Origin of the sequence: Arthrobacter sp. LFS091, from assembly GCF_047977885.1 — a bacterium.
Lineage (GTDB): Bacteria > Actinomycetota > Actinomycetes > Actinomycetales > Micrococcaceae > Arthrobacter.
In genome coordinates, this window is record NZ_JBFPFP010000003.1 from 1 (window position 1) to 55610 (window position 55610).

General features: G+C 64.8%; 54 protein-coding genes. 20 read left to right on the forward strand and 34 right to left on the reverse strand.

The window, feature by feature from the left end; translation table 11 throughout:
- Nucleotides 1-691: 691 nt before the first annotated feature.
- The 11 genes from ACNQOP_RS05595 to ftsH all read right to left on the reverse strand — a co-directional run bounded on the left by ACNQOP_RS05595 (nucleotide 692) and on the right by ftsH (nucleotide 11211).
- Entirely contained in the window at nucleotides 692-2194 is a 1503-nt protein-coding gene (locus tag ACNQOP_RS05595) for a DHA2 family efflux MFS transporter permease subunit (protein WP_416403613.1), read from the reverse strand.
- Nucleotides 2195-2300: 106 nt separating this feature from the next.
- Nucleotides 2301-3203, reverse strand: a complete 903-nt coding sequence (gene panC / locus ACNQOP_RS05600; protein ID WP_416403614.1) for a pantoate--beta-alanine ligase — start codon at nucleotides 3201-3203, stop codon at nucleotides 2301-2303.
- A gap of 5 nt (nucleotides 3204-3208) precedes the next feature.
- Nucleotides 3209-4117 (reverse strand): Rossmann-like and DUF2520 domain-containing protein, encoded by a 909-nt coding sequence (locus ACNQOP_RS05605; protein WP_416403615.1) that lies wholly within the window; start codon nucleotides 4115-4117, stop codon nucleotides 3209-3211.
- Nucleotides 4110-5648, reverse strand: a complete 1539-nt coding sequence (locus tag ACNQOP_RS05610) for a PH domain-containing protein (RefSeq protein ID WP_416403616.1) — start codon at nucleotides 5646-5648, stop codon at nucleotides 4110-4112. Before ACNQOP_RS05610 ends, ACNQOP_RS05605 begins: the two co-directional genes overlap by 8 nt.
- A 14-nt stretch (nucleotides 5649-5662) precedes the next feature.
- Entirely contained in the window at nucleotides 5663-6175 is a 513-nt protein-coding gene (locus ACNQOP_RS05615; protein WP_257370065.1) for a PH domain-containing protein, read from the reverse strand.
- Nucleotides 6156-6674 (reverse strand): DUF3180 domain-containing protein, encoded by a 519-nt coding sequence (locus tag ACNQOP_RS05620; protein ID WP_284987214.1) that lies wholly within the window; start codon nucleotides 6672-6674, stop codon nucleotides 6156-6158. The genes ACNQOP_RS05615 and ACNQOP_RS05620 overlap by 20 nt, the downstream gene beginning before the upstream one ends.
- 2 nt (nucleotides 6675-6676) lie before the next feature.
- The gene (gene folK / locus ACNQOP_RS05625; protein ID WP_416403617.1) at nucleotides 6677-7216 is read right to left on the reverse strand and encodes a 2-amino-4-hydroxy-6-hydroxymethyldihydropteridine diphosphokinase; all 540 of its coding nucleotides are present in this window, start codon (nucleotides 7214-7216) and stop codon (nucleotides 6677-6679) included.
- Entirely contained in the window at nucleotides 7213-7572 is a 360-nt protein-coding gene (folB, locus tag ACNQOP_RS05630) for a dihydroneopterin aldolase (protein WP_257370064.1), read from the reverse strand. Before folB ends, folK begins: the two co-directional genes overlap by 4 nt.
- A 12-nt stretch (nucleotides 7573-7584) precedes the next feature.
- A complete protein-coding gene (gene folP / locus ACNQOP_RS05635; RefSeq protein ID WP_257370063.1) occupies nucleotides 7585-8490 on the reverse strand; it encodes a dihydropteroate synthase in 906 nt (301 codons plus the stop codon).
- 5 nt (nucleotides 8491-8495) lie between these two features.
- A complete protein-coding gene (folE, locus tag ACNQOP_RS05640) occupies nucleotides 8496-9131 on the reverse strand; it encodes a GTP cyclohydrolase I FolE (RefSeq protein ID WP_235517967.1) in 636 nt (211 codons plus the stop codon).
- Nucleotides 9132-9141: 10 nt separating this feature from the next.
- Nucleotides 9142-11211 (reverse strand): ATP-dependent zinc metalloprotease FtsH, encoded by a 2070-nt coding sequence (gene ftsH, locus ACNQOP_RS05645; protein ID WP_235517968.1) that lies wholly within the window; start codon nucleotides 11209-11211, stop codon nucleotides 9142-9144.
- A gap of 392 nt (nucleotides 11212-11603) precedes the next feature.
- On the opposite strand from ftsH, the gene ACNQOP_RS05650 reads away from it, so the two are divergent.
- On the forward strand, nucleotides 11604-12581 hold the full coding sequence (locus tag ACNQOP_RS05650) for a type IV toxin-antitoxin system AbiEi family antitoxin domain-containing protein (protein ID WP_416403618.1): 978 nt from the start codon (nucleotides 11604-11606) through the stop codon (nucleotides 12579-12581).
- A gap of 8 nt (nucleotides 12582-12589) precedes the next feature.
- On the opposite strand, the gene ACNQOP_RS05655 is transcribed toward ACNQOP_RS05650, so the two are convergent.
- The 5 genes from ACNQOP_RS05655 to dacB form a co-directional block, all read right to left on the reverse strand.
- Nucleotides 12590-13456: a hypothetical protein gene (locus ACNQOP_RS05655; protein WP_416403619.1), complete on the reverse strand. Its 867-nt coding sequence runs from the start codon at nucleotides 13454-13456 to the stop codon at nucleotides 12590-12592.
- Between the two features lie 199 nt (nucleotides 13457-13655).
- On the reverse strand, nucleotides 13656-14207 hold the full coding sequence (hpt, locus tag ACNQOP_RS05660; protein WP_026540856.1) for a hypoxanthine phosphoribosyltransferase: 552 nt from the start codon (nucleotides 14205-14207) through the stop codon (nucleotides 13656-13658).
- A gap of 31 nt (nucleotides 14208-14238) precedes the next feature.
- Nucleotides 14239-15330: a tRNA lysidine(34) synthetase TilS gene (tilS, locus tag ACNQOP_RS05665; RefSeq protein WP_416404068.1), complete on the reverse strand. Its 1092-nt coding sequence runs from the start codon at nucleotides 15328-15330 to the stop codon at nucleotides 14239-14241.
- A 128-nt stretch (nucleotides 15331-15458) separates the two neighbouring features.
- Complete coding sequence (locus tag ACNQOP_RS05670; protein ID WP_257370059.1) at nucleotides 15459-16580, reverse strand: zinc-dependent metalloprotease; 1122 nt, start codon at nucleotides 16578-16580, stop codon at nucleotides 15459-15461.
- A 60-nt stretch (nucleotides 16581-16640) separates the two neighbouring features.
- Nucleotides 16641-18086, reverse strand: a complete 1446-nt coding sequence (gene dacB, locus ACNQOP_RS05675) for a D-alanyl-D-alanine carboxypeptidase/D-alanyl-D-alanine-endopeptidase (RefSeq protein WP_416404070.1) — start codon at nucleotides 18084-18086, stop codon at nucleotides 16641-16643.
- A gap of 212 nt (nucleotides 18087-18298) precedes the next feature.
- Here dacB and ACNQOP_RS05680 point away from each other — a divergent pair, with 212 nt between their 5' ends.
- The 6 genes from ACNQOP_RS05680 to ACNQOP_RS05705 all read left to right on the forward strand — a co-directional run bounded on the left by ACNQOP_RS05680 (nucleotide 18299) and on the right by ACNQOP_RS05705 (nucleotide 22696).
- Nucleotides 18299-18790: an inorganic diphosphatase gene (locus tag ACNQOP_RS05680; protein ID WP_039239147.1), complete on the forward strand. Its 492-nt coding sequence runs from the start codon at nucleotides 18299-18301 to the stop codon at nucleotides 18788-18790.
- Nucleotides 18791-18957: 167 nt separating this feature from the next.
- A complete protein-coding gene (locus tag ACNQOP_RS05685; protein ID WP_257370058.1) occupies nucleotides 18958-19938 on the forward strand; it encodes a hypothetical protein in 981 nt (326 codons plus the stop codon).
- Nucleotides 19935-20711 carry a hypothetical protein gene (locus ACNQOP_RS05690; protein ID WP_416403620.1) on the forward strand — a complete coding sequence of 259 codons (777 nt, stop codon included), beginning with the start codon at nucleotides 19935-19937 and terminating at the stop codon, nucleotides 20709-20711. The genes ACNQOP_RS05685 and ACNQOP_RS05690 overlap by 4 nt, the downstream gene beginning before the upstream one ends.
- Before the next feature lie 46 nt (nucleotides 20712-20757).
- Complete coding sequence (locus tag ACNQOP_RS05695; protein WP_416403621.1) at nucleotides 20758-21393, forward strand: hypothetical protein; 636 nt, start codon at nucleotides 20758-20760, stop codon at nucleotides 21391-21393.
- On the forward strand, nucleotides 21380-22015 hold the full coding sequence (locus ACNQOP_RS05700; RefSeq protein ID WP_416403622.1) for a hypothetical protein: 636 nt from the start codon (nucleotides 21380-21382) through the stop codon (nucleotides 22013-22015). The genes ACNQOP_RS05695 and ACNQOP_RS05700 overlap by 14 nt, the downstream gene beginning before the upstream one ends.
- Nucleotides 22016-22096: 81 nt before the next feature.
- Nucleotides 22097-22696 carry a hypothetical protein gene (locus tag ACNQOP_RS05705; RefSeq protein ID WP_416403623.1) on the forward strand — a complete coding sequence of 200 codons (600 nt, stop codon included), beginning with the start codon at nucleotides 22097-22099 and terminating at the stop codon, nucleotides 22694-22696.
- A gap of 92 nt (nucleotides 22697-22788) precedes the next feature.
- Here the strand turns inward: ACNQOP_RS05705 and ACNQOP_RS05710 are convergent, their stop codons facing one another.
- From ACNQOP_RS05710 to ACNQOP_RS05720, 3 genes are read right to left on the reverse strand one after another with little or no spacing between them, the layout of a single operon-like run.
- On the reverse strand, nucleotides 22789-23385 hold the full coding sequence (locus ACNQOP_RS05710) for a DUF3618 domain-containing protein (RefSeq protein WP_284987207.1): 597 nt from the start codon (nucleotides 23383-23385) through the stop codon (nucleotides 22789-22791).
- Complete coding sequence (locus ACNQOP_RS05715; RefSeq protein WP_257370053.1) at nucleotides 23382-23816, reverse strand: phage holin family protein; 435 nt, start codon at nucleotides 23814-23816, stop codon at nucleotides 23382-23384. Before ACNQOP_RS05715 ends, ACNQOP_RS05710 begins: the two co-directional genes overlap by 4 nt.
- Nucleotides 23813-24781, reverse strand: coding sequence for a hypothetical protein (locus tag ACNQOP_RS05720; protein WP_416403624.1), 969 nt, complete (start codon nucleotides 24779-24781; stop codon nucleotides 23813-23815). Before ACNQOP_RS05720 ends, ACNQOP_RS05715 begins: the two co-directional genes overlap by 4 nt.
- Before the next feature lie 182 nt (nucleotides 24782-24963).
- Between ACNQOP_RS05720 and ACNQOP_RS05725 the strand changes: the two genes are divergently transcribed.
- Nucleotides 24964-26046: an FUSC family protein gene (locus ACNQOP_RS05725; RefSeq protein WP_257370051.1), complete on the forward strand. Its 1083-nt coding sequence runs from the start codon at nucleotides 24964-24966 to the stop codon at nucleotides 26044-26046.
- Between the two features lies 1 nt (nucleotide 26047).
- On the opposite strand, the gene ACNQOP_RS05730 is transcribed toward ACNQOP_RS05725, so the two are convergent.
- Both ACNQOP_RS05730 and rfaE2 read right to left on the reverse strand, forming a co-directional pair.
- Nucleotides 26048-27082: an NAD-dependent epimerase/dehydratase family protein gene (locus ACNQOP_RS05730; RefSeq protein ID WP_416403625.1), complete on the reverse strand. Its 1035-nt coding sequence runs from the start codon at nucleotides 27080-27082 to the stop codon at nucleotides 26048-26050.
- Nucleotides 27083-27092: 10 nt separating this feature from the next.
- Entirely contained in the window at nucleotides 27093-28613 is a 1521-nt protein-coding gene (rfaE2, locus tag ACNQOP_RS05735) for a D-glycero-beta-D-manno-heptose 1-phosphate adenylyltransferase (protein WP_416403626.1), read from the reverse strand.
- Nucleotides 28614-28724: 111 nt separating this feature from the next.
- Between rfaE2 and ACNQOP_RS05740 the strand changes: the two genes are divergently transcribed.
- Nucleotides 28725-29888, forward strand: a complete 1164-nt coding sequence (locus ACNQOP_RS05740; RefSeq protein WP_416403627.1) for a glycosyltransferase family 9 protein — start codon at nucleotides 28725-28727, stop codon at nucleotides 29886-29888.
- Here the strand turns inward: ACNQOP_RS05740 and ACNQOP_RS05745 are convergent.
- Genes ACNQOP_RS05745 through ACNQOP_RS05775 form a run of 7 tightly spaced genes read right to left on the reverse strand, consistent with a single transcriptional unit; the run spans nucleotide 29857 to nucleotide 36615 of the window.
- Nucleotides 29857-30552 (reverse strand): SDR family oxidoreductase, encoded by a 696-nt coding sequence (locus tag ACNQOP_RS05745; RefSeq protein WP_235517991.1) that lies wholly within the window; start codon nucleotides 30550-30552, stop codon nucleotides 29857-29859. The genes ACNQOP_RS05740 and ACNQOP_RS05745 overlap by 32 nt on opposite strands.
- Nucleotides 30553-30584: 32 nt before the next feature.
- Complete coding sequence (locus tag ACNQOP_RS05750; RefSeq protein ID WP_416403628.1) at nucleotides 30585-31985, reverse strand: PfkB family carbohydrate kinase; 1401 nt, start codon at nucleotides 31983-31985, stop codon at nucleotides 30585-30587.
- Nucleotides 31982-32656, reverse strand: a complete 675-nt coding sequence (locus ACNQOP_RS05755; protein WP_416403629.1) for a D-sedoheptulose-7-phosphate isomerase — start codon at nucleotides 32654-32656, stop codon at nucleotides 31982-31984. Before ACNQOP_RS05755 ends, ACNQOP_RS05750 begins: the two co-directional genes overlap by 4 nt.
- A complete protein-coding gene (locus ACNQOP_RS05760; RefSeq protein ID WP_416403630.1) occupies nucleotides 32653-33921 on the reverse strand; it encodes a glycosyltransferase in 1269 nt (422 codons plus the stop codon). Before ACNQOP_RS05760 ends, ACNQOP_RS05755 begins: the two co-directional genes overlap by 4 nt.
- The gene (locus tag ACNQOP_RS05765; protein WP_416403631.1) at nucleotides 33918-34979 is read right to left on the reverse strand and encodes a glycosyltransferase; all 1062 of its coding nucleotides are present in this window, start codon (nucleotides 34977-34979) and stop codon (nucleotides 33918-33920) included. The genes ACNQOP_RS05760 and ACNQOP_RS05765 overlap by 4 nt, the downstream gene beginning before the upstream one ends.
- A complete protein-coding gene (locus tag ACNQOP_RS05770; RefSeq protein ID WP_416403632.1) occupies nucleotides 34976-36064 on the reverse strand; it encodes a glycosyltransferase family 9 protein in 1089 nt (362 codons plus the stop codon). The genes ACNQOP_RS05765 and ACNQOP_RS05770 overlap by 4 nt, the downstream gene beginning before the upstream one ends.
- Nucleotides 36061-36615, reverse strand: a complete 555-nt coding sequence (locus tag ACNQOP_RS05775) for a D-glycero-alpha-D-manno-heptose-1,7-bisphosphate 7-phosphatase (RefSeq protein WP_416403633.1) — start codon at nucleotides 36613-36615, stop codon at nucleotides 36061-36063. The genes ACNQOP_RS05770 and ACNQOP_RS05775 overlap by 4 nt, the downstream gene beginning before the upstream one ends.
- A gap of 86 nt (nucleotides 36616-36701) precedes the next feature.
- Between ACNQOP_RS05775 and ACNQOP_RS05780 the strand changes: the two genes are divergently transcribed.
- A complete protein-coding gene (locus tag ACNQOP_RS05780; protein WP_416403634.1) occupies nucleotides 36702-37652 on the forward strand; it encodes a glycosyltransferase family 9 protein in 951 nt (316 codons plus the stop codon).
- Between the two features lie 18 nt (nucleotides 37653-37670).
- On the opposite strand, the gene ACNQOP_RS05785 is transcribed toward ACNQOP_RS05780, so the two are convergent.
- Nucleotides 37671-38444, reverse strand: coding sequence for a sigma-70 family RNA polymerase sigma factor (locus ACNQOP_RS05785; RefSeq protein WP_257370041.1), 774 nt, complete (start codon nucleotides 38442-38444; stop codon nucleotides 37671-37673).
- A 139-nt stretch (nucleotides 38445-38583) separates the two neighbouring features.
- Here ACNQOP_RS05785 and ACNQOP_RS05790 point away from each other — a divergent pair, with 139 nt between their 5' ends.
- The 4 genes from ACNQOP_RS05790 to ACNQOP_RS05805 all read left to right on the forward strand — a co-directional run bounded on the left by ACNQOP_RS05790 (nucleotide 38584) and on the right by ACNQOP_RS05805 (nucleotide 43932).
- Nucleotides 38584-39324, forward strand: a complete 741-nt coding sequence (locus tag ACNQOP_RS05790) for a GAF and ANTAR domain-containing protein (protein WP_257370040.1) — start codon at nucleotides 38584-38586, stop codon at nucleotides 39322-39324.
- Between the two features lie 645 nt (nucleotides 39325-39969).
- On the forward strand, nucleotides 39970-40554 hold the full coding sequence (locus tag ACNQOP_RS05795) for a hypothetical protein (protein ID WP_416403635.1): 585 nt from the start codon (nucleotides 39970-39972) through the stop codon (nucleotides 40552-40554).
- 228 nt (nucleotides 40555-40782) lie between these two features.
- Complete coding sequence (gene helR, locus ACNQOP_RS05800; protein ID WP_416403636.1) at nucleotides 40783-42993, forward strand: RNA polymerase recycling motor ATPase HelR; 2211 nt, start codon at nucleotides 40783-40785, stop codon at nucleotides 42991-42993.
- Between the two features lie 93 nt (nucleotides 42994-43086).
- Entirely contained in the window at nucleotides 43087-43932 is an 846-nt protein-coding gene (locus ACNQOP_RS05805) for an HAD family hydrolase (RefSeq protein WP_257370037.1), read from the forward strand.
- A 16-nt stretch (nucleotides 43933-43948) separates the two neighbouring features.
- Here the strand turns inward: ACNQOP_RS05805 and serS are convergent, their stop codons facing one another.
- Nucleotides 43949-45229 carry a serine--tRNA ligase gene (gene serS, locus ACNQOP_RS05810; RefSeq protein ID WP_211710411.1) on the reverse strand — a complete coding sequence of 427 codons (1281 nt, stop codon included), beginning with the start codon at nucleotides 45227-45229 and terminating at the stop codon, nucleotides 43949-43951.
- Nucleotides 45230-45340: 111 nt separating this feature from the next.
- Between serS and ACNQOP_RS05815 the strand changes: the two genes are divergently transcribed.
- Nucleotides 45341-46402 (forward strand): diacylglycerol/lipid kinase family protein, encoded by a 1062-nt coding sequence (locus ACNQOP_RS05815; RefSeq protein ID WP_416403637.1) that lies wholly within the window; start codon nucleotides 45341-45343, stop codon nucleotides 46400-46402.
- Here ACNQOP_RS05815 and ACNQOP_RS05820 read toward each other — a convergent pair.
- The 3 genes from ACNQOP_RS05820 to ACNQOP_RS05830 form a co-directional block, all read right to left on the reverse strand.
- Nucleotides 46399-46629: a hypothetical protein gene (locus tag ACNQOP_RS05820; RefSeq protein WP_257370035.1), complete on the reverse strand. Its 231-nt coding sequence runs from the start codon at nucleotides 46627-46629 to the stop codon at nucleotides 46399-46401. The genes ACNQOP_RS05815 and ACNQOP_RS05820 overlap by 4 nt on opposite strands.
- Before the next feature lie 94 nt (nucleotides 46630-46723).
- Nucleotides 46724-47656: a prephenate dehydratase gene (pheA, locus tag ACNQOP_RS05825; protein WP_416403638.1), complete on the reverse strand. Its 933-nt coding sequence runs from the start codon at nucleotides 47654-47656 to the stop codon at nucleotides 46724-46726.
- Nucleotides 47657-47685: 29 nt separating this feature from the next.
- Complete coding sequence (locus ACNQOP_RS05830) at nucleotides 47686-48012, reverse strand: rhodanese-like domain-containing protein (RefSeq protein ID WP_235518011.1); 327 nt, start codon at nucleotides 48010-48012, stop codon at nucleotides 47686-47688.
- Nucleotides 48013-48162: 150 nt separating this feature from the next.
- Between ACNQOP_RS05830 and ACNQOP_RS05835 the strand changes: the two genes are divergently transcribed.
- From ACNQOP_RS05835 to ACNQOP_RS05845, 3 genes are all read left to right on the forward strand, one after another.
- On the forward strand, nucleotides 48163-48906 hold the full coding sequence (locus tag ACNQOP_RS05835; protein ID WP_416403639.1) for a Type 1 glutamine amidotransferase-like domain-containing protein: 744 nt from the start codon (nucleotides 48163-48165) through the stop codon (nucleotides 48904-48906).
- Nucleotides 48899-50338: an amidase gene (locus ACNQOP_RS05840; RefSeq protein WP_416403640.1), complete on the forward strand. Its 1440-nt coding sequence runs from the start codon at nucleotides 48899-48901 to the stop codon at nucleotides 50336-50338. Before ACNQOP_RS05835 ends, ACNQOP_RS05840 begins: the two co-directional genes overlap by 8 nt.
- A 61-nt stretch (nucleotides 50339-50399) precedes the next feature.
- Nucleotides 50400-51899, forward strand: a complete 1500-nt coding sequence (locus ACNQOP_RS05845; protein ID WP_257370031.1) for a peptide MFS transporter — start codon at nucleotides 50400-50402, stop codon at nucleotides 51897-51899.
- 93 nt (nucleotides 51900-51992) lie between these two features.
- Here the strand turns inward: ACNQOP_RS05845 and ACNQOP_RS05850 are convergent, their stop codons facing one another.
- Nucleotides 51993-52637, reverse strand: coding sequence for a DUF4190 domain-containing protein (locus tag ACNQOP_RS05850; protein ID WP_416403641.1), 645 nt, complete (start codon nucleotides 52635-52637; stop codon nucleotides 51993-51995).
- Between the two features lie 191 nt (nucleotides 52638-52828).
- On the opposite strand from ACNQOP_RS05850, the gene ACNQOP_RS05855 reads away from it, so the two are divergent.
- Nucleotides 52829-53584, forward strand: a complete 756-nt coding sequence (locus ACNQOP_RS05855; protein ID WP_416403642.1) for an SDR family NAD(P)-dependent oxidoreductase — start codon at nucleotides 52829-52831, stop codon at nucleotides 53582-53584.
- 199 nt (nucleotides 53585-53783) lie between these two features.
- Nucleotides 53784-55445 carry a phosphoglucomutase (alpha-D-glucose-1,6-bisphosphate-dependent) gene (pgm, locus tag ACNQOP_RS05860; RefSeq protein WP_416403643.1) on the forward strand — a complete coding sequence of 554 codons (1662 nt, stop codon included), beginning with the start codon at nucleotides 53784-53786 and terminating at the stop codon, nucleotides 55443-55445.
- Nucleotides 55446-55610 lie beyond the last annotated feature (165 nt).

Consider the following 55610-nt stretch of genomic DNA (forward strand, 5'->3'; position numbering starts at 1 on the left):
TCCAGCCATAATTTCAACCAATCAATAAAACAATCGGTATCAACAAACTTGGCACACTATTGAGTTCTCAAACAACAGACACTTACCGGCACCACCCACACCCCACAAGGGTCCAGGATCGCTCCGGAGCAACTTTTCAAACTTACCCGAACCGGCCGCACAAAGCAAACCAGAACCGGGCCTCCCCCACCGCAACAGGAGCGCATGAAAGCACTACCGAAACCGGCAATTTGAAGGGAGTTTGTCACCATCATTTCCGCATCAGCGGCGGCGACTCAGATAACTTTACACGCGCCCCGCCCCCTAACCAAATCCACCCCCACACCACCCAAAAACCCCGCAGACAACCGGAAAACAACCCCATCAACACCCCCAAACCCGCGCAAATCCCCGCAAGACCTCCCCGTGAAGCCCGTCACACCACCCAACCACCGCAACAACAGGCGAAAACACCAACCCCACCCACCGCCGTCGAACATCCAACCAAACCGGCGGAACGTGAGAGAGCGTCCGGCCCGAAACCGGCGGAAGCTGAGAGAGTGTCCCGTGCATGCGCACCGAGGAATTGGCCCCACGCCGAGCACCGCCCGGAAACCTGAAACGCTCCCCCACCTAAGTGAGAGAGCGTTTGCTGGAATGGGCCGGTAAGTGAATGGGCGTCGGCCCCAAACAGGCGGAACGTGAGAGAGCGTTAGTGGCCCCCGTGGCCGCCGGCGCCTTCGGTCTTGCGCATCATGGCACCCAGGACTACCGCGGCCAGGGCTATGACGGTCGCAGCCAGGAAAGCTGCGTGCATGCCGGCCACCAGGCCGGACGATGCGGCCACCACGGAGTAGATGGAGACCAGCAACGCTGTTCCTGCCGCGCCGGAAACCTGTTGCGCGGTGCTGATGATCGCCGAACCGTGCGAGTAGAGGTGCGGCGGCAACGGGTTCAGGCCTGTGGTGAACGCCGGCGTGAACAGCATGGCAAGGCCGAGGCTCAGGGTGACGTGCAGGGCAATAACCCAGCCAAGCGGGCTGCCTTCGTCCAAGCGGGAGAACTGCCACAGGGTCAGGACCATGAGCACCGAACCGGAGACGGTGAGCGGCAGGGGACCTACCTTGTCGAAAATCCGTCCGATGACCGGACCCAGCAAGCCCATGGCCAAACCACCCGGCAGCAGTGCCAGGCCGGTCTCCAGCGGCTGCAGGTGCAGGGTGTTCTGCAAGTACAGCGGCAACAGGATCACGCCACCGAAAAGCGCCATCATGGCGACGACCATCAACAGCGTCGACACGGTGAACATGCGGAACTTGAAGGCGCGGAGGTCCAGCAGCGGCGAGTCCGACTTCTGGAGCTTGAGCTGCCGGAAGACGAACAGCGCCAAGCAGAGGAGGCCAACTACCAAGGCGATGACAGGTCCAACTCCGGCGTCAGCACCACCGATCTGGCTCAGTCCGTACACGAGCCCACCGAAGGCAGGCACGGTGAGTATCACGGAGAAGACGTCCAAGGTGGTCTTTCCACGCTCGCCCACGTTGGTGAGGTACTTGGCACCGATCGCGAAGGCAGCCAAAGCGACCGGCAGCACGAACACGAACATGAAGCGCCACGAGAAGTTATCCAGGATGATTCCGGAGACAGTGGGCCCCATGGCCGGAGCCACCGAAATGGCAATGCTGACGTTACCCATGACGGCACCACGCTTGGCCATGGGGACCAACGTCAGGATGGTGGTCATCAGCAGCGGCAGCATGATGGCCGTCCCACCTGCCTGGACGATCCGCGCCAGCAGGAGCACAAGGAATCCCGGCGCCAAAGCGGCCAGCAAGGTGCCTCCACTGAACAGACCCATAGCCAGCATGAACGCCCCACGCGTACTCATCCGCTGCAGGATGAAACCGGTGGTGGGAATGACTACGGCCATGGTCAGCATGAAGCCAGTGGCGAGCCACTGCACCGTGGAGGCGCTCACCTGGAGATCCGTCATGAGGCGTTGCAGGGCGACGTTCATAATGGTCTCGTTGAGGATCACGACGAACGTGGCCACCAACAAGGTCACAATGACGGTCACCGACTCACGGGACATCTTTCCAGACGCTGGGGCCTGGGCTCCAGGGGCCTGGGGGCGCGAAGCCTCCGTAGTGGCACCGCCGGTGGGCGCGCCGGATTCGGGCTTGCCGCTGGCGTCGGACGAGACGTCGGTAGACATGAGGATTCCCCAAGGTTTGGTTTTTGGTGGCCGGCGATCTATGCCGGTGAAGACAAGAACAGTCTAAGCGCCCACCGAATTCCCGTCAGTAGGAAATTTCCAAACGCTAGGAAAACAATGGTGCGTTATCGATAAGCCGCACCGGACCTACCTTGGCTGCGATGATCGCCAACCCCTCGCCCCGGAACGGGGTCTCTTTGCAGTTTTCCGCCAGCGGTTCCAGCGTGGAAGGGTCAACGACGTCGAAATAGTCCAGTTCCACGAGTGGCTGGGATGCAACGAGTTCGACGGCGGAGTCCAGGTCCAGCGGTTCGTGGGCGTTCGCCCGGGACTCAATGAGGCGCAGTGCCCGCGAAAGCACCAGTGCAGCGTCGCGCTCTTCATCCGACAGGAAACGGTTCCGGCTCGACAATGCCAGGCCGTCCTCACTGCGGACGATGGGCACCGGGACGATCTCCACAGGGAAGTTCAGGTCCGAAACCATGCGCTTCACCAAGGCCAACTGCTGCGCGTCCTTCTGGCCAAAGTAAGCCCGGTAGGCCGCCGTCGTGCCGTCCGCTGAAGCACCTCCGGGGAGCCCGTAGTGCAGCAGTTTGGCCACCACAGTGAGGGCGCCGTCGAAGTGGCCGGGGCGTGAGGCGCCTTCCCACTTGTCGCCAAGCGGGCCGGAAGTAACGCGAACCAGTGGCTGGCCGCCCGGGTACACCTCGTCAACTGACGGCGCGAAGACCAGGTCAACGCCTTCCGCATCCAGCAGTGCCATGTCGGCCTCGAGCGTGCGCGGGTAGCGGTCGAGGTCGACGGCGTCACCGAACTGCAGCGGGTTCACGAAGATCGTGGCAACCACGACGTCGTTCTCGGCGACGGCGGTCCGGGCGAGGGCGGCGTGGCCGGTGTGGAGGGCGCCCATGGTAGGTACCAGTCCCTGGGAATTCCCGTTTTTGGCAGCCAGGATCCTGGCACTTTCGGCGCGAAGCTGGGCCGCGGTGGTGACGAGTTTGATGGCCATGCTGTTCAGTTTCCTTCCAACGCCCCGGGCTCCTCGCCCAAAGCCTTGCTGATCTCGTTAAGTTGTTCCGGCCGCAGCAATCCGCGGTTCACTGCCCGGCGCGCGGTGGCCTGAGCCATGGCCTGGTAGGCGGCCAGGACATCGCCGCCTGCGCCGCCGTCGTATTCCCTAAGTGCTTGGGCGTGCGCGGAAACGGTGCCTACATCCCCACGGGCCACCGGACCCGTCAACGCGGATTCACCGGAGGCAAGGGCGTTCTCCAGCGTCGCCCGCAGCAACGGGCCCAGCATGGACTCCGGGGCCTCGACGCCGATCTCCCGCAGCATTTGCGACGCCTGCGCCACCAACGTCACCATGTGGTTGGAGCTGTGCGCAAGGGATGCGTGATAGAGCGTCCGGTCACCTTCGGCGATAACCACCGGCTCGGCACCCATCTCCACAACCAGCGCCTGGGCGATGGGCAGCATGGGGGCATCCGCGGTCACGCCGAACGTGCAATCCATGAGGCGGGTCAGGTCCAGGCTCATGCCCGTGAAGGTCATGGCGGGGTGGAGGGCCAGCGGAATCGCGCCGGCCGCGCGGACCGGGTTCAGGATTCCGACGCCGAACCGGCCCGAGGTGTGAGCCACCAGTTGGCCGGGCTGCCAGGCGCCAAGCTTCGCCAGTCCCCCAACCAGCTCACCGAGCGCATCGTCCGGGACGGCAAGCAGCACCAGTTCCGAGCGCTCCACGATGTCCTGGATTTCCAGGATCGGGACACCCGGAAGCAGGTTGTCGGCCCGTTCGCGGCTCGCTTCGGACACCGCGGAAACCCCGACGACGGCGTGCTCGGCCGCGCGCAAGGCCGCACCCAGCACTGCGCCCACTTTCCCGGCGCCGATAATCCCGACTCCGAGTCGTCCTGGCCTAGCCATCCTGGCGGTCCTCCTGTTGTTGTAGTGACGGGGAACTTTGTGGTTGCGACTTCACAGCAGCTGCGACTTCCGGGGCCTGCGGGGCTACTTGCGCCAGCCATTGTTCGCTGGTTTGCCGTTTCCGTGCTTCCCGGGCCCGCGCCGCCTGGTGGTCAAACAAGGCGACGGCCTGCTCTACCCCGGCTTGGAAAACCCTGGGCGAAACGGGTCCGGCCGTGGTGTGGAGCACCAGGTCGGCCACCCGGAAGCGCCGGGCCAAGGGGCCTTGATGCAGCGCCATCGACTGTGTCCGCTGATGCGGAACAACCACCAGTGTGCGCCACCACCGGCCGGAGCGGATCAACAGGGCAGTCCTGGTGGCGAAGAAACCGTTGCGCCGCCAACCCAGTGGGGCCAGCAAACGTGCCCGCCGCGGGGTTACCACGAAGCCGTCTTCGCTTGGGACAGCCGACCGTGCGCCCCGGGCAAGACCCGTCAAACCAGCAGTGAACACCTTCCCGGGATCGTCCACGCCGGGATCAGGCAGCACCAACGACATCATCCGCATGACGTCAGCCTTCAGCCCAACAGGCAACAACATGGTCCGCCCAGCACCTTCTGTGCCCGCGGCTCCATAGCCGGCCACATTGACGTGCATCCGGTACCAGCCAAAAATCCTCCAGATTGGCGGCTGTGCAACCATCAGGGCCTGGATGCGCCCGGGCGGCAGCGTCTGCGCCTGGGTGTCCAGCAGTCCATACCGAAGCCGAATACCGTCCGGCGAGATCGCAGCAGTGAAGTTGTAGCCCTTGTTGAACGAACTCCAATACGCGGCCCCGATACCCAGGACGGCAGGGATCAACGCCAGGAAAATCGCCTGGTTGTCCATGAGGACGGAAACGCCCACCACCGCGGCCGCACCAAGCAGGATACCCACGGTCTGCTCACTCAAAAGCAGCGAACCGATGAGCCGCCCTGGGGGTACTGACAGCACCACATGCTCGGGTGCTTCCGGCACTTCCTCCCCGGCGGCCTCCGGACCACTGACCACGCCCGCAGCCCGCGCGAGGATGGTTGCGCGCAGCTGCTTGGCCTGGTCAACCGGAAGGTAAGCCAGCCGCACAGCCGACTCCCCGGCGTCGGCGACCTCGAACTTAAGTTCGGCGAGGCCGAAGATCCTCGCCAGGAGCGGCTGGACGATGTCGATGGCCTGGACACGGTCCAGGCGGGCCTGTCGTTGCTGTTTGAAAAGGAAACCGGTGTTCACCCGGACATAGCCCTCAGCCACTTGGAAGCGCGTGAAGTACCAGCTGAGGATAAAACCGCCAACGGTCAGCAGCAGGAGTACAGCTCCGCCGGCAAGCAGCCACGGGGCCCGGCTGTTGAGGGTGGGATCCACGAATTCCCGGCCCTGCAGGACGCGCTCGAAAGCGTCGCGGCCAAAGAAATATCCGACGGCGGCCAGCGCTACCCAGCCGCGGACGAACGGCGACGCCGGGTGGACCCGCCGCCAATCGCCGTCGACGGTTTCATCCCGAAGGCTTGCAGCCACGCTTCCCTCCGGGCTCACAGCCCGGCCAGCCGGGCTTCTCCGCGGGCCGACAACTGCTCGCGGAGGCGCGCACCTTCCTCTGCGGGAAGTCCGGGCAGGTGGGCATGGGTACCGGCAGAGGCGGTGTGGAGCTTCAAGGTGCACAACCCCAGGCTGCGCTCGACAGGGCCAACGGCGACATCAACATATTGCATGCGGCCATACGGGACCACCATGGTGCGCTGGAAGAATATGCCGCGCCGAATAAGGAGGTCGTCGTCGCGTTCCGCGTAACCAATGGCACGCACCTGGCGCGGGATCAGGACCAGGCGCCACAATGCCAGGCCCAGCATCACCGCCGGAACCGTGATGGCAAGCCACAGCGGCGGCCAGCGCCACCACCCAAGAAGCACAAAAAGGAGCGGCAAACTGAGGACCACCAACAACACCAGGTTGCCAATGGCCCACTCCACCAAGCGAACCGTGACGTACTTCGGGGAGACCCTGAGCCACTGGACGCCCGGCGGATCAATCGCCGCGGTAGGCATATTCGCCCTCGCCTTTGGTCTCGCCCCTGCGCGTGTCAGGGCCGGGCGTACCGCCCTCGAAATCTTCAGGGGGTATCCGGCAGAACCGCTCAACCACGATCCCCACCACCACCATCGCCACTCCGCCGCCACCCATCAGCAACGCGTTCCAGAGGATGCCCTCGCCACTTCGGAGGCTGACCCTGAGGAGGTCGATCGCGATGCCGGCGTGCCACCCCAGGAGAAGAGTCCCGGCATACGCACAAGCCTGGGCCAGGATCAACGTCCTCGCAGCCAGGATCGGGTTCAGCATGTTCTTCTTCTTGCCGTTCCGCCAGCGCAGCACCCGGATACCCATGATCAGGGTGAGCCCGGCGATAACGCCCATGGTGATCAGGGCAGATTCAGGAAGAACCGGCGTAGCCATGCTGAAACGGTTCGTGGCAACCGTAGCCAACCAGGCAACGACGGCAGCCACCACGGCGATCAGCAGCAGGACCACGGGACGCATTGCTTTCATGGCTACTCCAACGCACCCGTGGCGGGCACGCCGGCAACGTCACCAAAGCCGTCAAAACGACGGATATCCGGCATATCGGAGGCAACGGCAGCCAGTTCAGCTACGCTGCGCCCCTCCAGTTGTGCGTGCGGTTCCAACAGCGACCACGGGTACAGCACGAACGCCCGCTCGGCTGCCCGCGGATGCGGGATGGTCAGGATGGGATCTCCGCTGACAAGGTCACCGAAGACAATAATGTCCACGTCCAAGGTCCTGGGACCCCAACGGACCTCGCGGACACGGTGATGCTTCTGTTCCACATCGTGGCAATGCTTAAGGAGTTCCAACGGCGTGAGGGTCGTTTCGACCGCCATGACCATGTTCAGGAAATCGGGTTGGCCCTCCGGTCCGCCAACAGCCTTGGTCTGGACGACCGGAGACACACCCAGCAACCTGACCTCGGGAGGATCCACAAGATCGGCCACTGCGGTGGAGAGGGTATCGTTCCGCTCGCCAAGGTTACTGCCCAGAGCCAGGATGGCCTTGGTGTAGACAGGTGTCATGACCGCTCCCTGTGGACGCTGACAGTGACATCTCCAAAAGGCACCTCGATGGGCGCCTTGGGCTTGTGGACTGTGATGTCGACGGCGGCCACACTGTAGTTCGCCAGGATGCCCTCGGCGATCCTGACAGCCAGGGCCTCAATCAGGTTCAGCGGCTCACCCTCGATGTGCTTGGTGATCAGCTCGGCAACTTCGCCATAATGCGCCGTGTACTGCAGGTCATCGGTCTGGGCAGCCTTGGTGAAGTCCGTGTGCAGCACTGCGTCCACCACGAACGGCTGGCCGTCACGGCGTTCGAAATCGAACACCCCGTGATAACCGACGGCGGTGACGCCGGTCAGCGTGATCCTGTCCACAGCATTGTCCAATCAGCGGGCGATACGGGCGGCGACCTTGACGGCGTCAAGGCTGGGACCGACGTCGTGAACGCGGACAGCCCAGGCGCCCTTGGTGGCGCTCAAAGCGGTGATGGCCGCCGTCGCGGCGTCACGTTCAAGAGGCGCAGCCGACTTGCCCGAAACAGTCAGGAGCGAACCGAGGAACCGCTTGCGGGAAGCAGCCACCATCACCTTGTGGCCGAGGCCAAAAAGCTTGTCGAGGTTCTTGAGGATCTCCCAGTTCTGGTCCTCGTTCTTGGAAAAACCAACGCCCGGATCGATGATGATCTGCTCCGGGGCGACGCCCGCTGCGTACAACTTGTCGCGGACACCGCTGAGCTCCGCCACGACATCGTCAACGACGTTGTCATAGTCCGTGAGACTGTCCATGGTCAGCGCATCACCGCGGCGGTGCGTGAGGATATAGGGAACCTTGGTGCGGGCCACGAGTTCAGGCATGTCGGGTTCGATGGTCAGGCCGGACACATCGTTGATGATCGCCGCGCCGGCCTCCACGGCAGCCGCGGCGGTGGACGTGTGCATCGTGTCGATGCTGACCAACGCGCCCGCTTTGACGAGCGCCTGGATCACCGGGATAACCCGGCGCTGTTCTTCTTCGGGGGAAACGGGCTCCGCGCCGGAGCGCGTGGACTCTCCACCGACGTCGATGATGTCGGCGCCCGCGTAGAACATACGCAAACCGAGGGCGATGGCCGTATCAGGCGTCCGGTGGGCGCCGCCGTCGCTGAAGGAATCCGGGGTGACGTTGAGGATTCCCATGACAAGCGTGCGGTCCTTTGGCAGGTCCTCGAACCTGGCCGCGGGTCGCGGCTTACGGAGAACCGGCAACGGGCTTGTGGCCGGGCCGGTTCCGGGTGCTGCAGCGAGGGAGTCCATAATGCTTACCTTCCGAGTATGAGGCTCATGGCCTCGGCGCGGGTGGCCGGGTCATGGAGCTGACCGCGCACCGCGCTGGTGACGGTCTTCGCGCCGGGCTTGCGGATGCCGCGCATGGACATGCACATGTGCTCGCATTCGACGACAACAATCGCCCCGCGCGGGTTCAGGTGCGTGACAAGGGCCTCAACGATCTGAGTGGTGAGCCGCTCCTGCACCTGGGGACGCCGGGCATAAATATCCACCAACCGCGCCAACTTGCTAAGCCCAGTGACCTTGCCATCATGTGACGGAATATAACCGACATGCGCGACGCCGTGGAAAGGCACCAGATGGTGTTCACACGTCGAGTAGAAGGGAATGTCCTTCACCAGGACAAGCTCTTCATGGTCGAGGTCGAAGGTGGTGGACAGGACCTCCTCCGGGTGCTGGTGGAGGCCCGCGAAGACCTCGGCGTAGGCCTTGGCCACCCGCTTTGGCGTGTCCTGGAGACCGCCACGCTCGGGATCTTCCCCAATGGCAAGGAGAATCTCCCGGACCGCCGCTTCAATGCGCGGGCGATCCACTTTTTGGCCGTGCTTGGAGCCCGTGGCAGAACCGTGGGCGGCGGCGAGGTCGTCGTCGTCGTCGAAATGAGTCACAGCAGAAAGCTTAGCCGTGATGCGGGTGGTCGGGGCCGCCGTTGGGATTCGGCGCTTCGAAGGACTCCTGGCTGCTGACGCCCTGGGCGTGCGGGGCCACGACGTCCAAGGGCTCGTCCAGGCGGGCCTTCTTGGCTTCCTCCTGGGCCTCGCGCTCAGCCTTCTCGGCACGGCTTTCGACCGGCGGGATCGACTGGACCGGGCGGGATTCCTTGGAAAGCCAGATCTCGCGGAAATCACGTTTCCGGATGTCGTGGAAGATCTCCGCGATCTCAGCCTGGTTCAGGGTTTCCCGTTCCAGCAGTTCCAGCGCCAGGCGATCCAGGACGTCGCGGTTTTCGGTGAGGATGGCGTAGGCCTCGTCGTGCGCCTGGTCGATCAGGCGACGGACTTCCTCATCCACCACGTAGGCGATTTGGTCCGAGAAGTTGCGCTCCTGTGCGGCATCGCGTCCGAGGAACGGCTCGCCGCCACCCTGGCCCAGCTTCACGGCACCAACGCGTTCGCTCATGCCGTACTGCGTGACCATCTTCCGGGCCGTGGACGTGGCCTTCTCAATGTCGTTGGAAGCACCAGTGGAGGGGTCGTGGAACACGATTTCCTCAGCAACACGGCCGCCCATGGCGTAGGCCATCTGGTCCAGTAGTTCGTTACGGGTAACCGAGTACTTGTCGTCCTCGGGGATGACCATGGTGTAGCCGAGGGCGCGACCACGGGGAAGGATGGTGATCTTGGTGACCGGGGCCGAGTTGCGCAGTGCCGCAGCAACCAGCGCGTGGCCACCCTCGTGGTACGCGGTGATCTTGCGCTCAAGTTCCTTCATGACGCGGCTTCGCTTCTGCGGGCCGGCCATGACGCGGTCGATTGCCTCGTCCAAGGCGCGGTCGTCAATCAGGTTGGCGTTTGAACGCGCGGTCAGCAGTGCAGCCTCGTTGAGCACGTTTGCCAGGTCAGCACCGGTGTAGCCGGGGGTCTTCTTGGCAACAGCCCGGAGATCGATGCCCTGCGCCATCGGCTTACCCTTGGCGTGCACGTTGAGGATCTGTTCGCGGCCGATCATGTCCGGGGCTTCCACGGTGATCTGGCGGTCGAAACGGCCCGGGCGCAACAAGGCCGGGTCCAGGACGTCCGGACGGTTGGTGGCGGCGATCAGGATGACGTTGGTCTTGACGTCGAAGCCGTCCATCTCCACGAGGAGCTGGTTAAGCGTCTGCTCGCGCTCGTCATTACCGCCGCCGATACCGGCGCCACGGTGACGTCCCACGGCATCGATTTCATCGACGAAGATGATGGCCGGAGAGCTTGCCTTGGCCTGCTCAAAAAGGTCGCGGACACGGGAAGCACCAACACCGACGAACATTTCCACGAAGTCCGAGCCGGAAATGGAGAAGAAAGGAACACCGGCTTCGCCGGCAACAGCACGGGCCAGCAGGGTCTTACCTGTACCTGGAGGGCCGTAGAGCAGCACACCCTTGGGGATCTTGGCGCCGACTGCCTGGAACTTAGCGGGTTCCTGGAGGAATTCCTTGATTTCCTGGAGTTCCTCGACGGCCTCGTCGGCACCAGCAACGTCGGCGAAAGTCACCTGCGGCATGTCCTTGTTGACCAGTTTGGCCTTGGACTTACCGAACTGCATGACCTTGGAACCGCCACCCTGCATGCGCGAAAGCAGGAACCAGAACAGGACGCCCAGCAGCAGCACCGGGATGAGAAGCGAGAACAGCCCGGAGAACCAGTTGTTCTCGACCGGCTGGTCCGTGAAGCCCTTGTCCGGGTTGGCGTTGGTAACAGCCTTCACCACATCAGGACCGCGATCCGTGACATAGAAGAACTGGACATTCTTGCCCTTGTCCTGGCCATCCAGGTTCAGGTTGTCCTTGAGTACCAGGTCAACGCGATTCTCGGCGTCGAAAATCTTGGCCTGCTCAACCTTCCCGCTCTGGGAAAGGAGCTCGAGGCCTTCCTTGGTGTCAATGCGCGTTGAACCGCCCGGAGCCAGTGTCGCGAATGCCACCAGGAGCAAGCCAACAACGACAACAATCCAGATGCCCGGGCCCTTGAAGAAACTCTTAGCTTTCATCTGATCGGGGTTTTGCCCCGTCCCTCCTGGTAGTGCTGCAAGGCGCAACTTCTGCGCGCGAGTGGTGCTGCTTCAGTTTCAAGCTATACACCGTTCCCAGTAATTCACGCACTGGAAAGTCCAAAAGTTCCCTCTGGGCGTACACAGGATACTCGCGTCCAAGGCGGCGCGACAGGCTTTTTGGCTACCGCAGCACGGGAGCGGCCTGCGGGGCGCACCCTTTTGCGCCTCCCGCCCCCGTAACACCTGGGGCGCTGGGCGGAACGGGACGCGTCGTGAGCCACACTCGGGGGCGCAAGGCGCGAAGGAGTGCCTCGCCGGGCACCCGTCGTTATCCACATACGCATTGTTGCCGCTCGTGGGTCTGTGGCTGCAATGAAAGCTTTGGGCCCATGGCAGCCTACGAGTTGATTCTCTCTTCAGATATGGCGCGGCTAGGACAGGATCCCCGGCTCCTCGCCAAGCGCTGCAAACGCGGCGAGTTGGTCCGCGTTCGCAGGGGCGCTTACGTTCCAGCCGCTTACTGGGCCGGCCTGAACGACCGCCAGCGCCACGGACTTCAAGCGGCAGCACTGGTCAATACAACATTGATGCCGCCCACCTTCAACCTGCAAACGGCCGCACTCCTCTGGGGGCTGGGCTTGGTGGGGACACCAAGCCGACTGTGCACCGTCACGCCGGACCCGAGGGGAGGACGATCGAAGCACGGCATCCAAAGAACCCTCGGATCCTTGGATGATGGGGTGACGCAGTTGGGTGGCTTTCGCGTCACGGATAAGGTCCGGACAACCGTTGAACTGGCGTCGAGATTGAACTTCGCTGAAGCCTTGGCGGTGGTGGACACCAGCCGACGGATACACACGACGGGGGACTCCGTGGACGCCGGCGACTGGGATAAGGACAAAGCATGGGGTCCAGCGTCAAGCGCAGAAGACTTGCGGGCCGCTGCTTCCGGGCTTGCTCACCGGACGGGACAACGACGTGTGGCCGGAGTTCTCGAACTATCAACAGACAAGTCCGAATCCGTGGGCGAATCCATCAGCCGGGCGCAGATGATTCTGCTCAACTTCCCCGAACCCAAACTCCAGGGCTCGTTCACGTTGAGGAACGGACGAACCGCGCGAACCGACTTTTGGTGGCCGGAACTCGACCTCGTGGGTGAGTTCGACGGTCAGGGAAAATACCTGCGCAGCAAGTTGCGGGGCCAACAAACCATTCAGCAAGCAGTGATGGCCGAAAAGGCCCGTGAGAACGCGCTGCGGGCCCTCGGCCTGACCGTCATTCGCTGGGACTGGACGGAAATGATGAATCCTCGAACCTTCGCCCGGATCTTGAATGATGGTGGGCTGAGATCCCGGCGGGCGGCGTAAGTGGCTCCCTAACCGCTGACGGCGCCAACCGGCAGCACCAGCAAGTAGCCCGTGGGCAACTGACTGCTCCAACGCCGTGGCTCACGGACCACGAACTGGGTGGCCAATTGCGCAGGACTGACCAGGCTATTGGGTTCCGGGGATGGCCCCCACTGACCGGAACCGTACGGATACAACGGATCCAGAACACGAACCCCCGTGACCGAGAAGTCAGCGAAGACCCGAGGATCCCCCATGGATTCGAAACCGCTCATCACCCAGGCATGCCGGCCACTCCACATCACTAAGCCCACGGGTCGGCCGGTTTCGGTGATCGCCTTGGCCGCGGTCCGGAGTGCGTCATCGTAAAGGGCTACGCTCACCACTTTGTAAGGACCCATTCCAACCTCAGTGAGTACCTGCGCCCAGCCAAAGGGGTTGGCCCCGTTGAACGAATCCGATGATCTCGCCCTGGCCATTTCCCACAGCTCTCCTTGCTGCGCAGAAGCAGTCCATGCGCCACCGCCCGTGGCATCCACCAGGTTGTGAGCCATCTGGATGCTTGCCGCAACGCACCATTCGAACGTGTACTGCGGCACGAAATCGCCCTCCTGGTACAGGTTGAGGGCAAACGGCTGGGGTACGGCGGGCGGGGCCGGGATTGTGGTCGGGAGCGGCGATGGCGGTGCGGGCGCGGCCTGCGGCTGGGTTGTTGTCTGCGAATCGCCCGGGAGCGGCGATGACGGTGCGGGCCCGCCCTGCGGCTGGGTTGCCGTGATGGATGCCTGCGGCCGAGCGGAGACGATTTCCCCGGCACCGGAAGAAGGAGTGCATCCCGTAAGGATGGTCGCCACGACGACGAGCCAAAGGAATGGACGGGCGGGGGCACCGGTCATATTTCAGTTTAGCTCCGCGCAGGGCAGCCATCCGAGGGCGGAAACAGCTCAATCATGCGCCCTTTGCCGCCCGTCGCCCCCGTTAAGCGCACACGCCGCACCCTTTGCCGCCCAGCGCACCAGTGGTTGTGGGTGCGGAAAGCGGCAAGTGGTGCGGCGGCGGAGAGCGGCGGTGAGAAGTGGTGCGGCGCGGTGTTGTCTACTCGTAGACGTGCGGGGCCAGCGTGCCGACGAAGTCCAGGTTGCGGTACTTTTCGGCGTAGTCGAGGCCGTAGCCCACGACGAATTCGTTGGGGATGTCGTAGCCGACGTACTTGACGTCGATTTCCACCTTGGCGGCGGTCGGCTTGCGGAATGCCGTGCAGATCTCGACGCTGGCCGTGCCGCGGGATTCGAGGTTGGACTTGAGCCAGGAAAGGGTCAGGCCGGAATCGATGATGTCCTCGACGATCAGGACATCCTTGCCCATGAGGTCAGTGTCCAGGTCCTTGAGGATCCGGACCACGCCGGAGGACTGCGTTCCCGAACCGTACGAAGAGACGGCCATCCAGTCCATGCTGACGTGGCTGTGCAGCGCGCGTGCCAGGTCAGCCATGACCATCACCGCACCCTTGAGGACGCCGACGACGAGGATGTCGCGGCCTTCGTAGTCCTTGTCGATCTGCGCCGCGAGTTCCGCGATGCGTGTCTGGATCTGCTCTTTGGTGTAAAGAACGTGCTTGAGATCTGCCTGGACGTCGTTTGAATCCACCAATGGCTCCTGTTTTGATGCTCGGGTGCGGCTACTGTTGGGACGGTTTCTGATGCCGGAATACTAGCTTCCCACAGCGGGCGGCATCGCGGGGACCGGCTTCGGCCGAATCCGGGCCCGCGGAGGTGGTCGCGGCCCCCGGAGCGGCAGCCGCAGAACCTGGAAGGCCCCGCCGCTCCTGTTCCAGATCGCTGAGGGATAAACGGAATACGCTGACGTGCCCGGGGAGTTCCACCGGACCGGCGGATCCCTGCCGGCGAAGCAACGCTTCCGCGGCTTGGAGCCTCCCGTAGCCGGGCTGCTGGCCCCCGACGTCGGACGCAGCTTTGGCGATGACGCGGAACCTCAGGGCCGCCGGCAGTTCCCGGACGGCGTCCTCGGGTAGCCACACGTCCCCATCCTCGCGCCGGACAAGTGAGAGATAGGTCTCGTTGGCCAGGTTCTCCAGGAAATCTGCGTCCTGCTGAAGGATAGCGGCCGTCCGGGCAAGGGACTCGGCCACTCCCGGCCCAAGTTTCTCTTCCAGGACAGGCATGACCTCCACCCGTGTGCGTGAACGGGCATAAGCGGGATCAGCGTTGCTCGGATCATGCCAGGGATCCAGTTCTTCGACCTCGCAGATCTCCAGTGTCTCTTCACGCCGAAGGCCCAGGAAAGGCCGGAGCAGGCGGCCGCGGGAGGGCCGCATTCCTGCCAGGGAACGGGTTCCGGAACCCCGGGCCAGCCCCAGGAGCACCTGTTCTGCCTGGTCGTCCAAGGTGTGGCCCAGGAGGATTGCAGCACAACCGAGGTCGTCGGCGGCGGCGTCGAGGGCTGCGTGGCGTGCGTCCCGGGCAGCGGCCTCGGGGCCAAATCCGGTGGCAGCGACGTCCACGGTGCGCACTTCCACCGGCGCGAGCCCCAGCTCACGCAACGCCGATGCGGTCCGGGCAGCGACTTCAGCTGAGCCGGGTTGTAACTGGTGGTCAACCACCACCGCTGCTACGGATACCGGACGGCCATCCACGTGTCCGCGCCGGGCAAAGTAGGCAGCGACCGCTGCGAGCGCGAGCGAATCCGGTCCGCCGCTGCATGCGACGAGCACACGCTCGGGGTAGCCGGCAGCGGCGAGTGCGTTTTGCAACTGCTTCCGCGCCTTGCCGACGACCGGCGCCAGACGCCCTGGCCGCCGTCGTCCCCTACCAGTGGTGGCCGCCGCAACGGGAGGGTCGCCCGCCGTGTCAGCAGAGGCGGCCAATTCATGGGACAAGCTCAAAGCCCCATCCGCTCCAGCCACAGCTTGGAGTTATGGATTTCCTCTTCGGTGGGAAGATGTTCGGCCGCGTCCCAGACCCTGTTGAAGCCCTCCATCCCGGCCACGGCAACAACTTCGCGGACGAACTTGGCGCCGTCCGTGTATTGCCGCATCTTGGCGTCCAGGCCGAGGAGGTTGCGGATGAACTTCTCCACCACGCCACGTTCCTTGCCGCGGTCGTTGAAGCGTTGGCGGATGGTCCGCACGGACGGAACGATGCTGGCGTCCACGGCGTCCATCACCACGTTGGCGTGACCCTCGAGGAGGCTCATCACGGCGGTGATGTGGGACAGGGAGGCCTTTTCCTCGGGGTTCTGGAGCAGGTCCAGGATGGCCCCACGGCCGGGCACTTTGTCTGAGGGACTGCGATCCTTAAGCGATTTGGCGATGGCCCCGGCCCGGTCCACCAGGGAGTCCATGTTCCCCAGCAGGTTGCCGCTGAGCTTTTCGATCTCGTCCAGCATGTGATGCCTGAGCCACGGCGCCGCGGCAAACTGTACGCGGTGGGTTTGCTCATGGAGGCAGACCCAGAGCCGGAAATCGTCGGGGTGGACGTTGAGTTCGCGCTCCACGGAGATGATGTTGGGTGCCACCAACAGGAGCCGGCCGCCCGGAGGAACGTTGGCGCCCGGGGCAAGGGCCGCGAAGGGGTCGTATTGCCCCAGGACCTTGCTGGAGAGGAAAGCGAGGACGGCCCCAAGCTGCGTGCCGGTGATGGCACCACTGGCGGCTGCGGCTGCAGGGGTCATGGCCACGCTGCTGCGGCTCTCCAGCATCTTTTGCAGCGCGGGCTGGAGCATCACGGCGAAGCTCTGCGTGTTGGCCTTGGACCAGGAGGCACGGTCCACCACCAGGACGTGGGAGTCCCTCAGGTCCCTCGCAGCGTCCAGGCCGGTGATGTCGTGCACGTGGGGGACGGAGATGTCCGCGTTGAAACGCAGGTTATCCACCGCCTTGCCAATCTCCCCTGCGCTGAGCTCAGGACCTGGAGGGGCAAGCCGGCCAGCCGTAGAGGCAGCCAGGTCCCAGTTGATCAGGGACTGGGCCCCTGCTGACGAATCGCGGGCAGATGACACCATACGGACCATCACACCACACGCGGCTGACAATGAGCCCTTAAGTTCGCTGGACGCGGAGCTTCAGCCGCGGCAGCCGCACGAAGCCAGGCCTGACGCTGCCCGGTCCATGGCCACCTTGTTTCCGGCGGCACCCGGTTCGAGCCCGTTGCCGATGAACGAGAACACCAGCAGGCGCCCATCCGCATCCACCACGTACCCACTCAGGGCGATCACGGAATTCAGCGTCCCGGTCTTGGCGCGGACCAGGCCAGCACCCACGGCCGTGCTGGCGTCCACGTACCTGTTATCCAGGGTGCCGGTCAGCCCTGCGATCGGGAAGCCGTCCAGTGCCGCCCTGAGGGAAAGGTCCGGGCCGCTGGTGATTGCACGGACGACCTGGACGAACTGCAGGGCGCTGACCTGGTTTTCCAGGGCAAGGCCGGATACGTCAGCCAACTGCATCGAATCCGTGGCGATTCCCAGCTCCGCCAGCCTTTGCCGCACGGCCGCGGTGGCGCCGTCGTACGTGGTTTCCTTGCCGGACGCGGCTGCGGTCATCCGCCCCAAGGCCTCGGCGAGGAAATTATCCGAGGTCTCCAGCATGAGGTCCACCTGCTCGCTGACAGTGGCCGACTCAGCTGCGGTCAGCACCTTGGTGGGCAGGCCCCTGCCGCGTTCGACGCCGGGACTCACCGCGACGCCGGCAGCGGCCAGCTGCTCGGCGAAGGCCTGGGCGGTGGTGACAGCGGAATCCTGTGGACGGGGCCCGGTCATCACGGTTGGCGAGTATCGGCCCGAATTCAACGCGAGCGGAAAGAGGGGTGCGGTCTCGCCGGCGGCGACGTCGTCCAGGCTCCAGGCCGGGTTAAGGGGTGCGCCGCTGAACAGGGTGTCGTCCACCTGGACGGTGACGGGCCCCTTGACTCCGGCGGCCGTCAACGCGGTGGCCGTATCTGCGGCCAGGGATGCCAGGCCGGCCCGGCCCAACACGGCGTTGGGATCGGAGGCGGAAGCACCCAGCAGCACGTCCCCTCCCCCAGTCAGTACAACCGTGGAGGGATTTGCGGATCCCAGTACCCGCGTGGTGAAGCGCGCGTCCGGGCCGAGTGCTTTTAGTGCTGAGACGGCGGTCAGCAGCTTCATGTTCGACGCCGGGATCCGGTTGGCTGCCGCATCACGGTCAAAGAGGACTTTGCCGGTGGAAGCGTCCATGACCACCCCGCTGATGCTGCCCGCGCCGTCCGGTTTCAACGTTGCATCGAGGAGTGCCGTGACTTCGGCGGACGTCGGGAGCGGGGCGTTTGCGTCCAAGGGAAGGACCCCGCTGGCATTGGAAAGATGGGCGGGTTCCAGCTGCCAGGCGGGCACTGAGGCTTCTGGTTTGGGCAGTGAAAGCAGCCCGGGCATCATCCCGGCCACCACAACGGCACCGAGGCACAGCAGGATTGAGGCCAAAAGCACCGGCCATTTCAAGCGCCCCCACGTCGCGGATAACCCCGCGCGGGCATCCCCGTTTTTAACGCCCATCATGGAAGTTGCTTGATCCTGTCAGTCCTGAATTGTCCCCGCCGGTTCAAGAAACCCGGGCCTCTCGCTATATCCTCAATAGTAGTCGGCGGCACCGGCTGCAATTTTGCCTGCCGCCAGCCCCGGGCTGAGCAGCCTGCCTGAGGCACCGTCACCCGTGACGGCCGCTTCGGCGGAGCGACGCCCCACCCACACCCGTCAAGGAGCATTCCATGAAGCACGACGTGACCATCGAGATCCCCAAGGGATCGCGCGTCAAGTACGAAGTTGACCACGAAACCGGCCGTGTCCGCCTGGACCGCGTCCTGTTCACCTCCATGCAGTACCCCACGCACTACGGTTTCTTCGAGAACACCCTGGGCGAAGACGGCGATCCTTTGGACGCACTGGTGCTCCTGCAGGACTTCGACCTCCACCCGGGCGTCATCGTTGAGTCCCGCCCCATCGGCGTCTTCAACATGACCGACGACGGCGGCGGAGACGCCAAGGTCCTCTGCGTCCCGGTTGACGCACGCTTCGACCACATCCAGGAAGTCAGCGACGTCAGCGAGTTCCTGATCAAGGAAATCGAGCACTTCTTCACGCGCTACAAGGACCTGGAGCCCGGCAAGTGGGTCAAGGCCGAGGGCTGGGGCGACCGCGCCGCTGCCGAAGCCGAGCTGGAAGCTTCCATCAAGCGTTACGTTCCGGCTGCGGGACACTGATTTTTGCGTTTTTAACGTACGACGGCGGTTGGTGCGGTTCCCCGTGAACCCCACCAGCCGCCGTCGTTCTTTAACGAATGGATGGGCACCGCTCCCCATCGCGACATGCCGTTGGTCCCTTTAGGCTGGGACGAGACTTTTCACTGCATGTAAACAGGGGGTACCTCATGGCTGGGTTCTACGGTGCGGACATCGCACAGCTTCGCAGTCTGGCAGGCGTCATGGGCAAAGCTGCCGACGCCATCAGCCTGCAAGGCACGCAATTGTCCAATGCCATCAACTCCACGACGGCGTGGCAGGGCAGGGACGCCACAGTGTTCAAGGGCGAGTGGAACAGCCAGCACCGGCAGAGCCTGATGAAGGCCGCAAACATGCTGCGCGAAAACGCGAGCCAGCTGAAGAAGCACGCCAACCAGCAGGAATTCGCCAGCCACAACGACGGCTCCGGTACTTCTGTGGGAGTCCTGAAGGACGTCTACGACAGCGGCATGGGCGTCAAGGACCTGGCAGCCCAGCTCTGGACGGCCTACAAGTACGGCAAGCTGGGCCACGCGGAATGGGTCAAGACGCGCGAAGTCCTCACCAACTGGCGTGCCGGCGGAACCGTTGTCCGCGATGCCCTGACGGCGTTGCGCAATGGCGAGAAAGTCACCGACGTCCTCACGGACCTCAAAGCCAACATCCCTTACAGCCAGGCGTTCCAGGACGCGAGCAAGTTCTCCAAAGGCCTTCGCGTGGCGGGCGCATTGGCCGCACCGCTGAACATCGTGGGCGGCATCAGCGACATGATCAACCCCGAGCACGACGGCTGGCGCGGTACCGGCGACCGGGTAGCCGGAGGCCTGTCCGTGGTGGGCGGCGTGGGCAGCATCATGCTCATGACCGCCGGCGGCGCTGCGCTTCTTGGACCCATCGGTGCCCCGATCGTGATCGGGGCCGGAATCGTTGCCGGAGCATGGGCGCTGGGCAACCTCGTAGCGGACAACTGGGACTCCATCTCCAACTTCGCGCGGAACCCCGGCAGCTACATAGCCGACGGCGCCAAGGAGGTGGCGGGTTTCGCCAAGGACGTAGGCAGTAAGGTGGCAGACGGGGTCGGTAATGCCGCCAAGTCAGTTGGAAACTTTGTCGGAGGGATATTCGGATGACCACCAGCACCATGAAATGGACCCAGCGGGACATTGAGGCCGCCGCCAAGGTACTGGCATCAGCCACTGCCACGGGAACGCCGCTGCCCACGTTGACCGACGAAGAAGTGGTGGCCCTGGACGGCGTCCAGCATGAGCAACTGGTGGCCACGCCCTGGCTCTCTGCCCAGGATGCCAACAAGGAACTGATGTGTGCCATCGCTTTGCGCGGGCTGCTGGCGAAGGAGCTCGTGTACCCGGTGATTTTTGAGGGCGAGACGGAGCCCTCCCGTCTCCATGCAACAGAGGACATCACCGGCGCCCTGACCCTGCGGCGCAGCGGCAGCAGCGTGATCTCCATTGAGCGCACCGTATCCACCGGCAAGCGCTGGCTGTACGGCTACCTCCATGACGACGGCGCCCTCCTCGAAGAAGTGGATGAAGGCGGACTCCACGGCTTCACCGCCGTGACCCGCGAACAGCTGGTGCCCCGGTTGGCCGAATTCGTGGACCCGGAGAAGGCAGCCCAGCGCGACACCGCCCCGACCGTGTACACGGAACCCCAGTTCGAGGAGCACGCGGCCACCGCACTTGCAGACACCCAGGCTGCCAGCAACGTGGTGGCATTCAACGCCGACACAGACGAGTTTCCCACCGTTACCGTCTACACGGGCCCGTCGGGCGTCCGCGTCCTGACACCCCGGGTCACAGGCGAGACCGTCACCCTTGAGCTGAAGGAAACGTCCCAGGCATCCCTGGCCAGCGTCCTCGGCGGGCTCGCCGGACTGGCCTGACGATTCCCACCCACGCTGCCTACCGCCGTCGAGCCGAAAGCCCCTCATGAGCAATCCGAAGTCCACCACCGCCACCGGACTGGTTGACGCCGCCAACGGCCGTGCCGTCCGGCGCCACACCGACACCTGGGCGTACTTCGTCAAAGCCTCGGGGACCGCGCATTTCTGGGGCCGGGTCCTGGATGCGATCGTATTCCTGGTGGGGTACTCCGTGCTGGCGGTCATTGCTGCCGTAGTGCGTCAATCCATGATGAACAGCGGCTCCGCGCTGGGCTACAACGACGGCGCCTGGCTGACCATCTACGTGGTTCTGTGGTTCGTTGGCCTGTTCGTCTACGGCATGATCTGGGGAACCGTGGGAAGCGTCGGCGACGCCGCTGCCGGTATGCGCTCCGTGCGGATCAAGGACGGAACGACGGCGGGCGCCTGGTTGGGTGGTTGGCGGGCCATTTGCTGGTCCTTCTTCCCGTTCTTCGTGGTGATGGTCATCGCCGCAGCCTTCAGTGGCGGATCGGGCGACACCTGGGATCCCAAGTTCGCCGCCATCGACCGTCGCTCCGGCCTGGCCCAAGGAATGCCGCCAATCCCGGACCCCAAAGCTGCCGCCGCCCAAAAAGCCGCAGCCGCGGAACAGGAAGGCCTCCCCAACCTTTACGGCCAGCGGCCGGATGCGCGGCCGTAACTGGCTGGTCCGCCGCGTCGAGCGGCGGCTGGAACCCCAGCTTGGGCGGCTCCGCTACGTAGCTTCTTCCCGGCGCATCTTCTGGAAGGTCCTTGTTCCCTGCCTGGTGGTGGGGTTCGTGTTCGGGGCCATCGCTGAGTTCGTCAGCCCCATCCGCTCCACGCGGGAGGCCGGCCACTTCAACGATCCCCTCTTCTATGTCCTCACCAGCATCCTCACCGGGCTTGTGCTCTGGTCCATGACGTTGCTGGGCAGCTTCCGAAAGCTCTTGGTGTTCGACGGCGGGATAGTCGCCAAATACTCTCAAAAACACACCCTGCTGCTGTTCCCCTGGGCTGACATAGCTCCCGCGTCCCTCAAAGTGGTGACCACCCTGGACGGCACTGATCCGGAGCGGCGCCTGGTGGCGAAGCAGAAGGTGTCGCTGGGAGCAGGCGGAGTCAACGCACTGGTGTTCCGGGCACGCGAAACCTTCTGGGTGTTCGCCACGAACGAAGACCTGGAAGCCATGGTGGGCGCGGTCCACACCTGTTTGCGCCAGACCGGAATACCTGGCGCCGACCTTGCAGCGGCAGGCGCGCTTCCCGCCGTCGTGCTGACCGAACGCACCGCACTGGGCTAGCCGGAAGCGCCGCTCCAGACAAAGTAACAGGCAAATTTTCCCCTTGCAGAGCCGCTACCAGCCGGTAGCATGTGATCCACTATGTTCACTCTCACCATCAACCAACGCGACAGCCGCCGCGACGGCGACCTTGTGCCCCAGTTGCTCAAGGACCTTCGCCACATACCAGCGCGGTTGGATTTCGACCGTTCGGTGGAGGATGAAGTGCAGGGCATTGTCGAGTCCAGCCATCAGGCCGTGGAGACGGCGTTGATCGCCCTTCGGTCCAGCCAGTGGTACGTGGGGATCGGGGTGGGGCCGATCAACGAGCCGATGCCCAACCTGGTCCGGGATGCTTCCGGGCATGGGCTCGTCTATGCCCGACGGGCTGTGGACCGTTTGCGTAACGGCAAGGAACGCATTCCGGTGGCGGTGGACGGCCCCCTCACGGCGCTGGCCTCCGAAGCCGAGGCTGTGCTGCGGCTCCTCGGGCACATTGTGCAACACCGAAGTGCCGCGGAATGGCGCGTGCTGGACCTGTTGACGCCCGGGGTACGCGGCCAGCAGAAGACGGTTGCGCAGGAACTTGGCATCTCCACCCAGGCGGTCAGCAAGACGCTGGCCCGCGCGCAGTGGGCCGAAGAGCATGCAGCCCGCCCGGCCGCCGCACGTTTGCTGCAAATGATCCTGGAAGTGCGCTGACGCACCCCTTAAAGCAGAACTGAGTGACAGCTAACGCCCTTCAGAACGGTCAGAAGGGCGTTTGCTGTCACTCGCTTGGCTAAATCAGCGGACTACTGGTTGCTGATGTTGTCCTTTGCTGCGGTGGCGCGGTCCTGAACGTCGGCGGCCGCGGCCTGCCCTTCGTCCTTGACGTTTGCCGCTGCTTCGGTGGCGCTGTCCTTGACGTTCTGCATCGCGTCCTGGGCAGGTTCCTTGAGGTGCTCGGCCACTTCCTGCGCAGCGTGGCTCAATTCATCGGTGAGCGGCTGGGCCGCGTCCTTAAGGGCGTGGGCGGCTTCGCGTTCCTTCTCCGACGGCGGGAACAGCGCTGACACCAAGAGGCCTGCACCGAAGGCGATGAGCCCCGCGGCGATCGGGCTGCCTTGGGCCTTGCTCTTCAGCACCTGCGGTGCGTCGCCCAGATCCGAGACGGCACCGGAGACATTGTCAGCGACGCCTGAAACGGCATCCCCGGCCCGGTGCGCGACGTTGCCTGCAGCATCAGAGACGTCGTCGCGGGCACCGAACACGGCCGTCTTCATCCTGTCCACCCGGCGGTTGACGATGTGCGACGGGGTGACCTTATCCGCCACGGCGTCAACGTTGGTGCTCAGCCGCCGGCGAGTTTCTTCGATATCGGCGCGCAGGGCGTCGGGGTTCTGCGTCATCGTGTCTCCTCAGTGTTCGGTTTCAAAGCGGGGGGTATTTCCTTGACGGTTTCGGCCGTACGCGGCATGCCGTTGATGGTCTTCAGTTCCTTGCGGCCCATGGAGGCCAGCACGGCAGCGACGATTCCCCAGATAACCGCCACAACAACGGCGGACCATCCGAGGCCAATGAGCTGGCCCAAAGCCCACCAGAGGGCAATGGACAGGAAAAGTACGGTGATGTGGCCGGCGTAAGCTGCACCGCCCAGCATTCCCGCGCCCTTGCCAGCCTTGGTGGCGGACTCCTTGAGTTCCGCCTTGGCCAGCTCCACTTCCTGGCGCATCAACGTGGAAACGTCGCGCGTCAGGTCGCTCAACAGCTCGCCCAGGGGAAGGGTTTCAGCCTTCTCGTGCGCGGTTGTTGTGGGAGGCAGGTCGGCAGGACTACTCATCGGTGACCTCCGTACTGGGGATCGTCGGGGCGCTCAAGGCCGTCGGGATCAAGGGGGCCAGCCAGCGGGTCGCCCTGCGCCTTGACGCCGCCGGCGTCGGTCTCCGGGTAGGGAAGCGTGGATCCGTCGTAGCCGCCCGTGGTTCCAGCGTCGTATCCCGTGGTTCCGGCGTCGTATCCGGTGGTGGTGGCCGAACCGTATCCCGCGGTGGTAGTGGTGGGTCCCGGCAGGTCAACGGCCGGCGGGGTAACGGCGCCGCCCTGGGAGGGCACGCCCTGGGTGGGGTAATACGCAGCCCGCGGCGTCCCGGCAGCAGCAGTGCCGCTGGTTGAGGCGGATTCGGTGGCGTCGCCTGCCATGCCACGACCCAGACGACCGGCGAGGACACCGGCTCCGGCGGCCAGCAACAGGAAGGTTCCGGGCTTGCGGCGTGCGAAGCCCTTGACTTCGTCCAGCAGGGAACCGGGATCCCGGCTCTCCAGCCAGTGGGCAATCGAGGACGAACGCTGGGCCGCCTGCTGGACCAAGTCCGTGGCGACACCACCGTTATTCGTCGAATTGGCCATGGTGGACAGTTCGTCGGAGATGGAGCGCAGGCCTTCGGCAACGCGCTGCTGCTGGGCCTGTGCTTGGTCGGACAACTCGCCCTTGGTCTGGGTGAGCAGTTGCCGGGCGTTCACCTTGACCTCCTGGGCCACGTGGCCAGCCTCGGTCTTGGCGGTATCGACCACTCCACCGGCAGCATCACCGACGGCGCCGGCCACTCCTGCGGCTTCCTGCTTTGCAGCGTCAACCTTGCCGGAGTTGTCAGTTCCGGTGCCCGGAGCGCTGGTGGTGGTTCCTGCGGTGTCGAATTCCACGTCCGGCGAGTCCAGGTAGCTTCCGGTAAACGGTTCGGTACCCGCGGTGCCGCCGTTCCTTGGTGCCGCGAAGCTTCCGTCCTGCGGCGATTGGCTCTCAGTCATTGTCGCTCTCTTTCCACAGTTGGCAGGCTGCGGACAGCAGCCGGGATAGTAAGTATCGTTACTATCAATGGTTGTGTACCCGCTTGCCGCTGTTCTAATCGCGCAATTTTGAAAAGATGGTCGCATCACATGCAGCATGATCCCGCTCGACACTTCCAGGAATACCTGCGAACGTTGGACCGATGAGCCACATGCCCTACAGGCGGCGGCTGATCCCCGCGCTTCGGAAAACAATCACCAGGCACCGGCTCCTGTTCGCTGCCAAAACAGCGGTTGCAGCAGGTCTTGCCTGGTGGCTTGCCCCCTACATGCCCGGTCCTGCCGCGGCCTACCCCTACTACGCACCGTTGGGCGCACTGGTCAGCATGCACCCCACCGTGGCGGACTCCGCCAAACACGGGTTGCAGAGCCTCGCCGGGCTGGTCCTCGGGATCGGCATGGCTTTCGTTGTCACTTCCTTTGCCGAACCCAACTCCTTCTCCGTGGCATTGGTGGTAGGGCTGGGAGTGCTGATCGGAGGACTTCCACGCCTGGGATCGGGTTCGGACTGGATCCCCATGGCTGCACTGTTCGTGCTGGTGCTGGGCGGCTCGAACGCAGAGGGCTTCTCCTTCGGGTACGTCCTCCAAATGGCCCTGGGGGTGACGGTGGGATTCGCCGTGAACTGGTTGGTGATTCCCCCGCTGCACCTGGACGCGATCGACCCCGCCATCAGTGGGCACCAGGGCGCCCTCTCCCGGCAGCTCAAGGACATGGCCCGGGCCATGGAGGAATCGTGGCCACCCAACCATGAAGCGTGGGCCAGCAGGAGTGACGAGCTTTCCCTGACGGCCGCCGAAGTCCGGACTGCTGTCCACCAAGCCGAACTGAGTGCCAAGGCGAACCCACGCTCTCGCCGCTTGGCAACCCGTTTGCCTGGGGACCTGGCTGGTTTACGGACACTCGAACGGCTCACGTTCCACGTGCAGGACATCACCGACGTCCTTGCGAGCGCCATCTGGGAGAGGGACGCGGGGACGGTCATCCCCGACGCCGTGGTGGGCTACCTTTCGGACGCATTGGAGTCCACGGCCCTGGTCATTGACCATTGGCGGGACGGCGAATCGGATGAACTCGGCACTCTGTTGACGGAGGCGAAGGACTCGATATCCGCGCTGAGCGATGCAGTGGCCGAGGCCGCCGCGGGACAGTCACCGGTGAACGCACCGGCGTCGGTGGCCATGAGCCTGCGGCGGATCCTCACCGTGGTGTTGTCCGCCGAGTAAGTCAGCGGGGCTTGAGCGGCGGTGACGCTTTCCGACCCTTCCCCGTCCCCAGCCCGTCCAGCATTTCGGCCAGGGATTCCAGCGATGAATGCTTCGGCGACCAACCCAGCAGCCTGCGTGCGCGTCCCGTGTCCATGATGGGCGCGTTCGCGGCCATGTCCACCCAGCCGCCGTCGGTCGCCTGGAGGCGGAGCCGCCAACTGACCTCGACGACGGCGCGCAGCACCGGGAGCGGGAACGGCAGCAGCCGCCGGGCGTTGAAGGTCCATGCCAGGGCATTGGGGTCGATGACAGGCTCTGCGGCGATATTGAAGGCACCCTCCGCCCTGTGCTCGAGGACACGCCAGTAGGCGTCGGCGACGTCGGACGCATGCACCGCCTGGAACACCAGTTCCTCGGGCAGGGCCAGCAGGGGGAACCACGGTTTGGGAGGCACCAAGCGTGACAGGATCCGGCCCAGGAAGTACCGCCCTACCTCGCTCCCGGCTCCTGCACTGAAGGTCAATGCCGGACGAAGCCGGGCCACCACAATCTCCGGATTGTCCTTGGCGAAATCGTCCAACAGCCGCTCCTGCGCAGCCTTATCCACGCTGTAGTGCGACTTCGGAATCCCCGCCGCGGGCCAGCCCTCCTGGGTTCGCTGGTCCTTGGGAGCAGGCGAGTAAGCTCCCACCGAGGACGCACACACGATGTGCCGAACCCCGGCTTTCCGTGCCGCAGCCAAAACATGGGCCGTTCCGGCCACGTTGGTTTGCCGGAGCATTTCCCGGTGGTGGTTTGGCTGGATCAACCAGGCAAGGTGCACCACGGCATCCGCTCCGGACAATGCAGCATCCAAGGCCGGCTGGTCCACGGCGGCGCCGATGTCCAAGGTGCGCCAGTCGACGCCGCGGTACGGGGCAGCGTCCTGGTCAGGGTGGCGGCGGACCACGCCCACCAGTTCAAGATCGGCGCCTTCCTCGGAACGGGCCGCTTGTAGCCGCTTCAAGACTTCCGTACCGACGTGTCCGGTGGCTCCAGTGATCACAATGCGCATGGCGAATTCCTCAGGGTTGCGGGTTGTCGCCCGTGGAGCGGATGCGTTCCAGTACGGCCGTGGTGGAGTGCTCGGGCACGTAGTCCAGGATGGTCACGGTGCCGCCGCAACGTTCCACAGCCGCCGTTTCTGCCAACATTTCCGGCGTGTAGTCACCGCCTTTGGCATAGACGTCCGGCCGGAGGAGCTCGATCAATGGAATAGGCGTTGGAGTGTCGAAAACCGTTACGTGGTCCACGCAGCTGAGGGCAGCAATCACTGCGGCCCGGTCGGCTTCATGGTTGACGGGCCGGTCCGGTCCCTTGAGCTGCCGCACGGATGAGTCACTGTTCAGGGCGACCACCAGGACGTCCCCCAATTGCTTGGCCTGGTTGAGGTAGCGGGTGTGGCCACGGTGCAGGACGTCGAAGCAGCCGTTGGTCAGCACGATCCTGCGGCCCTCACGGCGATGCTCTTCAACATGCCGGGCCAACTCCCCTGCCGTCAGCGCTGTATCCGCGAACCCGCTCAGGTGATGCGTCAGTTCATCGGTGGTGCACACCGATGTCCCTGGCCGGTGGACCACGACGTCGGCAGCGGCCTGGGCAAGGTCGACGCTGGTGGTCAGCGGCAAACCGGCCGCCCGGGCCAGGGTCAAGGCAGCCACGAAGGTATCGCCCGCACCTGAGGCCTGCTTCTCGGCTTGCGGACGGGCCCAGGTCCGGTGGGTGGCAACCTCTTCGGTGTCGGGGCCGGACTTCACCGTCAGCGTCCCCTCCCGGTCCAGTGTCACGACGACGGCGGACGCACCGGAGGCGCGCAGGAGCTGCTCCGCATGTGCCTCCACGAAGGGGCAACGCGCGGCACCTCCCGGGAATTCGACGCCGAGCAACCGCGAGGCCTCCTGGGCATTCGGGGTAGCGAGGTGGGGCTTCAACCCTGCCCAGGCACCGGGATCGTGGGCATCAACAACCACCAGCCTGTCCTGGCGCTTGGCGGGTGCCAGCAGGCCAAGGAGCGCCGAGCGGACCGGCCCTGACAAGGCACCCGCCCCGTAATCGCACAGCACCACGGCCGCAGCGCCCTCAATGGCCTCGGGCACCAACGCGGCCATCACCTCGAGCCCTTCTACCGGCAACCCGGGGGCTGCGTCATCCAAGCGCAGCATCACTTGTCCCCCGCTGCTGACCCTGTATTTGGTGGTGGTGACCATCTCCGGATGTGACACGACGTGGGAAACGTCAACGCCGGCATCCTCCAGCTGCTCGAGGAGCTGGAGGCCCGCGGCGTCCTCTCCCACAACGGAGACGAACCGTACTTCCGCTCCCATCGCCGCCAGGTTCATGGCTGTGTTGGCGGCCCCTCCGGGCGCAAAGTCGCGGCGCTGCACCTGGACCACCGGGGCGGGCGCTTCGCGGCAGAACCGTTCAATGGTTCCATCCCACCAGCCGTCCAGGATGGAGTCGCCGATGACTGTCACAACAGGACGTTCCTGGGCCAAGCGGGCTGGCAACCAGTCAGCCAGGCCTTCTTGATTGGAGAGGCGTGCCATGGGGTACCTTCCGGTTGGATGACAGTTTCCTGTTCCCGACAGGTACCCCGCGGCACGGGCTTTACACGCCGGCCTTGGAGTTTCCGCTATTGACGACGAAGGGAAGTTCTCATGGCCACGGCTCCCACACCCGGAATCGGACCGGTGTTGGAAAAATTCGGCGACGTCAGGCGGATTGCCGTCCTCAGGGGTGGCGGCTTGGGGGACCTGATTTATACCTACCCGGCCCTGTATGCCCTGAACATTGCCTACCCGGATGCCACCATCACACTCCTGGGGACGCCTGTCCATGCCGCAGTCGCGGGCGCAACCACGGGGCCGGTGGACGACGTCGTGATGTTGCCTGTGGCGCGCGGCGTCCACGACGGTCCCCGCAACGGCGAGCGGTTCGACGACGACGCTGAAGACGTTGCCGCCCAGGAACAATTCTTTGAGGCAATGCGCGCAGAAGCGTTTGACCTGGCCGTCCAGATGCACGGAGGTGGACGGTTTTCCAATCCTTTCCTGCTCAAGCTGGGCGCGCGGCACACCGTCGGCACGCGCACCAAGGATGCCCAGCCCCTGGAGCGGAACCTCGATTACGTCTACTACCAGAACGAACCGGACCGATGGCTGGAAGTGGCGGGCCTCGCCGGGGCACCCACCGTGGTCCCACCGCCGCTGCAGCCGCACCCGGACCACCGGCAGGACGTTGCCGGCCTGCGGGACCCAGCCCGGAGTTCCTTGGTGGTTATCCACCCGGGTGCCACCGATCCCCGGCGTCGTTGGCCGGCGTCGAACTTTGCCGATGCCGCTGCCGCCTTGGCGGCCGAAGGTGCGCAGGTGCTGGTGGTGGGCGACCGCTCAGAGAAGGCTTTGGCCCAGGAAGTCGCGGAGCTGGCGGTTCGCCAACTCCCGGCGACGGACCGGCAGGCACTGCGGTCAGTGGCCGGCGAATTGGGCATCGGTGAATTGGCGGCGCTCCTGGCCGAAGCAACGGTGATGCTTGCCAGCGACAGCGGTCCGCGGCATCTGGCGCAGGCCGTGGGCACCCCGACCGTTGGCATCTATTGGGTGGGCAACGCGTTCAATGCCGCACCGCGGGGACGAGGCCTGCACCGCGTCCACATGTCGTGGGTGACCCACTGCCCACGCTGCGGCGCGGATGTAACGCAAGTGGGCTGGACCGCGCCGCACTGCGGCCACGACGACACCCTGATTAGGGGCATCGCCGTGGCCGATGTTGTTCAGGACGTGTTGGACCTTACGGCCACGAGCCTTCTTCTGCGGGGGTAATCAGGAGTTCGCGCACCTCACTGCCGAACGGCTGCGAGAGTGCGAACACCACTGCCTGGGCCACGTTGGCCGGGTCATTGAGCTTGGAGTCGTCCTGCGGCTTGTACTGTTCGTCCCGATCGTCGAAGAAGTGGGTCTTCATGCCGCCCGGGATGATGGTGGTGACGCCAATGACTCCCCCGGTCTCCGCTGCGAGCGCCCGGCTGAAACCGATCACGCCGAACTTCGAAGCACAGTAGGCGGTGGCGTCCGGCAAGGCCCTGAGGCCCAGCGTCGACGCGATGGTGATCGCGCGGCCACGGGATCCCTTGAGGTAAGGCAGGGCCGCACGGATGGTGGAAACGGTACCCAGGAGGTTCACTCCAATAACCTTTTCCCATTCCTCCGCAGCGACGTCGCCCAGCTTCCCGCAACGATCGATCCCTGCCGCGGTGACCACCCCGTCCAGGCCGCCCAGGCTGTCGGCGGCTTCCTTAACGGCAGCTTCCACTGCTTCGCGGTTGGAAACGTCCACTTCCAGGGCTTTGGCACCCGAGACGTTGCTGACGTCGCGGTCGAAGACGAACGGCGTACCGCCGGCGTCCCGGATGGCTTCCACGATTGCTGCTCCCAGGCCGGAGCCGCCTCCAGTGACGATGACGCGGCCAGGTGTTTGCGTGTTCATGCGGTTCCTTTCGTTGATTTCCAACTCGTGGGTCAGCTGACTTTGGCCAGTGCTGCAGCCAGGCCGCTGGTGGAGCGTGCCGGGTGGAAGGGCACAGTGACGCAGCGCCCTCCCCAGCCCGCGACAAGGCGGGCCTCCGGCAGTTCGTCGGGTTCGTAGTCGCCGCCCTTGACCCAGATGTCGGGCCGGATCCCCTGGAGGCAGGCCTCGGGGGTGTCTTCGTCGAAGACCACTACGGCGTCGACGCATTCAAGTGCAAGGAGCAACTCCGCGCGGTCCTCGACGCTGACGATGGGGCGGTGTGCACCCTTGAGCCGGCTGACGGATTCGTCGGAGTTGAGGCAGACAATCAAGCAGTCGCCCATGTTCCGGGCGGCTGCCAAAGTACGGGCGTGACCGGCGTGGAGCAGGTCGAAACAGCCGCCGGTTGCCACCACCGTTCCGCCCGCGTCCCGGATGGATTGGGCGAGTTGGACGCCGTCGCGGATGTGGCTGTCAGGGCGTATCGGTTCGACGTTGTTAAGTCCGACGGCGGCACTCACCGCGGGCGCTTCAGGCAGCGCCGCCGCGCCTCCCTTGGCGAGGAAGGCCGACGCATCCTCCACGGCCCTCGCGGCGGCTTCCTGCAGTTCGAGCCCCAGGCCCAGGTACACGGCCAGGCTTCCCGCGAGCCGGTCCCCTGCACCGCACGGATCGCTCACCGATGTCCTGGGCGCGGGGATGTCCACCGTTCCACCGGATGTTTCGACCAACACCGCCCCGTCTTCGCCCCTGGTCACCAACACGGCATTGCTCTGCCATTTTTCCCGCAGGTGCTCGGCGGCTTCGCCGGCACCGGTCCGTGAGGGGTTCAGTCCCCCCGCTTTGGCGGACGCGAGCGCTTCGGCCAGGTTCGGGGTTACGACGGCGACTCCGGGCACGGGTTCCGAACCGGCAGGATGCGGGTCCCACACCACCGGGAGGCGGCCGACAACCTCCGCCAAGGCCGCCCGAATCCCTGGGTTGGCGGTGATTCCACGGCCATAGTCCGCCACGACCACCGCATCGGCGGAAGTGATCGCCGCGAGCATTGCAGGGGTGCTGGACGGAACGGGGGCCGGCGCACACCCTTCGTCGAAACGGACCATCGGGTGGCTCCCGATCCGCACACGGGTCTTGGTGGGGGTAGGGGCCAGCGGGTCGCCGGCGAGCACCGACACGCCGGCCAGTGCGCGCCTGAGGTGGCTTGCGCCGTCGTCGTCCGATACCGCGGTGACCAGCGTGACGTCGTGGCCGTCCCCGGCAAGGACGGTGGCCACCAGGCCGGCTCCGCCCGCACGGCGCCGGATGCCCGCGACGTCCACCACGGGCACCGGGGCGTCAGGGCTGAGCCGGGTGGCGGCACCATTGATGTCCACGTCGAGGAGGACGTCGCCTACCACCGTGATCCTCATGGCTGGCCGCCCGTGTAGGGGCCGGACCGCCGTGCGATCTCGGCGTCGAAGGCCCGGCAGACGGCGTGCACCGCGATCAGGTGGCCTTCCTGCGCGTTCGCGGCGATCGCGTCCACGGTGATGGCCTGGTCGCAGGCGTCGGCGAGCGGATTGGGGCCGGTTCCGGTAAGGGCCCAGGTGGTGATGCCGCGTTCCTTGGCAGCGCGCACCGCTTTGAGCAGGTTGGGGCTGCGGCCGCTGGTGGACAGGAGGACCAGGATGTCGCCCGCACGGCCGTGGGCCCTGACCTGGCGGGCAAACACTTCCTCGTAGCCGTAGTCGTTGGAGAGCGCGGTGACAGCAGAGGACTCGGCGTGGAGGGAGATGGCAGAGAAAGGGGCCCGCTCGTCGTCGAACCTGCCAACAAGCTCAGCTGTGAGGTGCTGCGCTTCGGCAGCTGATCCGCCGTTGCCCGCAGCCAGCAGCCGCTGGCCCGACAACAGCCGGTTGGCGAGTTCGGTACCCCATTCGCACAACCGCCCTGATTGCGAGCGCAGGGATTCAAGCGCGGGCAGGACGTTGTCCAGGTGCGTTGTCACAGCTTTCTGGTGGGTGGGCCCGCCGGTTTCGGGAGTCCACCGTGCCGGGGCTGACACAGGGCTTTTGATGGTCACAGGGCTGTTGATGGTCACAGGGCCGTTCCTTCCAGTGATTCCACACCATCGCCTGCTTGCCGGGAGAGGCCGGCAGCCAGGACGGATCGGTAGGCTTTCTCGGTGTCCGCGGCGATCCTGTCCCAGGTGTAGCGCGAGCGGGCGCGGCGGGCGCCGGCTCGCCCCATTTCGGTGCGAAGGGCAGGATCGGCGAGTAGTTTCCCCAGTGCTTCGGCTATCGCTTCCGGGTCCCGCGGCGGAACATGCAGCCCCGTTTTTTGGTCGACGACGGTCTCCCGGAGTCCGCCCACGGCGGCCGCGACCACGGGCACCCCGCAGGCCATGGCCTCGAGCGGCACGATCCCGAACGGCTCATACCAGGGGGTGCACACCACGGCGTCGGCGCTGCGGAAAATACCCGGCATCGCGTCCCTGGGGACCTGTCCGCGCATGGTCACCTTGTCTTCGACACCGAGTTCCTTGGCCAGGGCATGGAGGCGCTGCGCTTCGGGGTCTTCCTCCAGGGTGAGCGCGTCACCGGAACCGCCCACAATCAGCAACTCCACATCGTTGAAGCCTGCGTCCGCCAGGAGAGGGAGTGCGCGGATGATCAGGTCCACCCCCTTGCGTTCCACGAGGCGTCCCACGCTCAGGATCCGACGCGTGCGCGAGGTGGGTTCGGCGTCGGACGTTCCGGGGAACAGCGTCAGGTCCACGCCGCAGGGGGCAATGGAGATTTTGGATCGGCTGATACCCAGGGCCTTGAGTTCGAAGACTTCATCGGGGCAAGTGGCGATGACCCAGTCTGCGGTGCGGCCCACCCACGGCTCCAACCAGGCCCGGGCCGGTGGGCTGGTGTCCGCGGAGCCCTGGTGGCGGCGCTTCACCGAACCAAGGGCGTGGAAGGTCTGGACCACGGGCACGGGATCAGCGGCCCCGGCACGTCTGGACGCCTGGATCGCGGCCAGTCCGGACATCCAGAAGTGCGCGTGCACGACATCCGGGAGGTCCTCGCCCCAGTCCGCACAAATCCCGTCCGCCAGCTCACCCATGAACGGCAGGAGCTCGTCTTTGGGGATGCGCCGGGCGGGCCCCGCATCGACGTGCACCACAGTGAGTCCAGGCCCCACCTGCACCTTCGCCGGCAGATCGGGGTCATCACGTCGCGTGTAGACCGTGACGTGGTGGCCGCGGGTAGCCAGGCTGGAAGAGAGCGCCGCTACGTGGACGTTTTGTCCACCGGCGTCGACACCTCCCAGGGCGGCCAGCGGACTGGCGTGTTCGGAGACCATGGAGATTTTCATGGGTGCATCCTCTCGGTGTCATGGCTGGCCTGGGTGTGGTGGCTGCGCGGTATGAGCCCGGTTTGCGGGCGCTGTCCATGCTTGGCGGGAAGATCGGCGAGGAGCTCGTCCCAGGCCCGGAGGAATTTGCCCAGTCCGTAGCGTTCAAGTGCTGCCTGGCGGGCCCTCAAACCGATCGCGTAGGCGTCGTCCGGGTCGTCCAGGAGGCGCCGGGCGAACTTTTGGAGATCGTCGACGTCGTTGGACACCAGGCCGGTACCGTGCGGGACTGCCCGGGCTGCTTCGGTGGTGGCGAGCGCAACGACCGGCATGCCCAGGTGCATGGCCTCCAACAGGGCAAGTCCCAGCGAGGTCCATCGCAGCGGGTGCAGGTAGAGACGGCATCTGGCCAGTTCCCGGTGGAGGCGGGCGGCTGGAAGGTCACCCGAGATCCTGAGTCGATCCCCGCCCAGGCCGTGGCTGCCGAGGTCCAAAGCGGACGGCAACGCTTCCGTGCCCATCCCGAAGACCCTCAGGGGTCCAACCCGGGCGAATCCCGGAAGCAAATCCGTGCCGGTGACCCGTCCACGCCGGACGGGCTCGTTGACCACCACGCCCATCTCCTCCCGCACACCGGTGTAGAGGTGCCCCGGATCCGGAATCCCGTGCTCGATCACTGCAGTGGGGGCCGAGCCCGTATCCCAGAAGAGCTGGTTGAAATGGGTCACGTGGACCACAGGGATGCTTCCCTGGTCGGCAAGTGGATGGAGCGAAAAGGGGACATCGCCCTTGGGGGTGTTGTGTTCCAGGTAGACCGCAGGAACGTCCACCCCCGGGCGGCGGCGCAGGGCCTTGGTGACGGCTGCGATTTCCTCCGGCCGTTGCAGGACCACGGCGTCCACACTGTCCGGGTCCAGCGTGCGCAGGTCCACTTCCTTGGCGGCGACCGGCCAGTCACGTCCCCCTCGCCCCAAACCCCAAGGGCCGCCGTCGGGCAACGCCGGCAGGAGGTATTCGTGCCGGCCCCGGACGAACGCTTCCATCCAGCCGCCGTGGACGTGCCACACCAGGATCCTCATGGTTTCCAGACCTTCCGTCGGGTGGAGAGCGACGACACGCCCCCCAGCAACCGTTCGACAGCCTCCAGGACCTGCTCCGGGGTGACCGAGCTCAAGCAAGGATGCCCCGGCACGGGGCAGGTACGGGCCCTGGTGTTCTTGCATGCGGCTTCCTGGTCGCCCAGCAACTCCATGGGTACGCCGTAGGGTGCCCAGCGGATCGCCGGAACCACCGGCGCGAACAGGCAAACCACCGGGGTGCCCACCGCGGCGGCCAGATGGGCGGGACCGGTATTGCCCGTAATAACGACGGCGGCGCCCGCGAGTACCGCTGCGAGCGTGCGGAGGTCGGTTGCGCCCCCGAGGTTCCTCGCCGAAGGCCCCGCGACCGTTGCCGTGAGCGATGTTTCGCCAGGTCCCCCCGTGACCACCACCCGGTGTCCGTAGGCTTGCAGGACTTCCACGGTTGCTGCGTTGTGCAGCGCAGGCCAGGCCCGGGCGGGGGCTGTCGCGCCGGGGTGGACCACAATGTACGGGCCTTCGCTGGCCAGTTCCTGAGCTGTTTTGTCCGGATCCGGGCCGGCCGTGATCCGCAGTTTGCCGTCGTCACCGTTGGGCAGGACATACCCTCCGGCATCGGCGAGCGCCAGGGCACGGACGGCTTCGGGCTGGTCCTCGGGGAAGTCCTCGCCTGGTTTGAGCCGGACGTCCAGCAGCGAACCGGCGTAGTCCGTGGAAGCCCCCGTGATCTTTCCGACCCCGGCCAAGCGGAGCAACAGCGCCAGCGGAAGCGGCGATTGGTGGAAGGAGGTGAGGATCAGGGCTTCCTCAATGCGGGAACTGCGGACGAACTCGATCAATGCGTTGGTGGTGTCTTCCGTGGCAGGGGGCGCGGGATTCACAATCCAGGGGCAGGCCCATGCGTGCACTTGGGTAACGCCGGGCAGCATCCCGCCCGCGCTTGCGCCTTCAGGTCCGCACAGCAGGACCACGTCATTCGGCCGGCTCCCATCGGGCCGGCTTCCGTTCGCCACAGCGCGCAGGGCAGGCCCGGAGAGGAGCACATCGCCCATGCTGTCCAGCCGGGCCACCAAAACCCGGCTCATACACGGGTGTCCTGTTCTTCAAGTGCCCCGGAGAGCACGAGGTCCACTGCTTGGCCCAAGTCCTCGGCAACAAAGCGGGCGGCGGCGATTTCTTCGTGCCGGGTCACGTCCGTTGGCACCAACACACTCCGGGCACCCGCTGCGGCGGCCGCTTCCATGTCTGCGCCGATGTCGCCAACGAAAGCGACTTCCTCCGGCAAGAGACCCAGCGTGCTGCAGGCTCCCAGAATCATGCCGGGGGCGGGCTTGCGGCAGTCGCATCCGTCCTTCGGGCCATGTGGGCAGATTTCCCACACATCGAACGGGCCCAGGAGTTCATCCACCCGCTGATTCACTGACATGACCTGGTCCAGGGTCACCAGTCCACGGGCCACGCCCGATTGGTTGGTTACCACTCCGGTGGCCAGTCCAGCCCGACGCACTCGTTCGAGGGCGGACAGGGCACCATCCATGGGCTGCACCAGCTTCGGGTCGCCGTTGTATGGCACGTCAACGACAAGTGTTCCATCGCGGTCAAACAGGACCGCCTTCAACGTTCCGGTTCCTCCCATACCCGCAACGTTCCCCAGTTCTCCGGACGCTAAACACTGCGGTCGCGAGAAGTTTCATGCCGCTAGACTCCTAGCGGGAGGCCTCCATGGACACTGTCGATAGCACCGAACAACCCTTGCTGCTCGCCCTGCGCGCCCTGAAGCTTGGCGACCTCCTGGTCGCTGTTCCGGCACTCCGGGGACTGCGGAGAGCATTCCCCGACCACCGGATCCTGTACGCCGCGCCGGCCTGGATCGCTGAAGCATTGGAGCTGGTTGGGGGTATCCACCACCTGCCCACGCCGGGGCTCGACGATCCCCTCACGGTCCCGCGGGGCGCGGTGGACATCGCCGTGAACCTGCATGGAAACGGGGCCGAGAGCCGCCTGCGGATCGATGAGTTGCAGGCCCGGCGGGTGATCGCCCATGAATCGCCCGGCCTTGAGGGGCCTCCTTGGTCCACCGGGTTACCCGAGCGGGAACGCTGGACCAGGCTGCTGAATTGGCATGGGATTGACGCCGATCCCCTGGACTTCCGGCTGCAGCGTCCCGCCGTTCCTTCGCCAAGTCCCGGCGCCACAGTGATCCATGTTGGCGCTGCGTACGGCAGCAGGCTGTGGCCGGTGGAGCGATTCGCCGACGTCGCGGTCCAACTCGCTGCGGCAGGGCACCGGATTGTCCTCACAGGCGGCACGTCAGAGCGCGGGCGCGCCGACGAGACGGCTGCCCTGGCCAAGCGCAAAGGAGCAAACCTCGACGACGGCCTGCTGGCTGGGCGGCAGGGGCTCGCAGAGTTTGCGGCCACCATCGCAGAGGCGCGCCTGGTGGTCTCCGCTGACACTGGGGCGGCACATCTTGCCTCTGCCTACGAGCGCCCGTCAGTGGTGTTGTTCGGTCCCGCGCCCGCGGAGGAATGGGGTCCGCCGCCGGGCCCGCACGTGGTGCTGACCGCCGTCGAACTTCGCCGCGGCGACGTCTTCTCCGCAGACCCCGACCCCGCACTCCTGGCGGTCAGCGTGCGCGATGTCCTGGACGCCGTGGAGCGTCTGGACTGCTAGCTGCCCGTGGTCGTGTAGCTAAAGGGCTGTTCCGTCCCGGAGCCGGACTTCGTCGTCCAAAAGTTTGGTTTGGAGCGAGACGAGGACCTTGGAAAGCTTGCGTGAAACCTGCATCTGGGACATTCCCAGTGCCTCCGCAATGGTGGACTGCGTCTCTTCGCGGTAGTAGCGCCGGTACAGCAGGTGGCGGTCCTCAGGCCTTAGGTCACGAATCGCATTCCGGAGAGCCAGCACATCCTCCAACCGGTCAGTGGGGCAGCCAAAAGCAGACAGGGAACCCTGCAACCCCTCACGGCCCTCCCCCGCGGGAGCGTCCAGGGAATCCGGACGCTTACTGGTGCCCGCCATCAGCGCTTCGCGCACCTGGCAGGGTTCCAGCCGGAGGTCCTCTGCGACTTCCTCCGGGGATGGCGTCCGTTGCAGCACCTGTGTCATTTCCTCCGTCCGGGCCAACACCTGGCGACGAACGTCCTGGATGGTGCGGGGTGGCCTGACAACCCAGCAATGGTCGCGGAGGTACCGCTTGACCTCGCCGGCAATGGTGGGGGCGGCATAGGCCGGAAAACTGACGCCCTTGGACTCGTCGTAGCCTCGGGAGGCCTTGATGAGGCCCATGTAGGCGACCTGCCTGACATCATCCAGGTCGTGGGTATGGGCGGAATACCTGGCCGCAATGGATTTGGCCAGATTGAGATGGTCCAGGACCAGGCTGTCCTGAAAACTTTGGCGGATGCTTCCTTCAGGGGCAACCGGAGGCCTGGTACTGACGTCGAAAGGTCGGGTTTGACGCATGGGCTTCAATCCTTTGACCGGATGAGGGGTGAGCCCACGGCAAGACTCCTTAAAAAGAGAAGCACACTTACTATTGGCTTTCAACGGGTGCCGGAGGTTAGTCTCGAAAGGTAGCCACCGCCACGGATCGGAGATACACATGGAAGACCCACAGCTCCTCGAGCCGAATTCCGTGGTGGCTGAGGTCCAGGACTTGCTGCTCGCCACTCCTGACGTCGAGGACTTTCTCCATGAGTTGGCCCGGCACTCAGCTGCCATGTTCAGCACTCCCGAAAAGGATGTGTATTGCGGCATCACCCTGATGCGGCAGCGCAACGCCGGCACAGTTGCCAGCAGCAGTGAACGCGCGCGCCAGCTCGACGAAATCCAATACTCCTTCGCGGACGGGCCCTGTCTTCACGCCTGCCGCGAGGCCACCCAGGTCCACATCCCGGATTTCGAGAAGGACAACACCTGGCCCGAGTACAACAAGGCCATCACAGACCACGGTGTCCGCGCCGTCCTGGCTGTTCCATTCCCCCTGTCCGAGGGGGTCGCCATGGCTGGCCTTAACCTCTACTCAGACCAGCCCCACGCCTTCGACCAAGCCGCCGTGCAGCGTGCCAACGACTACGTTCAACAGGCATCCAAGGGCCTCCAGCTCGCCGTGCTGATCGCGCAACACAGCCAAACCGCGGCCAACCTGAGGGCCGCCATGGAATCCCGGACGGTGATCGACGTGGCGACGGGCATCATCATCGCCCAGAACCGCTGCACACAGGTCGAGGCCATGGAACTCATCAAGAAAGCCTCCAGCAACCGGAACGTCAAGCTCCGTGTAGTGGCGCAGGCCATCGTTGATTCAGCCGGGGGCGGGCCGATCCAGACCGTGTTCCAGTAGTCTCCGGGCTTTCTGGCGCGGGCGCGGTCCCGGCCTTCTTCGCCACGCCCACCGTTCAACGGCGTGCCCGACCAACAAGGCCGGGAGGCCCACGCCCCCACCAGTCCTCCCCAGCTCCTGTTTTGCACATAGGGACATCAGGGTGGCCGGAAGAGTCGCTTTCTGCCTCAGTGTTTTCGTATGGACATTCCTTCCGGGCTCATCGAGACACCCGCAATCCTCCGCTCCGGAGGCAGAACCGACGCCGTGCACAGCAGCTTCATGGGCGGCAATCTTGTGAGGATCCGGCGCGGGTTCTACGTACCAACTTCCCAGTGGGTCGAGGCCAAGCCTTGGGACCGGTTCGCGTGGACCCTGGCGGCCGCCACCCGAGCTATACCTGGCCTCGTTCTTTGCCGCGAAACCGCTGCATTCGCCGCAGGGTTACCAATACTTCAGACGCCATCCCATGTGGAATGCTTGACGCCCCATCCGAGCCGATCCGGTAGCCGACGCCCCACTTTCTTAGCCCACCAAGCCGCTGATCATGATGGTCGCGTCGTAAGGGAAACTGGTTACCCGTTGCGGTATCACCTTGGCCAGGAAGGACATCGGGAAACCCACGGAGAATTTACCTGCACTGGACTTCTGCGAACAGTCCTTGATGTGGCCTTCTCCTCCAAACTGAGCCAGTCATTGGTAGTCACCGATGGCGCAGCCCGGAAGCTGTGGCTCCGCGGAGAATTGGAGCCCGGCGTCAGCCTCCTGGAGCACCAGGAGCTCGCCGCTGCCGTTCGCTCACACCCGCACGCGGCGGCCCGGCATCGTGCCGAACTCGCACTGGCCCTTTCGAACCCCTTGGTTGAGTCCGCCGGGGAGTCCTACAGCCGTGCAGCCTTACACTATCTGGGTTTTGAACAGCCCGAACTGCAGCACGGCTTCAGCGATCTTGATGGCTTCATAGGCCGGAGTGACTTCTGGTGGCCTGGTCCGGACGGAAGGAAGGGTGTAGTCGGGGAGTTCGATGGCAAGGGCAAATACACGGACGCCATGTTGAGAAGAGGTGGCAGTCCGGAGGAGACCCTCTACCAGGAAAAGATCCGCGAAGACCGTATCCGGGCACTGGGCTTTGCTTTCGTCCGATGGGGATGGTCGCATGTCCGGGATCCGGAACGGCTGCGCAGGAAACTCATCGCGGCCGGGTTGTCTCCCGCGGGAAAGTCCGCGCTACTGAGAACCGTTTCCACATGAACTGGTGCCCAATCCGGGCCTCATTGGCCTGCCGACCCGTACTCCGGCGGGATATTCGTACAAGGGCGGGATCCGGAGCCTGGAACGAGTATCCGGGCACAAAAAAGGAAGGGAAATATTCCCTTCCATATTCAATGTATAACCCACACGGGGGCTTGCGGCAAGGCCCCCTGCTTGCCGAACAATTGACCCACGAACCCCATCACCACAGAAAAAGGGAGTCGTGGGATGCCCGAAACCAGCCCTCTGAAATCCAGTGCTTTCGCCCTGCCCGAGCACCTTAACCGCAAAGCCAACCCCAAGCTGATTGGCAGCGATGAGCAACACTTTGAGGCAATTGCTGAGACCCTCGCGGAGTCCATCGCCGATTTGTCCGACCGTCTGGAGGAGACCCGCAAGCAACCAGCCGGTCGCGGCCAACGGGCGTTGGACCGTGACCAGGAGATCCACCGCCTGACTGCCCGCCTCCGTGCGCTCCGCCGCTTTGGGCTGGATCTGTGCCTGGGCCGGATGATCCCCGAAGACACTCAGGAGCCGGTGTACGTTGGCCGTTTGGGCCTGAGCGACAAGCGCGGACGCCGCCTCCTTGTCGACTGGCGTTCGCCGGCCGCCGAGCCGTTTTTTGGTGCAACGCACGCCAATTCCATGGGCTTGGTGAGCCGTCGCAGATACCGCTGGACCCGGGGCAGGATCAGCGATTACTGGGACGAGGTGTTTACGGCCGACGGGCTGGAGGGGAACGAGGCCCTCGATGACCAGTCCGCGTTCATAGCCAGCCTGGGCACCAGCCGCTCCCCACGGATGCGGGATGTGCTGGGGACGATCCAGGCTGATCAGGACGCGATTATCCGGGCCGGTTCGCGGGGTGCCCTGGTGGTGGATGGAGGTCCAGGCACTGGTAAGACGGTGGTTGCACTCCACCGCACGGCCTATCTGCTGTACTCGGATCCCCGCCTGGGCCACCGGAGCAACCACCGGAAGAGCGATGTCCTTTTCGTCGGCCCACACCAGGCCTACCTGGCGTACGTCGCCGATGTCCTCCCCAGCCTGGGAGAAGAGGGAGTGCAGACGTGCACACTCAAGGATCTCGTCCCGGAAGGAGCCGACGCCGGGGATGAACAGGATCCGGAGGTGGCGCGGCTCAAGTCGTCCGTGAACATGGTGAATGCGATCGAGTCGGCGGTCCGGTTTTACGAGGAGCCGCCATCGAAGGGGCTGACGGTCGAAACTCCGTACGCGGACATCCGGGTGGGCGCTGAGGACTGGGTGGAGGCTTTCGATGCCGCCGAACCCGGTACGCCACACAACGAGTCCCGCGACGAAGTGTGGGAGGCACTGCTCGCTATCCTCATCGACAAAATGGAGGATCACGACATTCCGGAAGACATCCTGCGCCAAGCCTTCTCGCAGAATGCCGAACTGCGCAATGCCTTCAACCGGGCGTGGCCGCTGCTGGACTACAAGGGCCTGGTGGCAGACCTCTGGAGCGTTCCCGCCTACCTGCGCTTGTCGGCACCGTGGCTGCATGCCGAGGAAATCGCCGCCTTGCAGCGTGACGAGCCGGCCGCGTGGACAACCTCCGACCTTCCCTTGCTGGATGCAGCCAGGCAGCGGCTGGGTGACCCTGAATCGTCGCAACGCAGACGACGGCGGCAGGTCGCCTTGGCTGCCGAGCGGCAGTTGATGGACCGGGTGGTCGATGACCTGATTGCGGCCGACGACTCCGAACTCATGGAGATGTACATGCTGCGCGGCGATGACATGCGGGAGAAGCTCGTGGACGAGGATGGCCTGGAGGCAACCGATCCCGACCTTCTCGCGGGTCCATTCGCGCACATTGTGGTCGATGAGGCGCAGGAGCTGACCGACGCGGAATGGCGGATGCTGCTGCTTCGCTGCCCTTCGCGAAGCTTCACTGTGGTGGGCGACCGCGCCCAGGCCCGGCACGGATTCAACGAATCATGGGAGGAACGCCTGGAGCGTGTGGGAATGGGAAGCGTGCACATGGCCACACTCAGCATCAACTATCGGACGCCGGAGGAGGTCATGGCAGAAGCCGAGCCCGTGATCAAGGCAGTCCTCCCTGACGCAAACGTGCCTGTTTCGGTCCGCAGCACGGGGATTCCTGTGCTCCACCAGCACGCGGATACGCTTCATCTGGTCCTGGACACCTGGCTCGCGGCCAACGCTGAAGGAACAGCGTGCGTCATCAGCAAACAACGACACTCCGACGCCGGTCCTCACGAGGGCCGCGTCTACTGGCTCACTCCGGAATTGGCGAAGGGGCTGGAGTTCGACCTCGTCGTCCTGGTCGACCCGGAAGAGTTCGGCGATGGAGGCGCGGGCCACGGCATGGAAGGCGCGGTGGACCAGTATGTGGCGATGACCAGGGCAACCCGGCAGCTGGTACTCCTCCGAAGCACCCACAATGTTCCGTGATGTCTGTTCAGTGATGACTGTTCACGGTCCGTTAATCCCGTGCTGTGGCGCCGGTCCTAGTTCAGTGTCGGGGATGTCTGCTGTACTGGAAGCATGACTATTCTGACTGATACTCCAGTTGCTGGCATCGATGACCAGCTCAAAAACAACAACAAGCTCATGATCGCTTTGGACGTCGACGGCACACTCGTCGATCACGATGGCCACATGTCCCCGGCTGTCCGGTCCGCTGCACAGGCCGTTGTGGCCAGCGGGCATGACGTCATGATCGCTACGGGCCGCTCACTCAATGCCACGCTTCCCATCATCGAACAGATCGGCCTGGAGCGGGGTTACGCGGTCTGCTGCAACGGCGGCGTGACGCTCCGGCTGGATCCCGCAGTGGAGTCCGGCTACGAGATCATCCACAAGGCCACGTTTGATCCCGCTCCTGCGCTGCAGGCACTGCGGAAACGGCTGCCCAACGCCAAGTACGCGCTCGAGGATGAGGACGGAAACTTCCTCTCCACCGAACGCTTCCAGGATGCCAGCTTCGGCGTGGAGTCCATCGGCGTCGACTTCCAAACGATGCTGGACGCCACTGCGGTCCGCGTGGTGGTTTTCAGCACCGACAACACGTCGGAAGAGTTCAACGAGGCAATCCGGCACATTGGACTGTCCGGCGTGACCTATTCCGTGGGCTGGACGGCCTGGTTGGATATCGCTGCTGAGGGCGTCACGAAGGCCAGTGCTTTGGAAGCGCTGCGGCAGAAGCTCGGCACGGACCAGGCCAACACCGTGGCCGTGGGCGACGGCCGCAACGACATCGAGATGCTCACGTGGGCCGGCCGCGGCGTTGCCATGGGCCAGGCTCCGGATGAGGTTCTCGCCGTCGCGGATGAGGTCACCGCGTCAGTGCTCGACGACGGCGCAGCCTTGGTTTTGCGCGGCCTGCTGTAACTGCCGCCGAAAACCCCTAGAGAACGGGCAGGACCTCGAGTCCGCCAAGGTACTTCTGCAGCGCCTTGGGAACATTGACCGAGCCGTCCGGGTTCTGGTGGTGCTCAAGGATGGCCACGATCCAGCGCGTAGTGGCCAACGTACCGTTCAACGTGGCCACGGCACGGGTGCCCTTGGCGACACCTTCGTCGTTGATCACGCGTTCACGGATGTTGAGCCGGCGCGCCTGGAACGTGGTGCAGTTGGATGTCGAGGTGAGCTCGCGGTAGGCGTTCTGCGTGGGGACCCAGGCTTCGCAGTCGAACTTGCGGGCTGCGGACATGCCCAGGTCTCCGGCTGCGGTGTCGATCACGCGGTAAGGAAGCTCGCACTTGGCCAGCATTTCCTCTTCCCAGGCCAGCAGGCGCTCATGCTCGGCGGCAGCTTCCTCAACGGTGGTGTAGATGAACATCTCCACCTTGTTGAACTGGTGCACGCGGATGATGCCCCGGGTGTCCTTGCCGTGCGACCCGGCCTCGCGGCGGTAGCAGGAGCTTTGGCCCGCGTAGCGGATGGGGCCTGCGGAGAGGTCCAGGATCTCGTCTGCGTGGTAGCCGGCGAGGGCCACTTCCGAGGTTCCCACAAGGTAAAGGTCGTCTTCAGCGAGACGGTAGATCTCGGCGTCGTGCTTTACATCGAAACCGGTGCCCTGCATGGTCTCCGGACGCACCAAAGTGGGGGTGATCATGGGGACGAAGCCGGCATCGATTGCCTGTTCCATGGCCATCTGCAGCAACGCCATTTCCAGCCGGGCGCCAACGCCGCGGAGGAAGTAGAAGCGTGAACCGGAGACCTTGGCACCGCGTTCCATGTCGATCGCGCCGATCAGTTCGCCGATTTCCAGGTGGTCCTTCGGCTCGAAATCGGTGAATTCGCGGGGTGTGCCGACGGTCTTGACCACCACGTAGTCGTCTTCGCCGCCCTCAGGCACACCGTCCACGACGAGGTTCGGGATGACACGCAGGAGCTCCTCCTGCTTGGCCTGGGCGGCGGCGGCTTCAGCGGAAGCGGCCTTGACCGAGTTGGCGAGTTCCTTGACCTCGGCCAGCAGGGCCTGCTTTTCCTCACCCTTGGCCTGGGCCACCTTCTTGCCGAAAGCATTCTGCTCGGCGCGGAGGGTTTCGTGGCGGATCAGCGCAGCACGGCGATCGGCGTCAGCGGAGATGATCGCGTCCACAACGGACTCGTCGGCGCCACGGGCGCGCTGGCTGGCACGGAACTTGTCCGGATTTTCGCTGAGGTCTTTTACGTCGATCACCACACAAGAGTATCGAATCCCCCGCGGAACACCGGTGCGCCGGCGTTTAAACGCCGGACAGCCCACGATCCGGCAAAACAGGGCAGCCCAGCGGGATAGTGTTGGAGCACCATGAGCGACTGGATCCTGTACGTGATTCTCGCTGGGGGCGTGGCGTTTGCCGTCTCCAGTTGGTGGGGTGTGCGCCGATTGAAAGCCCGCCACATCAGGAGCGCCGTCCGGGAGGACGCGCACAAGCCGAACCCCGGCGACCAGAAGGTCGCCGTCATCCTGAACCCGGTGAAGAACAACGCCGAGGTTGCCCGCAACGCCATCATCGACGCGTGCGAGCTCGCCGGCTGGGACGCGCCCCGCTTCTATGAAACTACGGTGGACGACCCCGGTTACGGCCAGTCACGGCAAGCGCTGGCGGACCGCGCCGACGTCATCCTGGCGTGCGGTGGCGACGGAACCGTCCGCGTGGTGGCCGAGTGCCTGGCCCACAAGAATGTGGCGATGGGCCTCATTCCGGTGGGCACCGGAAACCTGCTGGCACGCAATGTCGATCTGGATGTCACCGACATGGAGGGCTGCATCCAGACAGCGCTGTTCGGCCACCAGCGCTACATCGACACCGCCACCATGGCCATCAGCAACAGCATCACCGGCCACGCATCCACGCACACGTTCCTGGTGATCGCGGGCATGGGCCTGGACGCCGAAGTTGTCGGCGATACCCGGGAAGACCTCAAGAAGACCGTTGGCTGGCTTGCCTACACCGAAGCCGGCGTGCGCCACCTGCCGGGCCGGCGGAAGCGCGTCAGCATCACCATGGATGACGAGCCCGAACAGGCACGCAAGATCCGCAGTGTGCTCTTCGCCAACTGTGGACTGATCCCGGGCGGCATCGACTTCATTCCGCAGGCCATGATTGACGACGGCATGCTGGACATCGTGGTGATGAGCCCGCGCAGCGCATTCGGCTGGCTCGCCATGTACACAAAGATCCTCTTCAAGCACAAGCACAACCTGCCCATGATGAGCTTCTACCGCTCGGGCAAGGTGACCATCCGCAGCCAGGAACCCATGGCCACACAGCTCGACGGCGATCCCTCCGGTGAGGCCACGAAGGTCACCGTGCAGGTTGAGCCAGCTTCCCTGCTGGTGCGCGTACCGAAGGCGAAGACCGCCTAGACAGCCCCGGCGTCAGGCTGGGCCGCGTTCCGCTCGGCTTCTTCGGCCGCTGCTTTCGCGGCAGCCCGGGCTTCGGACTGCTCCTTGATCATGGCCTGTTCTTCTTCAAAGCGGAGGCGATCCGCACGATCAGCATCGTCGCCGTCCCAGTCATCTTTGTTGTCACTCGAGGGCTTGGGATTGACGATCATGCCCTGGCCGTCTTTGTCATCGCTGTGGACAGTCATGACCGCTCCCTTCGTTGGTAATTCATCCACCGTTTATGGATCAGGCAAGCATACGCACACTTCCATCACTGCGAAAGGGCCTTGTGGACAGCGCCTACGAGCCCTTGAGCAGCGAGTCCACCCACGCATGGGCTGAGGCAAAAGCCGCGTCGGACGTGTGCGGAGCCACAATGGCTGCCTGCCGGTCCGCGCGGGCGTAGGAGCCAAGGAACCGGGTTGCCGGGCTGATTCTGTGCAGGCCCGCCAACGCATCCGCTACCCGCGAATCGGAGGCGTGCCCATCGGCGTCGATACTGAAGAAGTAGTGGCCCAGATACTGTCCGGTGGGCCGCGATTCGATCCTGCTGAGGTTCACGCCGCGGGACGCGAACTGGTCCAGGATGTCCATGAGGGCGCCGGGGTGGTCCTGCGGAAGCGGGACCACGACTGTGGTCTTGTCGGCTCCGGTCCGCTTCGGAAGCGGGCCGGGGCGGCTCACCAGGATGAACCGTGTGACGGCGTCCGGGTTGTCGCCAATGTTCGCGGCCAGGACGTTCAGCCCGGGCTGTTCGGCTGCGATGAGCGGGGCGCAGATTGCCGCGTCATAGGGTGCGTCGTCCGCCAACAGGCCCATGGCCGCGGCCGCCGTCGAGGAACCCGGAACGTAGTCTGCGTTCGGAAGGTGTTCGTCTACCCAGAGGCGGCACTGCGCCCAGGCGTGGCCGTGCGTCGAGATCCTCTTGATGTCGGAAAGCGCGACGCCGGGCCTCGCCACCAGCACGAAGGTGATGGGAACCAGGGCCTCACGGATGATCCGTAGCTCCTGGCCCGTGGCGATCGCATCCAGGGTTGCAGTGACCCCGCCTTCAACCGAGTTCTCGATGGGGACCATGGCCGCATCGGCTTCGCCTGCCCGGACCCGGTCCAGGGCGGTGTTGACGTTGGTGCAGGGAATGCGGGTGGCGTCAGCAGCGCCCGGCACCTGCATGAGGGCAGCCTCGGTGAAGGTGCCCTCGGGGCCGAGGAACGTGTAGGTGACTGCCGACATTAATATTCCTTGCTGGTTATATGCGTTGGTTACAGAACTACCGGCTTGAGCCCGTTGTCTGAAACCATCGGCTTTCCTGCTTCCAGCCACATGTCCATCCCACCGGCAACATTCACCGCGGAGTAGCCCTGGCCGACCAGCCACTGAACGGCCCGGAAAGATCGGCCGCCGGTGCGGCAGATGACGAAGAGGTCGTCGTCCGGGTCAAGCTCGTCCAGGCGCGCCGGCAGCTGGTCCATGGGGATGTGGCGTGCACCTTCGGCGTGCCCTGCCACCCATTCGTAGTCTTCGCGGACGTCCAGGATGCTGGCATCAGCCGGAATGTCGCCAACAGGCACAGTGTCAAAGTCGCTCATTGGGGTCCCTTCCCATCGATTTAAGTCCAGCATCCAGCCTAGTCCTCGCAGCCCGGAGCAGTAACCTGGACCCGCAGGCGGTTGCTTACGGGAGCGCGGGCGTTAAGACTGGACCCGAAGCAATCCATCGAAAACCGTGAGGAGCACCCTGTGCCTGCTGGGCAACCCACCATCCTGACGACGTCCGGCGGATACAAGCCGGGCGAACGCACCAGAGTCGAGTTCAACCACTTGATGCACTACGCCGTGGAGCTCTCCGGCGTGACGGGCCGCGCGCCGCGGGTGACGCACATCGGCACGGCGTCCGGCGATCAACGCTGGTGGGCCGCCGAGATGGACCAGGCCGCCAGGATTGCGGGTTTCGACTTCAGCCACCTCAACCTTTTCACCATGCCGAACATCGCTGACCCGGAAGCGCATCTCCTGGAACAGGACGTGGTGTGGGTCAACGGAGGTTCGGTGGTGAACCTGCTGGCGGTGTGGCGCGCGCATGGGCTGGACCGGGCCCTCCGGAAGGCCTGGGAGGGCGGCGTGGTGCTGGCCGGCGTTTCCGCCGGTTCGATCTGCTGGTACCAGGGCGGCGTGACCGACTCCTTCGGTCCGGAACTGCGCCCGGTCACAGACGCCCTCGGCTTCCTGCCCTACGCCAGCGGCGTGCACTACGACTCCGAACCCCGCCGCGCGCCGGCCATCCACGCGTTGGTGGCCAACGGCACGCTGGGTGAAACCCACTGCACGGACGACGGCGTCGGGCTGGTTTACCGGGGCACGGAACTGGTGGAGGTGGTCTCCGAGGTGAAGAACAAGGCAGCCTTCCGGGTGACGGCCGGTGCGGGCGAGAGCGTGGACGCAGTGGCAGTGGAGGAGCGGTTGGAGTCGCGTTTCCTTGGCTGATCCTTCGTCCCGGGCCCCGGCCGGCCTGACCGCCGTAGGACTCCGTGATGCCTTGGCTTCCGGTGATCTGTCCGCCCGCGAGGCCTCCCGACACTTCCTCTCCGTCATCGAGGAGCGGAACAAGCACCTCGGCGCGTTCATCACGGTCATCCAGGAACAAGCCTTGACCGCAGCCAACACCGCCGACCAGTTGCATGCCCGCCTCTCGCGCCAGGGCAGGCTGGAGGAACTTCCCCTGCTTCACGGGATGCCCACGGCGTTCAAGGACCTCACCGACGTCGCGGGGGTTCCCACCACGCATGGCAGCGCGGCCCTGGACCACAAGCCAGCGTCCGAGGACGGCGCGTTGGCGGCGCACTTGAGGCGTCACGGCGTCCTCCCACTGGGTAAGACGCAGGTTCCGGAGTTTGGACTGACGGCCTACAGCGAAAACCGCGTGGCACCGCCGTCGCGCAATCCGCACTCACCGGGGCTAAGCTCCGGCGGCTCCTCGGGCGGCAGCGCTGCCGCAGTGGCCGCAGGGTTGGTGCCGTTCGCGCCGGGTACCGACGGCGGCGGGTCCATCCGGATTCCGGCCGGTGCCTGCGGACTGGTGGGCCTGAAGCCCGGGCGGGGCACTGTGCCCGTGGGCACCAGCACCGGCGATACGGCGCAGTTGGTGGTTACCGGCCCGCTCGCCCGGACAGCCGCCGATGCCGCCTTGCTCATGGACGCCCTGGTCCCCCGGGACCAGGCGCCCGACGGCGGATACCTCGCCAACGTGGGTCGGGCGCCTGAGCCCCTGAAAATCGGTATGAGCCTGGCTAGTCCATGGGCCGGGATCTATCCCTTCGAGATTGAGCCTGAAGCGATGGACGCTCTGGCGAGGGGCCGCGAGCTGCTGGAAAAGGCGGGTCACAGCGTCAGCGAAGCGGAGATCCGGTACGACAACCGCTATCCGGAAGCGTTCACCGCAGCCTGGACCGCCGGCGTCGGAAGCGCCCGGATAGCACCCCGACGGGAGGCGCTGCTGACTCCGCTGACCCGGACGTTCCGGCGCCGGGCGCAACAGCGGAGCGCATCCAAGGTCAACGAAGCGCTGGGTTTCCTCCGGCAGTTCCAGCACGACACGATTGCGCAGTACTCTCCGTGGGACCTGATCCTCATGCCCACCTTGGCGCAGACGCCTCGGCCCATCGGCTGGTTCACCGGCGGTGGGCACAGCGGCGAGCGCTGGCCGAGCGAGTGGTCCGGCGACGCCGACGACGACTACAGAAGGCAGTGCGAGTACGCGCCGTGGTCCTCCATGGTGAACGTGTGCGGACTGCCGGCCATCAGCATCCCGGTTCACACAACCGTTGGTGGCTTGCCGATGGGGATCCAACTTATTGGCCGGATGGGTTCTGAGCTGCAGCTTCTCCAAGTGGCAGCTTCCCTGGAGGCTCATTCCTGACCGCGGGCACGCGTGTCTAGCATATGGAAAGTGCTTGCCTTGAGCATCTATCGATGTGACAATGCCCGCGGTCAGTGCCAGCATTGAGAAAATGAGCACTCCACAAACCACGGCTGAGCCTACAAAGGCTTCGGGCGATACGTCATTCTTCGGCCACCCCAAAATGCTGGCCAGCCTCTTCTCCGTGGAGATGTGGGAGCGATTCTCCTTCTACGGCATGCAGGGCATCCTGCTCTACTACATGTACTTCACCGCCGAACAGGGCGGCCTCTCCATTGACCAGGGCCTCGCGGCCAGCCTGGTGGGCGCCTACGGTGGAGGCGTCTACCTGTCGACGATCCTCGGCGCATGGCTCGCCGACCGTCTGTTCGGCTCGGAGAAGGTTCTCTTCGGCTCCGCCATCATGATCATGGGCGGGCACATCGCCCTGGCACTGATTCCGGGGATTCCGGGACTCATTGCCGGTTTGGTACTGGTGGGCGTCGGCTCCGGTGGCCTGAAAGCCAACGCCACGGCCCTGGTTGGCACCTTGTACGGCGAGAAGGATGAGCGCCGCGATGCAGGTTTCTCCATCTTCTACATGGGCATCAACATCGGCGGACTCATTGGGCCGCTGGTCACCGGTTGGCTGCAGACGAGTTTCGGCTTCCATGTCGGCTTCGGTGCCGCAGCCGTGGGCATGGCTATCGGCCTGGTCATTTACGCGCTCGGCCGCAAGCGCCTGCCCGAGGAAGCACACCGTGTCCCCAACCCGCTCCCGGCGAAGGACCGCACAAAGTACGGGCTGATCTTCCTGGGCATCCTTGTGGTGATAGGCGTCCTGTTGGGAACGGGGCTCGTCAACGCCAACAACCTGGCCCGCAGCATGGCGTACGCCGCAATCGGAGCTTCTGTGATCTACCTGGTCCTGATCTTCCGCAGTCCCTTGGTCTCCGGGCTGGAGCGCAAGCGCGTGGTGGCCTTTATCCCGCTCTACATCGCATCCGCCGCGTTCTGGGCACTGTTCCAGCAGCAGTTCACGTTCATTGCCGTCTACTCGCAGGAGAAGCTGGACCGCAATCTCTTCGGCTGGGAAATGCCAGCCGCGTGGGTCCAATCGATCAACCCGGTATTCATCATCATCTTTGCCGGCGTCATGGCTGCCCTCTGGACCAAACTGGGCCCCAAGCAGCCCAGCTCGCCGCTGAAATTCTCCGCGGGCCTTTTCATCATGGGCATTGCTTTCCTGGCCTTCATCCCTTTGGCGGGCGACGGCAAGACCCCGCTGCTGGCACTGGTGGGCATCCTGTTCCTGTTCACGCTGGCGGAGCTGTTCCTCTCCCCCATCGGCCTGTCCGTCAGCACCAAGCTCGCCCCCAAGGCGTTCCACACCCAGATGGTGGCCCTGTTCTTCCTGTCCGTCTCCCTCGGCACCACCCTGGCCGGCATCCTGGCTGGTCTTTACAACCCGCACGACGAGCTGCCGTACTTCCTGGGCATCGGCGGCGTGGCAGTGGTGCTCGCCGTGGGCCTGGCTTCGGCAACTCCCGCGATCAAGAAGTTGATGGGTGGGGTTCGCTGACAACCGACACAGCCGGACGTTGACCAACGACGGCGACCCTTGCGCCTGGTGGGATTCCCACCTGACGCAAGGGTCGCCGTCGTTTGCTTTTGCTTAGTAGTTGTACCGGCTGGTGGAGGCCCCGATCGCGGCAAAGAAGATGATGCCGAAGATTACGGTCAGTGCAATGCCGATGTAGCCCATTACCAGGCCTGCAATGGCCATGCCTTTGCCCGCTGGTTCCCGCTTGAGCGCGATGTGGCCAAGGATCACCGCGGCGATCTGCGGCAGGATGAAGAAGCCGAAGCCCACAAAGATGGCGATGCCGCAGCACATGCTGGCGATGCTTAGGCCTTTGGGTTCAGCCTGCATGGCGTAGTACGCGGGCTGGCCGTACGGTGACTGCGGCTGGCCGTAGGGCTGCTGGCCAAATGCCTGCTGCTGGTACGGGCTGGGCGGCTGGCCGTACGGCGACGGCGGCTGCTGGCTGTAGTCGCCCGGCGAGTAAGCGCTCTGGCTCGGGGGCTGCGGCTGGGTGTAGAAGTCGTTCTGGCCCTGGGCGTTTTGCGTATAGGCGCTTTGCTCATGCGGCGGGATTGGCTGGGTGGCATTGGCCCCCTGGTCCGGCGCGCTGTAATCCGGCGTGGCGGGCTGCGGCGCGCTGGCCTCCGGTGCGCTGAACTGTGCGGGCGGAACGTACTGCGGCGGTTGGTAGCCCGCAGGCTTGTCCTCGTTGTCCTTGGATGGCTGATCTGACATAGGAATCCCCCTGCTATCTGGTCTTTGATCCCAACACTACCGCCGTCGCAGGCGGTGCATAAGTAGGACACATGTGGCGGGATTCATGCATATGCATGGAATATGAACGGGAAGCGCAGGGTTAGCACTAATAGCGACGTAAGCAGCGCTAACTACGATATCTGCGGGATTCGTCCCGCGAAGGAGGAATCATGGGTAACTTCGAAGGCAAAACCGCGCTCGTCACCGGCGGCGGTTCAGGGCTCGGCGAAGCGATCAGCAAGGACCTCGCCAAGAACGGCGTCAACGTGGTTGTCACGGACGTCAATCTCGACGCCGCCACCCGCGTAGCAGACGAGATCACCGCAGCAGGCGGGAAAGCCGTACCCTTCCAGGGCAACACAGCAGTTGCCGAGGACAGCAAGAAAGCCGTCGACTTCGCCGTCGAGACCTATGGTGCCCTTAACTACGCCGTCAACAACGCCGGAATCGGCGGAGCCAACGCCCCCATTGGCGAAGTCGACATCGATGACTGGGACCGCGTTATTGGAATCAACCTGAGCGGCGTCCTGTACGGAATGCGCTACCAGATCCCGGCCATCCTCGCAGCAGGCGCTTCCGAAGGCGCAATCGTCAACATGGCATCGATCCACGGTGCCGTCGCCGCACCCGGCAATGCCGCCTACACCGCAGCCAAGCACGGCGTCGTCGGCCTGACCAAAAACGCAGCCGCCGAATACGGCGCCCAGGGCCTGCGCGTCAACGCCATCGGCCCGGGCTACATCGACACCCCGCTCCTGGCCAGCGCCCCGAAGGAAGTTATCGACGGCCTCGAAGCCAAGCACTCGCTCGGCCGCCTGGGCAAGGCAGAAGAGATCGCGAACGTCACTACGTTCCTCCTTTCTGACAAGGCCAGCTTCATGACTGGTTCGTACGTACTCGTCGACGGCGGCTACACGGCTGTCTAGCGGCGCCTCCTCACTGACACCCCCGCTCCGCCCCGGTTCCTGGACCGGGGCGGAGCGTTCTTTTTGGTTAGCAGCCGTTCTTGAACAAGGGGTTAATCTTCATTCAGGGGCGGCAGCCGTGGGCGCCATTCGGCGTCACAGGGACCGGATCCCGGACATTTCCTGTCGGCAGGCCCCGAGGTCTGGCATGCTGGACCCCATGGCTAGCCGAGCGGGCACAGTTGCCCTTCCCCAAGACCTTGTAGACATCACAGCCCTGTTGGACGCGTACTTCGACGTCGCTCCTGACCTGGGTAATCCCGCGCAGCGTGTGGCGTTTGGAACGTCTGGACACCGCGGATCCAGCTTGAAGGCGTCGTTCAACGAACCGCATATCCTCGCGATCACGCAGGCAATCGTCGAGTACCGCGGGCGCCAGGGCATCACCGGGCCGCTGTTCATAGGACGGGACACCCACGCCCTCAGCGAACCGGCACAGAACTCCGCGCTTGAAGTTCTGGCCGCCAACGGGGTCACCGTGCTGGTTGACGCGCGGCACGCCTACACACCCACGCCCGCGCTGAGCCACGCCATCCTGAAGTACAACCGCGAAGCAGCCCCGGGCACGCCCCAGGCCGACGGAATCGTGGTCACCCCCAGCCACAACCCGCCCGGTGACGGCGGCTTCAAATACAACCCGCCCCATGGCGGTCCGGCTGACACCGACGCCACAGGCTGGATCGCCGACCGCGCCAACCAACTGCTGGAGAACGGCCTCCGTGGTGTGAAGCGCATTCCGTTGAACGATGCCTTGAACGCGGAAACCACCGGCAAGTTCGACTTCCTGAGCAGCTACGTGGACGACCTCCCCTCAGTGCTCAACCTCGACGCGATCCGTGAGGCCGGTGTCCGCATCGGCGCAGATCCCATGGGCGGCGCTTCGGTGGACTACTGGGGCGAAATCGGCGAGCGCCACCAGTTGAACCTCACGGTGGTTAACCCCACGGTCGATCCGCAGTGGGCTTTCATGACCCTGGACTGGGACGAGAAGATCCGCATGGACTGCTCGTCGCCGTCGGCCATGGCCTCCCTGATCAAGCGAATGTCAGTGGGTGCGGACGGTACAGCCGCCTACGACATCGCTACCGGTAACGACGCCGACGCTGACCGCCACGGCATCGTCACCCCCGACGGCGGCCTCATGAACCCCAACCACTACCTTGCCGTGGCCATCGACTACCTTTACCGGAACCGCAGTGGCTGGAACCCCGAATCAGTGGTGGGCAAGACCCTGGTTTCCTCCTCGATCATCGACCGCGTTGCTTCCGGGCTCGGACGCAAGCTGGTTGAGGTGCCGGTCGGTTTCAAGTGGTTCGTCCCTGGCCTGCTCTCCGGCGAAGGCGCATTCGGTGGCGAGGAATCAGCCGGAGCATCCTTCAACAAGCTCGACGGCAGCGTCTGGACCACCGACAAGGACGGCATTCTGCTCGCTCTTCTGGCTTCGGAAATCACGGCCGTCACCGGCTCCTCCCCCTCGCAGCTGTACAAGGGCCTCACCGACCAGTTCGGTGCGCCCGTATACGCGCGCATCGATGCCGCCGCCACGCGTGAGCAGAAGTCCAAGCTGGGCAAGCTCTCCGCTGCCGACGTCACGGCAACTTCCTTGGCCGGCGAAGAAATCACCGCCAAGCTCACCGAGGCACCGGGCAACGGCGCTTCGATTGGCGGCTTGAAGGTTGTTACGGAGAACGCCTGGTTCGCGGCACGCCCTTCCGGCACCGAGGACGTCTACAAGATATACGCGGAGTCCTTCAAGGGCGCCGACCACCTGGCCCTGGTGCAGGAAGAAGCCAAGGCCTTGGTGGACGGGGTCATCTCGTAGGTGAGCGAGCGTCCGCCCCAAGCAGGCCGGACGTGAGCGAGCGTCGGTGAGTACCAACGCTCACTCACGAAACCGACGGGTTTTCCCAACGCTCTATCACATCCCGGCCTCCTGGAACACCACTGGCCCTTAAACAGGAACCGCCGCTTAAAACAAGAACCGCCC

What these genes read in the sequence shown, in the direction of transcription:
- ACNQOP_RS05605 (WP_416403615.1), bottom strand. Translation starts at nt 4,117, where the DNA reads ATGGCTAGGCCAGGACGACTCGGAGTCGGGATTATCGGCGCCGGGAAA.
- ACNQOP_RS05655 (WP_416403619.1), bottom strand. Translation starts at nt 13,456, where the DNA reads ATGACCGGTGCCCCCGCCCGTCCATTCCTTTGGCTCGTCGTCGTGGCG.
- ACNQOP_RS05770 (WP_416403632.1), bottom strand. Translation starts at nt 36,064, where the DNA reads ATGAGCCGGGTTTTGGTGGCCCGGCTGGACAGCATGGGCGATGTGCTC.
- ACNQOP_RS05615 (WP_257370065.1), bottom strand. Translation starts at nt 6,175, where the DNA reads ATGCCTACCGCGGCGATTGATCCGCCGGGCGTCCAGTGGCTCAGGGTC.
- helR (WP_416403636.1), top strand. Translation starts at nt 40,783, where the DNA reads ATGCCCGAAACCAGCCCTCTGAAATCCAGTGCTTTCGCCCTGCCCGAG.
- ACNQOP_RS05855 (WP_416403642.1), top strand. Translation starts at nt 52,829, where the DNA reads ATGGGTAACTTCGAAGGCAAAACCGCGCTCGTCACCGGCGGCGGTTCA.
- ACNQOP_RS05750 (WP_416403628.1), bottom strand. Translation starts at nt 31,985, where the DNA reads ATGAGGATCACGGTGGTAGGCGACGTCCTCCTCGACGTGGACATCAAT.
- ACNQOP_RS05760 (WP_416403630.1), bottom strand. Translation starts at nt 33,921, where the DNA reads ATGAAAATCTCCATGGTCTCCGAACACGCCAGTCCGCTGGCCGCCCTG.
- ACNQOP_RS05725 (WP_257370051.1), top strand. Translation starts at nt 24,964, where the DNA reads ATGAGCCACATGCCCTACAGGCGGCGGCTGATCCCCGCGCTTCGGAAA.
- pheA (WP_416403638.1), bottom strand. Translation starts at nt 47,656, where the DNA reads ATGTCGGCAGTCACCTACACGTTCCTCGGCCCCGAGGGCACCTTCACC.
- ACNQOP_RS05680 (WP_039239147.1), top strand. Translation starts at nt 18,299, where the DNA reads ATGAAGCACGACGTGACCATCGAGATCCCCAAGGGATCGCGCGTCAAG.
- ACNQOP_RS05710 (WP_284987207.1), bottom strand. Translation starts at nt 23,385, where the DNA reads ATGACGCAGAACCCCGACGCCCTGCGCGCCGATATCGAAGAAACTCGC.
- ACNQOP_RS05705 (WP_416403623.1), top strand. Translation starts at nt 22,097, where the DNA reads ATGTTCACTCTCACCATCAACCAACGCGACAGCCGCCGCGACGGCGAC.
- ACNQOP_RS05830 (WP_235518011.1), bottom strand. Translation starts at nt 48,012, where the DNA reads ATGAGCGACTTTGACACTGTGCCTGTTGGCGACATTCCGGCTGATGCC.
- ACNQOP_RS05845 (WP_257370031.1), top strand. Translation starts at nt 50,400, where the DNA reads ATGCCCGCGGTCAGTGCCAGCATTGAGAAAATGAGCACTCCACAAACC.
- ACNQOP_RS05805 (WP_257370037.1), top strand. Translation starts at nt 43,087, where the DNA reads ATGACTATTCTGACTGATACTCCAGTTGCTGGCATCGATGACCAGCTC.
- ACNQOP_RS05620 (WP_284987214.1), bottom strand. Translation starts at nt 6,674, where the DNA reads ATGAAAGCAATGCGTCCCGTGGTCCTGCTGCTGATCGCCGTGGTGGCT.
- ACNQOP_RS05650 (WP_416403618.1), top strand. Translation starts at nt 11,604, where the DNA reads ATGGCAGCCTACGAGTTGATTCTCTCTTCAGATATGGCGCGGCTAGGA.
- ACNQOP_RS05730 (WP_416403625.1), bottom strand. Translation starts at nt 27,082, where the DNA reads ATGCGCATTGTGATCACTGGAGCCACCGGACACGTCGGTACGGAAGTC.
- ACNQOP_RS05595 (WP_416403613.1), bottom strand. Translation starts at nt 2,194, where the DNA reads ATGTCTACCGACGTCTCGTCCGACGCCAGCGGCAAGCCCGAATCCGGC.
- panC (WP_416403614.1), bottom strand. Translation starts at nt 3,203, where the DNA reads ATGGCCATCAAACTCGTCACCACCGCGGCCCAGCTTCGCGCCGAAAGT.
- ACNQOP_RS05715 (WP_257370053.1), bottom strand. Translation starts at nt 23,816, where the DNA reads ATGAGTAGTCCTGCCGACCTGCCTCCCACAACAACCGCGCACGAGAAG.
- folK (WP_416403617.1), bottom strand. Translation starts at nt 7,216, where the DNA reads ATGACACCTGTCTACACCAAGGCCATCCTGGCTCTGGGCAGTAACCTT.
- ACNQOP_RS05790 (WP_257370040.1), top strand. Translation starts at nt 38,584, where the DNA reads ATGGAAGACCCACAGCTCCTCGAGCCGAATTCCGTGGTGGCTGAGGTC.
- rfaE2 (WP_416403626.1), bottom strand. Translation starts at nt 28,613, where the DNA reads ATGGCACGCCTCTCCAATCAAGAAGGCCTGGCTGACTGGTTGCCAGCC.
- ftsH (WP_235517968.1), bottom strand. Translation starts at nt 11,211, where the DNA reads ATGAAAGCTAAGAGTTTCTTCAAGGGCCCGGGCATCTGGATTGTTGTC.
- pgm (WP_416403643.1), top strand. Translation starts at nt 53,784, where the DNA reads ATGGCTAGCCGAGCGGGCACAGTTGCCCTTCCCCAAGACCTTGTAGAC.
- dacB (WP_416404070.1), bottom strand. Translation starts at nt 18,086, where the DNA reads ATGGGCGTTAAAAACGGGGATGCCCGCGCGGGGTTATCCGCGACGTGG.
- ACNQOP_RS05690 (WP_416403620.1), top strand. Translation starts at nt 19,935, where the DNA reads ATGACCACCAGCACCATGAAATGGACCCAGCGGGACATTGAGGCCGCC.
- ACNQOP_RS05775 (WP_416403633.1), bottom strand. Translation starts at nt 36,615, where the DNA reads ATGGGAGGAACCGGAACGTTGAAGGCGGTCCTGTTTGACCGCGATGGA.
- ACNQOP_RS05695 (WP_416403621.1), top strand. Translation starts at nt 20,758, where the DNA reads ATGAGCAATCCGAAGTCCACCACCGCCACCGGACTGGTTGACGCCGCC.
- ACNQOP_RS05745 (WP_235517991.1), bottom strand. Translation starts at nt 30,552, where the DNA reads ATGAACACGCAAACACCTGGCCGCGTCATCGTCACTGGAGGCGGCTCC.
- ACNQOP_RS05785 (WP_257370041.1), bottom strand. Translation starts at nt 38,444, where the DNA reads ATGCGTCAAACCCGACCTTTCGACGTCAGTACCAGGCCTCCGGTTGCC.
- ACNQOP_RS05670 (WP_257370059.1), bottom strand. Translation starts at nt 16,580, where the DNA reads ATGGTGTCATCTGCCCGCGATTCGTCAGCAGGGGCCCAGTCCCTGATC.
- ACNQOP_RS05850 (WP_416403641.1), bottom strand. Translation starts at nt 52,637, where the DNA reads ATGTCAGATCAGCCATCCAAGGACAACGAGGACAAGCCTGCGGGCTAC.
- ACNQOP_RS05780 (WP_416403634.1), top strand. Translation starts at nt 36,702, where the DNA reads ATGGACACTGTCGATAGCACCGAACAACCCTTGCTGCTCGCCCTGCGC.
- folP (WP_257370063.1), bottom strand. Translation starts at nt 8,490, where the DNA reads ATGGACTCCCTCGCTGCAGCACCCGGAACCGGCCCGGCCACAAGCCCG.
- ACNQOP_RS05815 (WP_416403637.1), top strand. Translation starts at nt 45,341, where the DNA reads ATGAGCGACTGGATCCTGTACGTGATTCTCGCTGGGGGCGTGGCGTTT.
- ACNQOP_RS05740 (WP_416403627.1), top strand. Translation starts at nt 28,725, where the DNA reads ATGGCCACGGCTCCCACACCCGGAATCGGACCGGTGTTGGAAAAATTC.
- ACNQOP_RS05820 (WP_257370035.1), bottom strand. Translation starts at nt 46,629, where the DNA reads ATGACTGTCCACAGCGATGACAAAGACGGCCAGGGCATGATCGTCAAT.
- ACNQOP_RS05765 (WP_416403631.1), bottom strand. Translation starts at nt 34,979, where the DNA reads ATGAGGATCCTGGTGTGGCACGTCCACGGCGGCTGGATGGAAGCGTTC.
- ACNQOP_RS05720 (WP_416403624.1), bottom strand. Translation starts at nt 24,781, where the DNA reads ATGACTGAGAGCCAATCGCCGCAGGACGGAAGCTTCGCGGCACCAAGG.
- ACNQOP_RS05685 (WP_257370058.1), top strand. Translation starts at nt 18,958, where the DNA reads ATGGCTGGGTTCTACGGTGCGGACATCGCACAGCTTCGCAGTCTGGCA.
- ACNQOP_RS05700 (WP_416403622.1), top strand. Translation starts at nt 21,380, where the DNA reads ATGCGCGGCCGTAACTGGCTGGTCCGCCGCGTCGAGCGGCGGCTGGAA.